The following is a 55,528-nucleotide window of genomic DNA, read 5'->3' on the forward strand; positions in this document are numbered from 1 at the left end:
CTCGTTGTTCTTCTTCATCGCTCGACGCCACTGCAGTCGCGGAGCCAGCGGAGATCCTAAGCAGGATGGTCGACGCGTCGATCGTCAGGGGTCAAGTCTTGCTTGACTCTTGGGGAAGCCCTTGTAGTTGAAGCTGAGCCGCGGACCGAGGCCTGCCGAAGGACATCGGCTCGAGCAACAGGTTAGCCATCACGAGGTAGGTCCAGCGTCAAAAGGCGTGACGCCGGTTTGTTCAAACCAGTTGTCCTCGGACGACATTGGCTCACCAGCTGTGGCGTTGTAATTGATCGTGATTTCTTCGTCTTGCCGGATGGCTACTGCGGCAACAAACACGAGATTCAGCCCATCCGGTGACGCTTTGTACCGGGAATTCGCGGGGTTAGCGTGGTTGTACATGCCGCCATAACCCAAGGCGACAGCACTCACGCCATTCATTCCGGCCAGGACTCCCCAATGAAAAACAACCTTCTGAAGTTCTTCAGGCAGAAGTGAGTACGATGTCTTGAGCTGCACGACCGGGCATACCTCGATTACGTCGCCCTCCGCGAGGGTGCACGACGCGAACACCCCACGTCCCTTTGCTGTGCCGGTGTCTCTGATATATCCGAGCGATGGCTTCAGATCCATTTGGACTTGATGACTAACGCCGAAATTCAGCGGGCGCCGAAGGCGTACGCTGGAATGCCCTGTTGGGCATCACTGTTCGTACCGCGGGCATGCGATGCGTTGCCGTAAATAGTTCACCCAGCGAAAGACTCTCATGCCACAGATCAGCGAAGCGCACTTGGTAGCGGCGCTCCACCTGTTTGGCCAGAGTCTCCAATTCAAGGGCATCTGGCGTCCAACGACTGGGATAGAGCGCACGGTAGATTGCAAGCAGCGAATCTCCAGGGGCGAAGTTCAGCCGCGAGGAAGAACGAAATGCAAACGCGTTGACGAAGACTTCCAGGAAATTCCGCAAATCTTGTTTGGACGCATCTGGGAAGGCTGTTCGCCACGCTGCGCCTTGGCAAGAGCGCGTGCCATACGGCGCTGGGGGCTGGGCACCAGATCGTAGTTCGCGGAACCAAGCGAGAAAACGCTCGAGTGCGGTTTTCATGATGCTCAACTAAAAATAGCCGTTTTATTCGGCCAGCGATAGTAGCCATCGACGTCGCCCAAATCAATCGACTCGATCCACTCCCCGCGAGGCGCATCCGCAAGTCGTTTTAGGCAAACCTAAAATTTTCCGGATGGATGAAGACGGTGCGCAACCGGCAGACGACGCGCGGAGTGGCGGCCGGCCTCCGCCGCGGTTGCTCGATCGGTTGCGCGAGCATCTGAGAACGAGGGCGCTACTCCGCACGGGGCGCCTACTACCGTTGGCTGAGCACCCGCATGGATAAGGGCAAGGCCTTCACGGCAGCGGCACACAAACTGGCTCGGCTGATCTACAGCTGGATGACACTGCGCCTCGACTAGTAATTCGCGTGTCTTGCGATGCCTAGCCCGACGAGCTGAGCCGCAGCGAGTTCTTCGGATCGCGGAACACCAGCGGGTGCTCAATCGGCGCGCCCATCTCGGCGCGCCGCACCGCCGCGGCCACCACCTCGTGCTGCGGGCTCTTCACGCAGACCGGATCGGCGGCGGCCGGGTCGTTCGCCAGCATGAAGGCCTGGCAGCGGCAGCCGCCGAGGTCCTGCTCGCGCTGGTCGCAGGAGGCGCAGGGCTCCTTCATCCAGCCGGTGCCGCGGTAGCGGTTGAAGCCCTCGGACTCGTACCAGATCTCGCGCAGCGGCATCTCGCGTACGTTCGGGAAGGCCAGGCCCGGCAGCATCTTGGCGGTGTGGCAGGGCAGCGCCGTGCCGTCGGGCGTGACGGTGAGGAACATCTTGCCCCAGCCGTTGACGCACTTCTTCGGCTTGCCCTCGTGATAGTCCGGCGCGACGAAGAAGATGCGCATCTTCTCGCCCAGGCGGGCGCGCCAGACCTCGGCCACCGCCTCGGCATGCTGCAGCTGCTCGCGCGTGGGCAGCAGCGCATCGCGGTTGTGCAGGGCCCAGGAGTAGTACTGCGTGTTCGCAAGCTCCAGGTACTCGGCGCCCAGCTCGGCCGCCATGCCGATGATCCGGTCGATGTGGTCGATGTTCATCCGGTGCAGCACGACGTTCATCACCATCGGCCAACCCTGGTCCTTGATCAACCGGGCCACGCGGTGCTTCAGCTCGAAGGTCTTGGTGTGCGAGAGGAAGTCGTTCATCTCGCGGGTCGAGTCCTGGAATGAGAGCTGCACGTGGTCGAGCCCCGCAGCCTTCAGCGCGCGAGCGCGCGCCTCGGTGAGGCCCACACCGCTGGTCAGCAGGTTCGTGTAGTAGCCGAGGCGGCGTGCCTCGGCCACGATCTCTTCCAGGTCGTCGCGCAGCAGCGGCTCGCCGCCGGACAGGCCGCACTGCACCGCGCCCATCTCGCGGCCCTGGCGCAGCACGCGCAGCCAGTCCTCGGTGCTCAGCTCCTGCGGCTGCTTGGCGAAATCGACCGGGTTGTAGCAAAACACGCAGTGCAAGGGGCAGCGGTAGGTCAGCTCCGCGAGCAGCCACAAGGGAGGACCGATGCTGTTGCTCACTGCGCAACCACCCAGCGCTGCTTCTGCGCGATCTCGATGAAGGAGCGCACCTCGGGCTCCAGGCCCTTGGCGTTGAAGGCCTGCTCCAGCTCGGCCACGATCGCCTCGATGCTGCGCTCGCCGTCGCAGCGCAGCAGGATCTGCGCGGCGCTGGGGTTCAGCTTCACCATGCCCTCCGGGTAGAGCAGTACGTGTGCGTCCTGCGCAGGCTCGAACTGCAGCCGGAAGCCGGGGCCGATACGCGGGTTCATGGATTGCTAACGCCGTACTTCAGCGCCATCGCATCGTTCATCGCCCAGAGGATGTCGAGCTTGAACTGCAGCACCTCCAGCGCCCGCTCCTGCTGCGCGCGGGTGGTGAAGTGATCGAGCGTGACGGCCAGGCCCTGCTCCACGTCGCGCCGCGCCTGGCTGACGCGGCTGCGGAAGTAGTGCAGGCCGCCGGGCTCGATCCAGCCGTAGTGCTCGGGCCAGGTGGCGAGGCGCTGCTTGTGGATCTCCGGCGCGAACAGTTCGGTCAGCGAGGAGCAGACCGCCTCCTGCCAGGGCGCGCGCCGCGCGAAGTTCACATAGGCATCGACGGCGAAGCGCAGCGCCGGGATCACGTGGCGCTGGTCCTGCACCTCCTCGCGCGTCAGGCCCACCGCATCGGCCAGGCGCAGCCAGGCCTCGATGCCGCCAGGATCGGTGATGCCGTTCAGCTCGAAGCCGTCATGGTCGAGGATGCGCTGCACCCAGCCGCGGCGCACGGCCGCATCGGGGCAGTTGGACATCACCGCCGCATCCTTGATCGGGATGGCGATCTGGTAGTAGAAACGGTTCGCCACCCAGCCGCGCACCTGCTCGGGCGTGGCGCGGCCGGTGTTGAGCATCACGTTGAACGGGTGGTGGATGTGATAGCTGCGCCCGCGCTCGCGCAGTTGCTGCTCGAACTCGATGCGGTTCCAGGGGGTGGCTGTCATGTGTTGATCCGCAGGCCGTCCTCGCAGACCTCGATGCCGGCGCGCGCCAAGGTGGCGCGCTCGGCCGAGTCTTCGTCGAGGATCGGGTTGGTGTTGTTGATGTGGATCAGCAGGCGCCGCGTGCGCGCAGGCAGCCGGCCCATCCACTCGATCATGCCGCCCGGGCCGGACTGCGGCAGGTGGCCGATGTCGCGGGCAGTCTTGGCGGAGAGGCCCAGGCGGGGCATCTCGTCGTCGGTCCAGAAGGTGCCGTCAACCAGCACCAGGTCGGCGCCGGCCATCGCATCGAAGACCGGCGGCGTGATCTCGCCCAGGCCGGGCGCGTAGAACACGGTGCTGCGGCCGTCGCGGATCAGCAGGCCGATGTTGTCACCCGGGATCGGCGCCTCGCGGCGCGGCGAATAGGGCGCCGGCTTGCTGGACAGCGGCAGCGCCTGCAGGCTCAGGCCAGCGATTTCGAAGCGCGTGCCGTCCAGCGGAATCGCCTGGCGCTGCACGCCGCAATAGTGCGCCAGCACGCGCAGGATCGGGTTGCCGGTGGACAGGTCCTCGGCCACCGGATCGGTGCACCACAGCGGCAACGGCGTGCCGCGCTCGCGCAGCATGAAGAGGCCGGTCGCGTGGTCCACCTGGCCGTCCATCAGCACGACGCCGGCGATCGCCGTGTCGCGGATCGAGCGGGCCGGCTGCAGCTCGGGCCGCGCGCGGATCTGCTCCAGGATGTCGGGCGAGGCATTGAAAAGCACGCCGTCCTCGCCTTCGTCCGGGCGGATGAAGATCGAGGACTGCGTGCGGGGCTTCGCGCGCACCGTGCCGGAACGGACACCGGCGCAGTTGCGGCAGTTGCAGTTCCACTGCGGAAAGCCGCCGCCGGCGGCCGAGCCGAGCACGGTGATGCGCATGCCGCCTTCAGCGAGCAGCCGAGTAGGCCGTGATCTCGAAGCCGAAGCGGAAGTCTTGGGCGGTCGGGGTGGTCCAGGTCATCGTGGTCTCCTTGTGAATGGATGAAGCGGGACGCTTCTGCATCCCGTAGACCATGCTCCCGCCGATCGGTGCGGCGGGCCAGCCGCGTCCCTTGATTCGCCCCTCATGAAAATCATGAATCACCCCGAGGGTCACCCCGATCCGATAGGCCAAGGCCCTGGCTACCATCGCTGACCATGACCCTGCGCAGCCGCATCAACCTGATCGTCGCCTCGCTGACCCTGCTCTTCGTGGCGGCGATCGTCGTGCTGCAGCTGCGCAGCATGCGCGAATCGGTGCACGAAGAGGTGGTGGCCGCGAACCTGGTGGCCACGCAGCTGCTGCAGCGCAACGCGATGCTCTACGGTGCCCAGGGCATCCCGGCGATCCTGGCCTACCTGCAGGGCGTCGGCCGCGTGCGCTCGAACGACATCGTGCTGTACGACGACCAGGGCAAGGTGCTCTACCGCTCGCCGCCCTCGCGCTACAAGGCCGGCCGCGATGCGCCCGACTGGTTCGATGCGCTGATCACGCCGCCGCCCTCGGTGCAGGCGATCGCCTTCCCCGGCGGGCGACTGGTGACGGAGACCAATGCCTCGCGCGCCGCCATCGATGCCTGGGACTACATGACGGTGCTGTGCGGCGGAGCGGCTGTGATGCTCGTCGTCGTCAATGCGCTGGTGTTCTGGCTGGTCGGCCGCACGGCGCGGCCCTTCGCACAGATCGCCGCCGCGCTGGACGAGGTGGAAGCCGGTCGGCTGGACGGCGCGCTGCCGCCGCTGCCCGGTACCGAGGCGCGAATGATCGGCGCAGCCTTCAACCGGATGGTGGCGCGCCTGCGGGCTAACCTCGAGACCGAGCGGCGTCTGGCCGACAACCGTGAACTGAACCGCTGGCTGGAGGCCGAGCTGGAACAGGAGCGCCGCCGCATCGCCCGCGAGCTGCACGACGAGCTGGGCCAGTCGGTCACGGCGATGCACAGCATGGCCGTCTCGATCACCCAGCGCACCCAGGGCGTCGACCCGCAGGCCGAGCAGGCGGCGCGGCTGATCGCCGACGAATCGGCGCGGCTCTACGAGGCGATGCACGGCATCGTGCCGCGGCTGGCGCCGCTGGTGCTGGACCGCCTGGGCCTGGCCGACGCGCTGGCCGACCTGGTCGAGCGCACACGCCGCAGCCAGCCGGCGCTGGCGATCGAGCTGGACATGCGCCTGGGCGAGGCCCCGCTGGACGGCGACACGGCGCTGGCGCTCTACCGTGGCGCGCAGGAGGCGGTGACGAACGCCCTGCGCCACGGCCAGGCGACGCACATCCGCATCGCACTGGATCGCGTCGGAGACACGGTGACGCTGACGGTCACCGACGACGGCCGCGGCCTGCCGGCTGAAGCCGCGCCGGCCGCCGGCCATCACGGGCTGCGCTGGCTGGCCGAGCGGGCGGAGGGCCTGGGCGGGCAAGTGAAGGTGAGCAACCGCGCAGGCGGCGGGGTGGAACTGCGGATGGAGCTCTCGGCGCGATGAGCAGCAACAAGGAGAGTCGCTTGCGTGTGATGCTCGTGGACGACCATGCGCTGGTGCGCATGGGTTTTCGGATGCTGCTGGCCAACCATCCGGAGATCGAGGTGGTGGCCGAAGCCGACACCGGCGAGCAGGCCTGCGCAGATTACCCGCGTGCGCAGCCGGACGTTGTCGTGATGGACCTCACCATGCCCGGCATGGGCGGGCTGGAGGCGGTGCGGCGGCTGCTCGCCCAGGATCCGAAGGCGCGCGTGCTGGCGCTGTCGGCTCACGAAGACACGGCCCATCCGCGCCGCGTGCTGCGGGCCGGCGCTTTAGGCTACCTCGCCAAGCGCAGCGCGCCGGAGGCTCTGCTGGAGGCCATCCGAGCGGTGGCCGCTCACAAGCCTTATGTGGATGCGCACACGGCGCAGGCGCTGGCTGTGGCGGACATCCAGGGCGGCAGCAGCAATCCGGCGGACGCGCTGAGCGAGCGCGAGTTCTCGGTCTTCCTGCAGCTGGCCCAAGGCCTCGGCGTGGCGCAGATCGCCGAGAACCTGAAGATCTCGCCGAGCACCGTCGGCACGCATCTGTTCCACGTCAAGCAGAAGCTGGGTGCCAGCAATCAGTCGGAGCTGACCTTGGTGGCGCTGCGCTGGGGCCTGATCGATGCGGCCTGATCAGCAGGTAGCGGTCTTGGTGTCGCAGACGGCCCGGGCCAGCTGCGTGCCGTCCTGGCTGCGGCGGCCTTCGACGATCACCGTCGGCAGCGTCTGCACACGGCGGCCTTCGACTACCACGCGCTCCAGCTTGACCACCTGCGGCCGGGCGGCCGGCGCTTCGGGTGCGGCCTCCAGCACGAGGCTGGCGGCAGCGCCGGCGACGGCGATCAGGGTGGTGGCGAAGAGGGCGGTGGTGTTCATGGTGGCTTCCTCGTGTTCGGCGGGCGTCTGGGCTCGGTGCCTCGTTGTTCAGTGAGTGCAGTTTCGGCGTTAGGCCCTGCACTCACCACGCCCGAGCGACGGATCGCCGCGGCGGCGGGATGAGCCGCCGCGGGCCGCGATGAACAGCGTTCAGTTGCCGTCGCGGAAGAAGCGGATGCGCTCCTCGTCGGCCGGGTGGCTGGCGATCGCGATCGGCAGGCGCAGGCCCTGCCTGGCATCGCGCGCCTTGGCGACGCGTTCGAAGAACAGCGCCATCACCTCGGGCCGGATGCCGGCCCCCTGCATCAGCCGGCGCGAGTAGGCATCCGCCTCGCGTTCGAAGTCGCGCGAGTACGCGGCCTGCGACAGTACGGCCGGCACGCCGGCTAGCAGGGTCGAGAAATCGCCGACGACGAGGCCGGCCACCGCCGCCACCAGGCCCGCCTGCACCACCAGCCGCATGCCGTGGCGGCGCTGCACATGGCCCAGCTCGTGGCCGAGCACGCCGACCAGCGCATCCGGGCTGTCGGCCAGCAGCTCGGCCAGCGAATCGGTCAGCACGATGTCGCCACCGGGCAGGGCGAAGGCATTCGGGCCCAGCAGCTTGTCGCCGTCGCGCAGGTGCAGGCGCCATGCGGGCTGCGGCCCGGTGAGCGGCAGCGCCCGCTGCGCCGCGGCGGCGAAGTTCTGCTCGATCTGCACACGGCGCGCCGCATCGAGCCGGCTGGGCTTCAGCAGCTCCTGCTCGTCCAGGTACTGCAGGGTCTGCTCGCCGACGACCCGCTCCGCGCCCGGCGGCAGCATCGCGACGACGCCCTGCGCCGCCAGCGGCGCGCCCCAGCGCCAACCGGCCGCGAGCAGCGCCACCAGCAAGAGCAGCGAAACGCCGACGTACCGCCAGCTCTGCATCCAGCGCACGGTCGGCGATTCGGTGAGGCCCGCGGCGGCAGCCCAGGCATCCCAGGCCGCGGCATCGCTGGTGCTCAGCACGCCGCCGTCCGGCAGCAATACCTGGCGCTGGCCATGGCGCTGACGCTCCGGCCAGTGGACGCTGCGCATCGCATAACGCCGCAGTTCATCTGACTGCGGCTGCACCAGCAGTTCGCGCCGCGCGAGGTCCAGCCGGATCGAGGCGCCGCGCTCGCGCGCGCTGCGCCCGTCGAAGTAGCTGAGCTGCAGCTCGGGACTGTTCATAGACCGAGGTCGATGCCGAAGAAGTCGCCGGCCGCATCGCCGCTGGCGTCCTGCTCGTTCGCGCCGCGCTGGGCGACCCAGGTCTCGACTTCGCCGTCCAGCGCCAGACTCATCGATTCGAGCCGCAGCCGCGCCGTCTTCACCGCCGCGAACGGCCGGTACAGGCCCAGCGTGACGGCAGTGAGCAGCCAGTTCACGACCGTCAGGCCGGCCAGCGCGCGCACGCTCAGGTGGCTCTCGAAGCGCAGCGCCTGGCTGGCCGTGCCGGACCAGATCAGGTTCTGCGTGCGCGCCGTGAACCAGGGGCCGATGGCTGCCAGCCCCAGCAGGTAGACGATCGCGAAGATGATCGCCAGCCAGATGGTGGTTGCCTGGGTCAGGCCCCCCGACGGTCGTCCGAGCCCCACGACGGCCGCCATGATGGCGGCCAGCACGCCCATCAGCACCATCAGCAGCACGTACAAGCCGATGCCCTTGAAGCACAGCGCGTAGAAGCGGCCGTTGGGCACGTCCAGCCGGGTGCACTGGTCCGCGCAGGCATAGCCGCCGTGCTGGTAGCGCTTGATCAGCGCGAAGCCCAGCGGGTAGAACACCAGCATCGACAGCAGCCCGAGGCCCGCGATCGCGGCGAACTGGCCAGCGCCGACCAGCGCTTCCTCCGGATGCTGGGGATCGAGCAGCCACTGCGGCAGCATCAGCAGCAGCGCCGGCAGATAGATCGGCAGCAGCGCCCTGTAGGCACCGGGCAGATCGCCGCGGAAGGCGAAGCGCAGGCCGCGCCAGCTGGTATTGCCCAGGCGAAAGCGCAGGCTGGAGCGCCACAGCGCCGGCCACATCGCCGCCAGCAGACAGAAGGCCACCAGGCCCGCCATGCGCGAGACATGCCCCGCCAGCGCATAGGCACCGGCCAGCACGGCCAGCAACAGGAAGCCGCGGAACATGCGCCACGGGTCGCCGTGGAAGGCCAGCGCGTGGCCGTCGACGACCGTGTTGCCGCAGAAGTAGCGCAGGCGCCGTGCCTTGGCGAAGGGCAGGTAGAGGCCGATCGTGACAAGGATCAGCAGCAGGTTGACGATCCAGATGCGGAAATACTCGCTGCCGGAGCCGGTGAACTCGACGCGCAGCGCGCGACTCGGTGCGAGGCTGACGGGGACGCCGTCCATCGTGGGTTCGGTCATTGGCAAACACTCCCTGGTTGTGGTGGCCGGGAGTCTCCCTAGAGCGTCGCGGACCGGCAATGGTGGTTTTGGGGATATCCGCTGAGTTTCGGGGTTAGCGAATCGGTGCAAGTCCGCTTGCCGGAGCAGCGGCATGGCGCTCCACTCCCGGGCGGGGATACGACATACAAAAAGGGAGAGGAACCACCATGTCATCGAACCGACTGGATACCCAGCTACAAGGCATCACCGACCTGACGCTGCTGACGCCGATCCGGCCCGGCTTCGTCGAGGCCTTCGAGACCATCACCTACGTGGCCCGGCTGCGCACCGTGCTGAAGACCTTGAACGGCCTGCGCCTGGCCGCGCGCGAATCGACGCTGCCGGCCTCGCCGTACACCGATGTCGTCAGCCGCTACCGCATCGTCCATTCGTTCCGCTGGGCCATCGTGGACCCGGCGCCGGGCAGCGGCGAGCCGCACAAGCTGCTGCTGAACGTCTGCTTCGACGGCGGCTGGGAGCCCTATATGCGCGTGATCTGGCGCGACCTGGGCAGCCTGCTGGACATCATCCTGTGCCACTGCAGCAGCTACACGCTGTCGGTGACGACCTCGTTCGAGCGCTACGCCCAGTGGGTGCGCGACAACGAGATTCCGCCGGGCTTCCTGTTCATCGAGTCGGGCCGCTCGGTCAGCGACCACGAATACCTGGCGCGGCAGGAACTGCTGGAACGCAGCGGCCAGGATGGCGTGGCGGCAACGCGCTTGCACACCGATCCGCCCGGCTTCAGTGCCGCGCTGCCGCAGCCCGCCGACCAGCGTCTGGCGATGGCGATCCGCGGCCTGCCGGGCCTCTCGGCGCTGTACCTGCTGGCGCGCTACTTCGGTGACGATGCGCCCGACGGCGCCTGCCTGCTGCGCGCCACCCGCGACATCTTCTTCGAGCTGCTCGCGCTGGACACCCGCGCGCTGTTCCCCGAGGGCTCGCCGTTCCGCGATCAGTACTACGCGCAGCTCGGCTGGCTGGAGACGGTGCCACCGCTGCCGGACATCCGCCCGCGCGAGCTGGCCTACCGCCCGGCCGAGATCCAGGGCGGCATGCTGACCGGCTACACGAACCTCAGCAGCGGCGCGCTGGTGCTGCTGCATGTGGAGGACGCCGCCAAGGCGCGCGACTGGCTCGCCGCCTTCCGGCCCAGCACCGAGCACGACGGGCAGCATCACCGTCATGAACCGGATGGTTACTACCGCAACATCGCGCTGAGCCTGTCGGGCCTCGTCGCGCTGGGCGCCGGCGATGCCGTGCTGGCGCGCTTCCCGCAGCCCTTCCGCGAGGGCATGGAGCAGCGCGCCGGCACCTTGGGCGACCTGCGCCACAACCACCCCAAGTACTGGAAGACGCCACGGCGCAACTGGCCCGCGGGCGACGCGGGGCCGATCGACATGGCCAGCGTCCACCTGCTGCTGCAGCTGCGCCAGGCCGACCCGGACGCGCAGCCGCTGCCGGAGGTGATCGCGGCGATCCTCGGCGCGGACAGTGGGCTCACCGTGCTGTCCGTGGAGGCGATGCGGCGCAATGCGCTGCCCAGCCACGAGGGCCGCGGCGGGCCGGTGGTGCGCGAACACTTCGGCTTCGTCGACGGCATCAGCCAACCCGGCGTCGATGCGAGACCCGGCGACACCTGGTCCGACCGCGTACCGCGCGGCGAACTGCTGCTCGGCTACCCGACCAGCCGCGACCGGCATGCGGTGCCCGAGCAGGCCGACGCGCTGCTGGACAACGGCACCTTCATGGTCGTGCGCAAGCTGCGCCAGCATGTGGACCGGCTCAACGTGCAGCTCGACTCCCAGGCCGCAGTGCTGGGGCTGCCGAAGCCGCTGCTGCTGGAGAAGCTGATGGGCCGCAGCTTGGGCGGCGTGCCGTCCGCGCACCCGGGCGAGTCACGTGGCAACGACTTCGACTACCGCGGCGATGCTGATGGCAGCCGCTGCCCCTTCCACGCCCACATCCGCCGCGCCAACCCGCGCGACCGCCTGCCCGACGGCAGCGCCCAGGCGCCGACGACGCCGCGCCTGCTGCGCCGCGGCATGTCCTACGGCGCGGCCTTCGACCCGCATGCAACCGAGCCGGCCGAGAAGGGGCTGTATTTCATCGCCTACAACGCCAACATCGCCGAGCAGTTCGAGACGATCCAGCGCTGGCTCGCCGGCGGCAACGGCAGTGGTGGCTACAGCGGCCAGCCGGACGCGCTGATGGGCGTGGCCGAGCCGGGCAAGCCGCGGCTCTATCGCGTGGAGATCGACGGCCGGGCCGTCACGATCGACCTGGGCGACCAGCCCTTCGTCGAGCTGCAATGGGGCGCCTACTACTTCGTGCCCTCGCCCGCGGCGCTGAAGAACATCGCCACGCTGCTGGCACCGCAGCCCACCCCCGCCCCGCGCTTCAAGGCGCCGCCCGTCGACGATTTCGCCGGCTGGCAGCTCGCGCTGGAGGACACGGCCACCCGTGACCTCGCCTGGGCCCATGTGCGCGCCCAGCCGGGCGGCGCGCTGCGAACCGCCTACGGCGTGCTGGTGGGCGACGCGAAGCTGGTAATGCAGGTGCTGCGCAACGCGCCGGACCGCTACTCGGTGCGCGGCTACGGTGAGCGGATGCTGGATTCGGTCGGCCTGGGCTACCTGGGCCTCGACGCCGACACCGGCCACACCGAACAGGCGCCGCTGGTGAACGCGGCGATCGAGGCGATCGGCGAGCAGGAGGCCTTCGAGCGCGCCTACATCCATGCCAAGGCTTTCCTGGCGCCGCTGCGCGCGACTGCGGCGAAGCTGCAGCTGGCCGAGGCCACGCTGGACCTGGAGCAGCTCTCGCTGCGGGTGCTGGCCGCGCTGTGCACCGACTGGTTCGGCCTGCCCGACGGCCTGCACATGTGGGGCACCGAGTTCCATCCGGCCAGCGAAGCGCAGGCGCCGCGCTGCCCGCGCGATTTCGTCGCCGTATCGCGCCACGTGTTCGGCCCGCATCCGTCGCCGACGGTGGACCGCAGCGGCCGGGCGGCCGGCGTCGCGCTGCAGAAGTCCGTCAAGGACTGGCTGGCCACGGTCCCGGACCTGGGCCAGTTGGACATCGTGCGCCGCACGCTGGAGGCCGTGGCGCCGCTGAAGGCGCAGGGCGACGCGACGATCGAGGAACGCACGCTGGCCGGCATCATGCTCGGCTTCCCGCCGACCGTGCATGGCAATCTGCTGACCGCGCTGGGCGGCTGGGCCGCGAGCAAGGCGCTGTGGGACCTGCAGCTACAGTGGCCGAGCTGGACGCCCAGCCCGGATCCGAAGACCAGTGCCGATGCGGCACAGGATGCCGCACCCGCGGCCTACGCGCGCGCCACGCAGACCCTGCGCGCGCCACTCTTGAAGATGATGATGCGCTCGCCGGTGCCCGCTCAGATCTGGCGTTATGCCAAGGGCGTGCCGCACAAGCTCGGCGAGGTGAGCGTGATGGAGAACGACCTGCTGGTCGTCGGCATCGCCTCGGCGGCGGCGCAGGCCGGCTGCAGCCATTTCGTGCCCTTCGGCGGCGACCGCAACGACGCCGTCAAGCCCGCGCCGCTGCACGCCTGCCCGGGCTACGCGATGGCGATGGGCGTGATGATGGGCGTGGTCGCCGCGGTGCTGGAGGCGGGCACCTTGCGCGCCTCGCCGATACCGACGGTGCTGACCCTGCCCGTACTGCCCGGCGAAGGAGCCTAGGCTTTCGCGCGCAGCTCGCGCGCCTTCGCCAGGTGCCAGGCCATGTCGAGCTGCTCGAAGCGGCCCTCGGCGGCATCGAGCCAGCGCGTGGCGGCCTGGCCACGGGCGATGGCGATCTCGGCCTCGCAGAGATCGGTAAGGGCCAGGTCGTGCCCGGCGCCGCGGCGCTGCGCGGCCGCGCGGGCCAGGGCCAGGTAGCGGGCGGAGATCGAGGCTTCGTGCGGCAGCGCCAATCGGGCGGCGGCACGGCAAGCCATGGCGACGCCGAACCAGTCGTCGTGCCGGCGGCCGCGGCGCAGCGCCTGCGCGACGTGGCGGCGCGCCGCCATCGGGCGCTCGTGGGCCTCCAGCACCTCGGCCAGCCAGCCGTGGTTCAGCGAGCTGAACAGGCCACCGCCGCGCGGCGCGAGCCAGGTGGTGGCGTCCTGCAGTTTCAGCAGTGCTTCCGGGTCCAGCTGCGCCATCCAGGCGCCGTAGGCACCGGCGGCGTGGCCCATCGAGAAGGTGAACAGGCTGCGCACCAGGCCGCCGATGCGGTGGGCCTCGGCTGCGGCGGCCTGTGCCTCGGTCCAGCGGCCTTGCCACAGGTAGACGGCGGCGCGCCAGCCCTGCACCGAGGCTTCCACCGCGTGGTTGCTGCCGCGGATCAGCGACATGGCCTCGTCGAATTCCACCTGCGCATCGGCGAAGCGGCCCTGGTCGCCGAGCACCTGCGCGCGACAGGCCAGCGAGTAGGCCAGGCCCACGGCCAGCCGGCCCGGCCGGCGCGCCTGCTCGCGCTGCACGAGGATGGCCTCGTCCAGCAGGGTCAGCGCCGGCGCGTAGTCGGCCGCGGCGGCGCGCAGCTGGCCCAAGGTGCCGCGCAGTTGCGCGACCAGGCCGGCGTCGGCGATGCGCTCGGCCGCGGCCAGGCCGCGCTCGCAATGGGGCAGCCCGTCGCGCGCCTCGCCAAGTGCGTAGCTGACGTAGCCGAGCCAGTATTCGGCGCGGGCGATCAGCGCCGCGTCCTCGCTGCCGCGCGCCAGCTCGGCGGCGTGCTGCAGCACGCGCAGGTCGGCACGCGAAGCGTCGAACACGCAGGCCATGCCGAAGCGGTAGGCCACGCTGATCCAGCGCAGCCGGTAGTGGTCGTCGCCGGCCAGGTGCTCCAACGCGGCCAGGGCCGCGCGGTACTGCTTCTTGGCCCGGTCCAGCGAGGGCACGGCCAGCGCTTGGTCGCCGGCCTGCTGGGCGTGCTCGAAGGCGTTGGCCCAGTCGCCGGCGGCACCGTCGTGGTAGGCCAGCAGCTCGTGCGCGGCGACCTGGGCCTCGTTGGCCCGTAGCTCGGCGGCGATGCGGCGGTGCATCTGCTGGCGCTCGTGCAGGCCGATCGCCTCGTAGACGATGTCGCGCGTGATGCCGTGCTTGAAGCGCAGGTGGCCGGCGCGCTGGTCGGGGAAGACGAAGTCCTGCTCGGCCAGCGCCAGAACGGCCGGGTCGTCCGCGCCGCGGCCGGTGAGGCGCTGCAAGAGCCAGGCGGGGATCACGTTGCCGATGACGGCGGCGGCGCGCAGCACGGCCTTGTGCTCCGCATCGAGCCGCGACATGCGCGATTCGACCAGCGCGCTGAGCCAGGCATTGCCCGGCTGCTGGGTCTCGTTCGAGCGGCGCGGCGTGGCGGCGCTGCCGCTGGCCTCGTTGGCCAGCGCGTGGCACAGCTCCTCGATGAACAGCGCGTTGCCGCCCGCGTGCCGCTGGACCTCGACGGCAACGAAGGGATCGGTGCGCGGCAGCAGCTGCTGCACGGCCTGGGTCGCCTCCTCGTCGCTGAACGGATGCAGCTCCAGCACGGCGGCTTCGCTGTCGCTCGCCACCGGGATCACGTCGCCGGGCGCGCGCGGACGCGTGGCGGTCAGCAGCATCAGCGGCAAGGCCCGCTGCTGGGCCAGGGCCATCAGGCGGTGCAGCAGCTGCAGGGTGGCGTCGTCGGCCCATTGCAGGTCGTCGATGAACAGCAGCTGAGGCACCTTCAGCGCCTGCGCGGCCAGCACCTCCAGCAGCGCCTGCAGCCGTGCCTTCGGCGGCAGCTCGCTGGCTTGGCGCACCTCGGGCATGTCGGTCAGCGCGGCCAGCATCTGCAGGAAGGGCTGCAGCGGCTCGGCGCTGAGGTAGGCCTCGCAATAGCCGCGGTGCACCTGGCACTGGCGGCCGGCGGCGCGGCGCAGGAATTCCTCGGTCAGCCGCGTCTTGCCGACGCCGGCGCCGGCGCGCAGGCTGAGCCAGTGCGGGCGGGCTGCCAGCGCCTCGTCGAGTGCGGCGTCAAGCCGGGCGAGTTCGCGTTCGCGGCCGATAAAGGGGGTCAGGCCGCGCTGCACGCTGGCCTCGAAGCGCCGGCCGATCGCCGCGCGCCCGGTCACGGCGAAGGCCGCGAGCGGCGCTGCCCGGCCGCGCAGCTGCAGGCTCTGGCGCTCGCTCATGCTGAAGAAATGGCCGTGCAGGCCCAGCGTCTCCTCGCTGACGAGGATCTCGCCGGCCCGCGCCGCATCGGACAGGCGCGCAGCGATGTTCGGCGCGTTGCCCAGCAGCTCGAAGCGGCCGCGCACCTCGTCGCCCTCATGCATCAGCACCAGCCCGGCATGGATGCCGGAATGGAGGTTCAGCGATTGCATCCAGCCTGCGGGCGGGCGCATCCGGCGCACGGCCTCGTGCAGCTCCAGCGCCGATTCGACGGCCCGGCGGCCGTCATCCTCGCGTGCCTCGGGGTGGCCGAAGATGGCCAGCATGCCGTCGCCCTGGATGCGGATCACCTGGCCGCCGTGCTTGGGGACCACCTGGTGATACAGCGCGCGCAACTCGGCCAGCATCAACGCGTAATGCTCGGCCTCGACCGACTCGGCGAGCCGCGTCGACTCCGAGAGATCGGCAAACAGGATTGCCAGATTGCGTCGCTGCCCCAACCCTGCGTACGCCGGTGCCTGTTCGGACACGTCGGTCATGTACTGCTCTACTGCCTCGAAATGTGGTGTGAATATTAACGCTTGATTTCTGCAGATTGTGCGTTTGGTGGCGCAGAGATGCATCCGTCCGAGGACGGATCGCAGATGGATCGCGGAGACGGGGTCAGGCCGTGATCAGGCGGGCGCTGAAGGCGGGCAGGTCTTCCTCGCGCAGGCCCAGGAAGATCGGTTCGCCCTCACGGCGATGGATATTGATCTTGGCGTTGTAGACGCGGTGCGGGCGGCCATGCTTGTCGGCGATCTCGAATTCGCTGATGCCGAACTCGCGGCTCCCGCCTTCGGCCTTCCCTGTGAGGTAGCAGGCGATCTCGTCGATGGCGGCACCGGCCAGCACCAGCCCGTTCAGCGCCTTCAGCGGCTGGCGGGTGCGCTCGACGAAGTCCACGCTGTCGATGCGCACGATGTCGCTGCTGGTCTCGCCGCGCATCAGCGTGTTGAACTTGCCGACCAGGATCTGCCCCGGCAGCGCGCGCTCGATCATCCGCGCCAGCTCGATCGTCACCTGACCGACCAAGTAGCTGAACGAGGTCGGGTTCAGGCCTTCGCTCTGATAGAACTCGTAGTGCGAGCCGACGTGGAAGCAGGCGCGCAGCTGCGGCACCGACTCCGGCCGCAGCGCGCGCTCGCGCGCCAGCGCGTTGTCGGCCAGGATGAACTGCATCAGCTGGTACAGCTCGACATTGGCCTCGATGCCGCGCATCCGGTTCCAGATGTAGAAACCGTCGCCGGTGGTGGTGCGAGCGAAGTTGATGTTGATCTCGCTGTCCAGCAGCTTGGCGTAGGCGGCGTTGACCGAGCAGGACAGGCTGTTGAGCTGCACCACCTGCTCCAGCGGCGAGAGCAGCGAGAAGCCGACCGCGTCGAACAGGATCACCGCGCGGTCCTCGACCAGGCGGATGCCGTAGCGCGCGACGATGGCGGCGATCAGGTCCAGGCCCAGGCCCTGCTCCGGCTCGAAGGGCAGGTCGATCTGCAGCGGCGTGATGCCCAGCGCCACGGCCATGCGCTCGAGCTCGGGCATCGGCAGGTGATCCGGCGTGCCCAGCAGTTCTTCCAGCAGGCGGTTGCGGCGGCGCCCTTCCTCGGCGTCGCCACCGCCGCCGACGAACTCGGTCAACAGCGGATGCGGCGCCACCAGCAGGGACAGGCCCTTGGCGACCGGCGTCCAGCCGAAAACCAGGTTCTCGCCCAGGTTCCAGAGGTTGTAGAGGAACTGGTCCAGCACGACTATGTTGTCGCGCAGCTGGGCTTCGCTGACACCCGGGGGAAGGGGATAGGCCATGAAGCCGTCAAGCCATGATCTTCGCTTGCGGATTTCTTCTGACACTCGGCGGTCTCCGACGATGGTTGGCTTTTGTTTCAACCATTATTGTCGGCGACTCGGGGGCGGAGCCGAACCCGGGAAACACGGGTGATCCAGGATGCTTATGCGTCCGGGGTTCGGCTCGTCAGGCGACCGGCCGCATCAGCCGCGGCGCACCGGCTTGGTGGCGGCCTGGGCCAGCATCTGGCGGCGCATCTGGCCTTCGATGCTGTAGCCGGTGACGACCACCGTCGGCAGCTGCTTGACGGCCTTGCCGTTGACCACGACGCGCGGCAGGGTGACGACGCCGGTCTCCTTGGCCGACGGGGCAGCCTGGGCGGCACCAGCGGCCAGCAGCAGGACGGTGGACAGCAGGGTGGCGAGGGTGATTTGCTTGTTCATGATCGGCTCCGTTTGGGTTGCGATTCAGCGGTTTGCTGCTTCGATGAACTCAGTATCGGAGCCGGTCCCGGGCATTCCCAGGCGCTTGCGACGAAGCGCAGGCGACGCGGCGTGAACTGCAGGCAGCGCAGATCGGCGGTAATGCGCACCAGCAGCGCAAGGACCGTGACTAGCGTGGGCAAGGCGCTCCGGCCTATGATGACCGGTTGCCTGAAAGTCCCGTGTCCATGTCAGAAGCCGATTCCCCGTCCGCCGCCGCAGCGTTCGAAGCCCCGATGATCCGTGTGCGCGGAGCGCGCACGCACAACCTGAAGAACATCGACGTCGACCTGCCGCGCAACCAGCTGGTCGTGATCACCGGGCTGTCCGGATCGGGCAAGTCCAGCCTCGCCTTCGACACCCTGTATGCCGAGGGACAACGGCGTTATGTCGAGAGCCTGTCGGCCTACGCGCGGCAATTCCTGCAGCTGATGGACAAGCCGGACGTGGACGTGATCGAGGGCCTGTCGCCGGCGATCTCGATCGAGCAGAAGGCGACCAGCCACAACCCGCGCTCGACCGTCGGCACCGTCACCGAGATCCACGACTACCTGCGCCTGCTCTACGCCCGTGCCGGCACGCCCTTCTGCCCGGACCACCACCTGCCGCTGGAAGCCTCTAGCGTCAGCCAGATGGTGGACGCCGTGCTGGCCATGCCGGACGAAAGCCGCCTGATGCTGCTGGCGCCGGTCGTGCGCGACCGCAAGGGCGAGTTCACCGAGTTGTTCGAGGACCTGCAGGCGCAGGGCTATGTGCGCTTCCGGGTCGATGGCGCGACGGTCGAGGCGCCGGATTTCCCGGCGCTGAAGAAGTCCGAGAAGCACGATATCGACGTGGTGATCGACCGCATCAAGCTGCGAGCCGACACGGCCGAGACCTTGCGCCAGCGGCTGGCCGAAAGCTTCGAGGCGGCGCTGCGCCAGGCCGACGGCCGCGCGCTGGTGCTGAACATGGATTCCGGCACCGAGACCATCTTCTCCAGCAAGTTCGCCTGCCCGATCTGCAGCTACTCGCTGCCGGAGCTGGAGCCGCGCCTGTTCTCGTTCAACTCACCGGTGGGCGCCTGCCCGACCTGCGAAGGCCTCGGCCAGACCACCGTGTTCGATCCCGATCGGGTCGTGGCCTTCCCGACGCTGAGCCTGGCCAGCGGTGCCGTCAAGGGCTGGGACCGGCGCAACGCCTACACCTTCTCGATGCTGGAAGCGGTGGCCGCGCACTACCAGTTCGACATCGACCAGCCCTTCGAGGAACTGCCGGAGGCCGCCCGCCAGGTGCTGCTGCGCGGTTCGGGCAGCGACGAGATCACCTTCACTTATCAAGGCGAGACCTCGACCGGCAAGAAGCGTTCGATCAAGCGCGCCCATCCGTTCGAGGGCATCCTGCCGAACCTGGAGCGACGCTACAAGGAAACCGACTCGACGGCGGTGCGCGAGGACCTGGCCCGCTACATGGCGGCCAAGCCCTGCCCCAGTTGCGAGGGCGCGCGGCTACGGCGCGAAGCGCGCAACGTCGTGCTGCAACCGGCCGATGCGCCCGAAGGCTTCAAAGGCCGGCCGATCTATGAAGTGGAGCACTCGACGCTGCGCGAGTGCCTGGCCTATTTCGAGCAACTGCACCTGAAGGGTGCCAAGGCCGAGATCGGCGACAAGGTCGTGCGCGAGATAACCTCGCGGCTGCGCTTCCTGAACGATGTGGGCCTGAACTACCTGAGCCTGGACCGCAGCGCGGACACGCTGTCCGGCGGCGAGGCGCAGCGCATCCGCCTGGCCTCGCAGATCGGCTCGGGCCTGACCGGCGTGATGTATGTGCTGGACGAGCCTTCGATCGGCCTGCACCAGCGCGACAACGACCGCCTGATCGCCACCTTGAGGCGGCTGCGCGACCTGGGCAATTCGGTCCTGGTCGTCGAGCACGACGAGGACGCGATCCGCGCCGCCGACCATGTGCTGGACCTCGGGCCCGGCGCCGGCGTCCACGGCGGACGCGTGATCGCCCAGGGCACGCCGGCCGAGGTGGCCGCGAACCCCGAGTCGCTGACCGGCCGCTACCTGAGCGGCGCCGCGCGCATCGAAGTGCCGCAGCAGCGGCACCAGGCGCCCGACGGCGCGCACCTGAAGATCGTCAATGCCCGCGGCAACAACCTGAAGGGTGTGACCGTCGAGATCCCGGTCGGCGTGCTGACCTGCGTGACCGGCGTGTCGGGCTCCGGCAAGAGCACCTTGGTCAACGACACGCTGTACGCGGCGGTGGCGAAGAAGCTGTACCAGAGCCACGCCGACCCGGCGCCGCACGACGAGATCGAGGGCCTGGACGCCTTCGACAAGGTCATCAACGTCGACCAGTCGCCGATCGGCCGCACGCCGCGCTCCAACCCGGCCACCTACACGGGCCTGTTCACGCCGATCCGCGAGCTGTTCGCCGAGATGCCGACTGCGCGCGAACGCGGCTACGGCCCCGGCCGCTTCTCGTTCAACGTGGCCGGCGGCCGCTGCGAGGCCTGCCAGGGCGATGGCGTGCTGAAGGTGGAGATGCACTTCCTGCCCGACGTCTACGTGCCCTGCGACGTCTGCCACGGCAAGCGCTACAACCGCGAGACGCTGGAGGTCCTCTACAAGGGCCGCAACATCACCCAGGTGCTGGGCATGACGATCGAGGAGGCCGCGGCGTTCTTCAGCGCGGTGCCGACGTTGTCGCGCAAGCTGCAGACGCTGCTGGACGTGGGCCTGGGCTATGTGAAGCTGGGCCAGAGCGCGACGACACTGTCCGGCGGCGAGGCGCAACGGGTCAAGCTGGCGCTGGAGCTGTCCAAGCGCGACACGGGCCGCACGCTCTACATCCTCGACGAGCCGACGACCGGCCTGCACTTCGCCGACATCGCGCTGCTGCTGAAGGTGCTGCACCAGTTGCGCGACGCGGGCAACACGATCGTCGTGATCGAGCACAACCTCGACGTCATCAAGACAGCCGACTGGCTGATCGACATGGGCCCGGAGGGCGGTTCAGGCGGGGGCCAGCTCTTGCTGGCAGGCACGCCGGAGCAACTCGCGGCCTTCGAGGGCAGCCACACGGGCCGCTACCTGAAGGACCTGCTGCCGGCTGTTTAGTTCGTGACGCGGCGGCGGCGCGACGTCACGAAGGCCAGTGCGGCCACGCCGCCCAGCATCATCAACCAGGTGCCAGGCTCGGGCACGGTCGGGGTGACCGGCGTCGTCGGGTTGCCGGGCAGGCTCGGACCGGTGGGCTGGGTGATCGTCGTCGGCGAGCCCGGCGGCAGGATGGGCACGGCGGGCGTGCTCACCACCGGACCCGCACCCGTGGGCGAGGCACCGGGCAGCAGCGAGCCGGGCGTCGAGGGCAGGCCGCTGTCCAGGCTCGGCGGCGCCTGCATCGCTGCGAAGCTGGTCGGCGATTCGCCGCCCGGGCCGGCCCCGGTCGGATCCATCTCGAGTTCGGTTTCGGGCGGAGCCGTCTCGTTCGTCGACGAGGCGGGCGGGGTTGCGGCGGCCATCATGGCCGGCGGCGCGGCGATGCGGCGGATGCGGCTGACGTTGCGGCACACGGTGGGCACCAGGATGCACTGGCCGTCCTCGCAGTAGACGAGGCCGCGCTCTTCCATCGAATCGGTCCACTTCGTACGGGTGACGGTCTTGCAGATGCTGCCGTTGCCGAAGTACATGTCGCGGATGTCACCGCCGTACTGGCCCTTGCCGTTGATGCCGTCGCGCTTGATGCTGACGATCTCGTCGTAGTCGCGCTTGGCCATGCGAGCCTTCAGCTTGGCACGCGTCTCGGCCGGGATGTCCTGGTAGCGATCGACGGCGGCGACCACGTCGCCCATGAAAGGATTGACCCCTGGATGATCCCAACTGCACGCGGGCAGCGTCGCCCCGGAGGCGGCGAGTGCGAGTGCTGCGAGAAGTGCCATGAGCGTTTCCTGTGCTTCGGCAGATGCCGATCACGTGGATCTCGGCCCTGCGGGGGTTGATATCGTTACCGATCGCAAGCAGCGGTACGGTAACGAAGCGTTGGAAAAAGTGTAGGTGCCCGATTCTCGTGCCCGGCAGAGCCGGCCCCCCTGTCTGCGGGAGACGCGCTGCGACAGATGTCACGGATACACAACCTGGGACTTGCCCGGCCCCGCACGCCCGGGGGTTTGGGCGGCCCGAATGCTAAGGCAAAGAAAAAGCCCGGACCATGTCCGGGCTCTTGGCTATCGGCGAATCACCGACAACAAACCGATCACTTCAGGTGGCTGTTGATCAGCTTGGTCATCTCGAACATGTCAGCCTTGGCCTTGCCGAAGATTTCCTTCAGCTTGGCGTCGGCATTGATGACGCGCTTCTGCAGCTCGTCCTGCAGCTTGTTCTTCTTGATGTACTCCCAGACCTTCTTGGTCACGTCGGTGCGCGGCAGCGGTGCTGCGCCGACGATCGCGGCCAGAGCGGCGCTGGGGGTCATGGCCTTCATGAAGGCGGCGTTCGGCGTGCGCTTCTTGGCGGGGGCCGCAGCCTTCTTCGCCGGAGCAGCCTTCTTGGCCGGGGCCGCCTTCTTGGCCGGAGCAGCAGCCTTCTTCGCGGGAGCGGCTGCCTTCTTCGCAGGGGCTGCGGCCTTCTTTGCAGGAGCCGCAGCCTTCTTGGCCGGCGCCGCTTTCTTCGCGGGCGCGGCGGCCTTCTTCGCAGTTGCCATTTCGATTCTCTCCATCAAAGTGTTGTTGATGTGCCGGGCCCGGGTGAAGGCCGCATAAGCCTTCTTTTCTCTCTAGCACCCTGCGGCGGCAATGGTACTGCGCGCCCTGAGCGCTGAGAAGCGTTTCATAGAGGAGAAGCCGCGCGAATGGGCCTTCAATCGTCGTGTTTACCCTGGGTTGTCGCGCCTCTGCATCAGCGCGGGCCTCAATAGACGTCGCGACGCAGCCGTCCATCGGCAATCAGCGCATCGACGCGCGCGTCGCCGAGCCGCTCACGCAGCACCGAATCGACGCCCGCGGCCATGCCCTGGAGGCTGCCGCAGACGTAGATCGCGGCGCCTCGGTCGAGCCACTCGATCAAGACCTCGATCGACGCAGCGAGCGCGTGCTGCACATAACGCCGAGTCACGACGTCACGCGAGTAGACGCGGTCCACGCGCTCGAGCAGGCCGCTGTGCTGCCAGGCGGTGATCTCGCCGTCGTAGTGCGCGTCGTGCGCAGCGCGGCGCTCGCCGTACAGCAGCCAGGCGCGTGCGCCGGTCCGCAGCGCGTGCGCCTTCAGATGCGCGCGCAGGCCGGCCAGGCCGCTGCCATTGCCGATCAGGACCAGCGGCCGCCCAGCATTGGCACCGATGCGGAAGCCGCGGTGCTCGCGCAAGCGCAGCGGCACGCTGTCGCCGACGGCCAGCCCTTCCGTCAGCAGGCCCGAGGCCAGGCCGAGGCTGCCGTCGTCGCGGTGCGACTGACGCACCATCAAGTGCACGCGGCCGTCACTCGGCAGCGAAGCGATCGTGTATTCGCGCGGCGCCTCGCCGGCATGGACCTCGCCCAGCCCCAGCTGCACGAGATCTCCGGCTTCCCAGTCGGGCAACGCGGTCCCGTCGGCCGGTACGAGTTCGAGATGGAAGACCGCGCCGCCCTCGCTGCCGGGATTGAGCAGGCGGCGCTCCAGCAGGCGCCACGGAGAGAAGGCCGCCGCCTCGAACGCAGAGGCGTCCACGGTGCCGGCCAGATGGCTCAGCGACTGCCGCCAGCGTTCGAGGGCGCGCGCATCGTCGCGGTCCACCTCGATCCGATCGAACATCGGCTGCGCGCCGCGTGCGTGCAGCCAGGCGTCGAGCTGCCGACCGAAGCCGCAGAACTGCGCGTAGGTGGCGTCGCCGAGCGCCAGCAGGCCGAACTGCAGTCCGGACAGATCGAGGTCCTCCCGCGTCATCAGGTCGCGCGCGAAGACGGCGCCGCTGTCCGGCGCATCGCCCTCGCCATAGGTGCTGGCGAGGAACAGCGCGTGGCCGGCCGCCTGCAGGTCGACCTCGCGTACCTCGCTGAGCGCCATCAGGCGCACGGGCAGGCCGGCCAGGTGGAGGGCGCGCGCCGTCGAACGGGCGATCTCCTCGGCGCTGCCGGTCTGGCTCGCATGCAGCACGAGCACGGCCGGCGCGTCATCGGCGGCCGGCAGCAATGCGGCGAGCTCCGCTTGCAGGCGCCGACGGCGTCCGCGTTCGCGCAGGCCGACGGCGACGCACAGCGCCGCGTACGCCAGCACGATCAGCAGCGCCCACGCCTCGCGGCTCACGACAGCAGCGCCTCCATCGCCGGGCTGAATCGCTCGGCGAATCCGCCGCCCTCCGTGCGCTGCACGAAGTGGGCGGCCAGGCCGCGTGCGCGGGCCAGTGCAAGACCCTCGTCGAGCCCCAGCACCATCAGTGCGGTGGACCAGCCATCGGCCCACATCGCGCTCTCGTGCACGACGCTGACCGAGGCCAGGCCGTGGGCGATGGGCGCGCCGCTGCGCGGATCGATGCTGTGCGACAGGCGCCGGCCGCCATCGTCGATGCGGTAGCGCCGGTAGTCGCCCGAGGTGGCGATGGACAGGCCATGCAGCGCGATGCGTAGCGGCGCCAGGCCGGCGTCGGTGGCGGGTGCCTCGATGTCGACCCACCAGGGCTGGCCATCGGGCTTCAGGCCGGTGCCGCGCAGTTCGCCACCGACCTCGGCCAGGTGATCGGTAATGCCCAGGTCTTCCAGCACCTGGGTGACGCGATCGACCGCATGGCCCTTGGCGATGGCGGAGAGATCGAGCCGCAGGCCACCGGGCTGCAGCAGGCCGCGGCCGTCAAGTTCGAGCGCACGCCAGTCGCGGCGCACCGTGCCTTCATCGATCGCGCCGGGCGGCCCGAAGCCCCAGCGGCGCACGACCTCGCCCATGCAGGGATCGAAGGCGCCGCCGCAGGCCTCGGCGATCTGCAGCGCGGCCTGCATCACGGTCGCGAAGCCGGCCGGCAACGCATGGCGCGTGCCGGCCGCGGCGCGATTGAAGATCGAGAGCCGCGAATCCGGCTCCCAGTGGCTCATCTCGTCGATGACGGCGTCCAGCGCGCGCGTGATGGCCGCCTCGATCGCGCCCAGGCGCAGGCCGGCCGGCGCGGCGAAGCGCACCGACCAGGTCGTGCCCATCGTGTCGCCCTGCAGCGCATGGACGGACTGGTCCCAGGGCGGCGGGGTGCCGCGAATCTCCAGCGGCACCAGCACCCGCGCGACGGCCGAGGACATCAGCGCGGCAGCACCTCGAAGGTGGCGCTGACGGACGCGCGCTGCATCGGCTTCTCACGCGTGCCGCCCATGCCGCGCTCGCCCGCGTTGGCGCCGATCCAGTAGGCGCCCGGCTCGGTCCAGTCGGCGGTGAACTCGCCGCGGGCATCGGTCTTCAGCGTGATCTCGCCCATCTTGTAGCGGTAGCGGTTGCCGCCGCGGCGCACGGTGACGGCCGTGTCGGCCAGCGGCTTGCCATCGAGCAGCAGGCGGAAGCGGCTGTGGTCGCCGTTGGACAGGTCGGTGACGGCATCCAGCGGCAGCAGTTCCAGGCCCTCGCCTTCCGGCGCGAAATCGATCTTGCCGGGTGCCTCACGGCTGACGAAGGTCTGCTGGCGGCTGCTCGTCACGACGAAGCTGGTGAGCTCGGCGCCGGCCGGGATCTCCTTGTCCAGCGTCTCGGGCGTGGCGCGGAAGCGCTTGGTCTCGCCGCCAAGCTTGTAGCTGCCCATCACGGCGCTGCTGACGTTGCTGATGCGGTAGCTGCCTTCCTGCGGCAGGTTGAGGTCGAAGCTTTCGCGGTTGCGCGCCGAGGAGCGGTTCTGCGGCTCCAGCTTCAGGCCGCCGGGGCCGGTGACGCGCAGCGTCTCGAGCTTGAGCGCGCGCTCGAAGATGAACAGGTCTTCGGAAACGGCGGCATCCACCGTCACGACGACTTCCTTGTTGCCGGTGGCGACGGTGGCGTTGGGCAGCAGCCAGGGCATGTGGGCCTGGGCCGTGAGGGGCACGACGGCCGACAGGACGCCGGATGCGACGGAAAGGGCGGTCAGGATCTTGCGCATGTTCTTTGTCTCCTTCGTCATCAGGGCTTGACGCTGAGCACCAGCGCACCGATCTCGTCGTCGCCCTGAACCTTGGTCTCGCCGGCCGCCTTGACGGGCCAGTTCAGCGGAATGCGGCGCACCTCGCGGCCACCGGCCTCGCGGCCGACCTCGACGACGACCTCGTACTGGCCGGCCGGCAGATTGGCCAGCGCCGGATGCCCGCCCAGGCTGATCGCGTGCTCGCCCGGCGCACGCGTGGCGCCACTGACGCCATCGGCCGGCAGCGACAGCGCACGGCCGCCGGCACGCCACCAGCTGCGCATGTCGCGCAGCCATTTGGCACCGCCGTTGTTGGGCTTCTTGGTGTCGTACCAGAGCGCCAGCTGGGCCGCGGCCTGGCTGGTATCGCCGGCCTTCTCGAGCCAGATGGCGACGTAGGGCTTGTGGTACTCAGCCACGTTGATGCGCGGCAGTTCGATCTTCAGCTGCACGTCGGCGGCCTGGGCCGCGGTGGCGCCCAGGGCGGCGAGACCGGTCAGGGTGAGGTGTTGGAGTTTGGTGTTCATGTCAGTGGATCAGGATCAGAGCCAGCAGGGCTGGCAGGACGAAACCGAGGCCCACCAGGGGCCAGGTCATGGCGCGCTGGGCCGCGTGGAACTTGAGGATCAGCAGGCCGGTGATCGAAAACAGCAGGCAGGCGACGGCGAACACGTCCAGGAACAGACTCCAGGCCAGGCCCGCGTTGCGTCCCTTGTGCAGATCGTTGAAATAGGCCACCCAGCCGCGGTCGGTGTCCTCGAACTCGGCGGCGCCGCTCTCGCGATCGACGCGCACCCAGGAATCGCCGCCCGGGCGCGGCATCGGCAGGTAGATCTCATCGGCAGACCATTCGGCCGAGTCGGCCCGGATGCTGGTGCCGAAGGCCTGGGCGAGCGCCGCCCGCGTTTCCGGCGGCACCGGCGCGTGGTGATCTTTCTCGTCGGCCGCCGGTTTGAGAACGGCGAGCTGCGCAGGGGAAAGTTGAGCCTTCTTCGACACGATCTTCGGGTTCACCTCGATCCAGCTCGCGTGGTTCAGGGTGATGCCGGTCAGCGCGAACAGCAGCATGCCGATCAGGCAGATCGCCGACGAGATCCAGTGCCAGGTGTGAAGCGTCTTGAGCCAGCCGGCCTTGGAGGCTTGGCTCATGTGTCGGCCCACATGCGCAAGAGGTTGTGATAGTGGCCGGTCAGCGCCGTGACCTCGGCCGTGTCGCCATGCGCGGCGCGCAGGCGCTGGATGGTCTGGTCGAGTTCGAACAGCATTCCGCGCTGCGCGTCGGAGCGCACCATGCTCTGCGTCCAGAAGAAGCTCGCCAGCCGCGCGCCGCGAGTGACCGGGGTCACGCGATGCAGGCTGCTGGCGGCGTAGACGACCATGTCGCCGGCCGGCAGCTTCACCTCATGCTCGCCGTAGGTGTCGGCGACGATCAGCTCGCCGCCGTCGTACTCGTCGGGCTCGCTGATGAATAGCGTGGAGGACACATCGCTGCGCAGCGGCAGCTCGGAGCCGAGCTGCCGCATCACCGCGCCGTCAATGTGCATGCCGTATTCACCGCCGCCTTCGTAGCGGTTGAACAGCGGCGGCAGCACGCGCAGGGGCAATGCGGCGGCGAAGAACTGCGGGTGGCGCAGCACGGCATCGCGCACGCGCGCGCCGAGCTCGATCGCCACCGGATCGTCGGCGCGCAGCTGGCGGTTGCGCTTGACCTGGGCGCCCTGCGGGCCCACGGTGGCGCGACCGTCGCTCCAGTCGGCCGCCTCCAGCCGGCTGCGCAGTTCACGCAGCGTCCCGGGGGCGAGCACGGCTGGAATGTGCAGCAGCATCGATCAGTAGTCCATCGAGGCGGTCAGCTGGGCAGCGCGCGGCGAGCCCGGCGTGTAGCGGTAGCCGCTCTTGTTGATCGCCGCGATGTAGTCCTTGTCGAACAGGTTCGTGACGTTCAGCTGCATCGTGATGTTGCGGTTGATCTTGTAGCTGGCCATGGCGTTGTAGATCGTGTAGCCGTCGACCAGTGCCGGGGTGCCGATCGCGCTGTCGGTGCCGCGATGCAGCGCGCCATTGTGCAGTGCGCCCAGGCCCAAGGTCACGCCGCTGCCGACGTCATAGGTCGTCCAGGCGGTGAACGCGTTCTTCGGCGTGTAGGCCAGCACGGCGCTGCCGTCCTTGGTCACGGCCGGGCCGGAGACGATCTTCGTGTCCATCGTCGTCAGGCCGAGGCTGACGCCCCAGGCCTTCGTGATCTGGCCGACAAGGCCGATCTCGACGCCCTGCACGCGCTGCTTGCCGGTCTGGTAGTACAGCAGGCTGGTCGGATCCTGCACGACCTGGTTGAGGACGTCCGTGCGGTACAGCGCGCCGGTGACGGTCAGCGTCTTGTCCAGCAGGTCCCACTTGGTGCCGATTTCGTAGGTCTTCGTCTTCTGCGGTGCGAAGTCGGTCCGGTTGGCACTGTTGCCGCTGCCGCCCGCGGCGAGCGCGAAGCTGGAGCCGCCCGGGGGCTGCGCGCCGGTGGCGTAGTCGACGTAGATGCTGCCGTTTTCCACGGGCTTGTAGACCAGGCCGATCTTGCCGGTGTAGAGCCAGTCGCTCAGCGTCAGCGACGTGGGCGTGTACGTGCCGGCGATGGCGGTAGCGGTGGTCGCGGTGACCAGCGTGGTGGCGTAGTAGTCGGTGCTGTAGTGGTCAGCGCGCAGGCCGGCCGACAGCAGCCACTGCGGCGTGATCTCGATGGTGTCGAACAGGTAGGCGCCGACGGTCGTCGTCGAGCCCTGGGTCACCGAGCCGTTGCGCAGGCGCGTGTAGCCGGTGGCATTGGGGTCCGGGTTGTACAGATTGGCTGCGGTCCAGCTGCCCGTGTTGGTGATGCCCGGGACGTTGTAGACGGTGGCGGCCGAGCCGTAGTAGCCCCAGGTCTGCTGCTTCTCGTCGCTGATTTCGGCGCCGATGCTGAGGCTGTGCTTGATGCCGCCGGTCTTCACTTCGCCGCTGAAGTTCAGCTGGTCGGCGATGATCGTGTTGATCTGATCCTTGTTCGTCGGGCTGGAGCGCGCGATGGTCCAGGTGGAGAAGTCGGTCTGGCTCGGCGTCTTCAGGTTGGCCGTGGCCGCGGTCCAGGATGTCAGCATGTACTGCTCGGCCGTGCGACCGTAGCGGGCCGTGTTCGTGAGCTTGAAGCCGTTCTTCAGGTCGTGCTCGATGCGGGCCGTCAGCATGTCGGACTTGACGTTGTCGAAGTCGCTGCTGGTGCCGTAGAAGTTGCTTGGATCGACGCGCGGTGCCGAGCTGATGTACGGGCGCGTGGTGTCCGGCGTGGTGAAGCCGGGCAGGCCGATCGTCGGCACGCCGCCGTCGGGGATGTTGTCCTGCTTGATGTGCACCGCATCGAGGTAGATGCGTGTGTCGGTGCCCAGGCCGATGGCCAGCGAAGGTGCGATGCCCCAGCGCTTGTTCTTGATCTCGTCGCGGCCAGCAACGCCGTTGTCCTGCACCACGGCGTTCAGGCGCAATGCAATGCCCGACTCCACGTCCAGCACGCGATTGACGTCCACGGTGCCGCGCTTGAAGGAAGCGCTGCCGAAGCCGAGGTTGCCGCTCAGTGCGTTCTCCAGCGTCGGCTTCTTGGTGATCAGGTTGATGTAGCCGGTCGGCGATGAGCGGCCGACGTCCGTGCCGGCCGGGCCCTTGATGACTTCGACGGATCCGAGGTTGAAGGTATCGCGGCTGACCGAGGCGATGTCGCGAATGCCATCCACGAAGATGCTGCTGGATGCGTCGTAGCCGCGCATGTAGATCGCGTCGCCGGTGTTAGTGCTGCCGTTCTCGCCGAGGAAGAAGGTGCTGACGCCCGGCGTGTTGCGCAGTGCTTCGGTCAGGTTGGTGGCGTTCTGCTCGCGCAGCACCTGCTCGGGAATGACCTGAATCGTCTGCGGCGTGTTGAGCAGCGGAGCCGTGTACTTGGTGTTGGACGACACGTCGCTCTTGTAGGGCACGTCGGCGTCGGCCGTGGCCTTGATGGTCGGCAGCGCGTCGGTGGGCTTGGCCGTGTCGGCCGCATGGGCCAGCAGTGGCGCGCCCAGGGATGCGGCCAGAGCGGCCAAAGCGGGGGCAGCAGCCGCATGCTTGCGGCTCTTGATGAAGGACATGGAAGTCTCCGAGGAGGGATTGATTCGGGAGAGGTCCGTCAGATCGGACCAAGCACGGCGGGGAGTCGTTGCACTTCTAGATGATAAGTATTCGCATTTACGAATGTCAACAAATTCGGTATCGCGTGTTGCTGTTTGGCGATGGTCGCTGCGCGCTGGACGCGTAGCGACGGGCCGGAGTCGCTAGTGGTGGCGCCCGCGGCCGCCACCACCGCCGCCGACTTCGTATTCCAGGCCGGCGTCGGCTTCCCATTCGACGGGCTGGCCGTTTTCGAGATACGGCTCGAAACGGGCGCCACGGATGTCGATCAGCGCCTGCTGGTCCAGCCGATCGAAGCCGGACGAGGTCTTGACTCGCGCCGTCTTCAGCGCGCCCTCGACACCCACGAGGATGCGCAGCACGACCAGGCCCGACTCGCCCAGGCGCCGCGACATCTGCGGCACATGCGGCCGCGGTTCGACCAGATAGCGCACAGCACTGGCCGGGATCTGCTTCGGTCCGGCCGAGGGTGCTGCGGCGACGACGGGAGGCGTCGGGGCCGGCGTCGCCGTCGGCTTGACGGGCGCAGGTGGCGGCGGCGGTTCGTTCAGCGCCACAGCCACGATCGGGGCCACCGCGATCGGCGGAGGCTGCACCAACGGCACCGGCACCACCAGGGGCAGCTTCACTTCGCGCACCGGTTCGGGCGGCAGCACCTTGGGTGTCGGCGGTTCGATCAGCCGCACCTGGACGGGCTCGGGCTTCAGATGCAGGCCGTTGCGGACCAGGCCGTGCGCCAGCATCCAGCCGATGCCGAGGTGCAGGCCGCCCACCACCAGCCACATGCCACGCCGGCGCGGCGCGCCAGACCAGCGCCGTTCCAGCGTCGACGCGGTCGGCAGCATGGGCAGGACTTGCTGTTTGACGCCAGCGACGTCGGAGCCGCGCTCAGTCCGGCCTTCCGGCGTGGACAGGTCGGGCATCTGCGTGTCGGTAAGTGCAATCGTGTTCACGGGCGTACAGCATGGCGACAAGAAGTTGCAGAAATGCTAACACCAAATACGAATTATTCTCATTTTCATGTTGTGACACAGCCGCATCTCGCACTTGTCCGCATCCGTCGCGCACGCTCGCGCCTATATGCTCGACCCATGATGAAGACCCTGATCCGTTGGTTGCTGCTGGCCGCCGCCTTGCTGCTGGTGGCCCACCTCTATCCCGGCGTCCAGGTCAGGAGCTTCGTCTCCGCGCTGATCGCGGCGCTGGTGCTGGGCCTGCTGAACACGCTGCTGCGGCCGCTGCTGGTCTTGCTGACGCTGCCGGTCACGGTGCTGACGCTGGGCCTCTTCCTGTTCATCATCAACGCGCTGATGTTCTGGGCCGCCGCCTTCGTGCTGGACGGCTTCGGCGTCAACGGCTTCACCGCGGCGCTGATCGGCTCGCTGATCTACAGCCTGTGCGGCATGGTGATCGACGTCGTGATGGAGCGCGTCTTCCCGTCGGAAGACTAGGAGCGAACTCGCTTCAGGGCAGCTCTTCGCCAGGCGGCGCGCCGCGCGGGTAGAGCTCGGCCAAGAGCTGGCGGCGTTGATAGAGCAAGGTGCGCAGGCGCGCATCGATCACCGCGGCCTCGATCTGGTCCGCGTCGCGGCCCTTCGACTGGCGCAGGCCGGAACGCAGACGGTCGATCGCGCCGTTCAGGTCGCCGACGGCGGCTCGCGCCTCGCCTTGCGCGCGCACGGCGCGCAGGGGCTGGCCCAACTTGGTCCACAGCTGCGCCAGTTCCTGCCAGGCCAGTGCGTCGCGCGGCACGAGGCTGACGCGGGTCTGCAGGGTCTCGGCCGCATCGCGGGCGGACGCGGGGTTCTGGTCCACCATCGCGAGCCGGGCCCGCATCATCATCATCGGACGCGAGCGCTCGCCTGACAGCTTCTGCAGCGCGGCGAAGCCGTCGGCCGCGTGCTCGCGCGCCTGGTCCAGTTCGGCACGCAGGTAGACCAGCATGCGGTCCGCGCGTGGATCGTCACCAATGTTCTTGAGCATCGACTCGGCGTCACGCAGGCTGTTTTCGGCGCGGTTGAAGCTGCGCATCTTGATCGAGGCCAGCGTGCTCGCGTAACGGGCAGCCAATTGGTCAAAGACCTTGTTGGGGCCGCTCTGCGTGTCGCGGGCGCCGGCGTCCAGGTTCTGCAGCACCGCCCAGGCTTCAGCGCGGGGATCCATCAGCACGCGCGCACGCGCAGCCATCAGTGCATGTTCAGCGGTACCGCGCGGACGGGTCGGATCGCCCGGCCCGATGCGGGAGCGCGCGTCGCCGATGCGTTCGCTGGTCAAGGGGTGCGAACGCAGGTAGGGGTAGCTGCCGGAATCCTGCAGCTGATAGGCCTGCTCCATCCGTTCGAACATGCTGTACATGCCGCCCGGCGCATAGCCGCCCGCCACCATCACGTTGTAGCCGACCCGGTCTGCCTCGCGCTCCATGTCGCGCGAGAAGGCGAGCGAGGCCGCCTGCGCCGCCGCCTGGCTGCCGACGATGGCGGCGTTGGCCATGTCCGGGCTGCCATGGCCGCGCGAAGCGGCGATCAGGCCCAGCAGCAGGCCCGCCGTCGCCAGCAGGCTGTTGCGCGAGTCGCCAGCGATCCGGCGCGCGATGTGGCGCTGCGTGACGTGCGACATCTCGTGGCCCAGCACCGAGGCAAGCTCGTCGCGCGAACCGGTCATCGCGATGAGCCCCAGGTGCACGCCGACAAAGCCGCCCGGCAGCGCGAACGCATTGATCGTCTTGTCGCGCACGAGGAAGGGCTGCCAGGCAAAGCGCTCGGCGGTCTCGTCACTGATATTGCCCAGCTTGCGGGCGGCCTCGACCAGCGGCTGCCAGGTCCCCTCCAGGTACTCCTGCAGCAGCGGGTCATCGACGTAGTCGGGGTCGAGCCAGATCTCGCGCATCACCTCGTCGCCGATGCTGCGCTCACGGCCGATGTCCAGATCCTGCGATACCGAATCGCCAAGCGCCGGCAGGTTGACCTGAGCCCGGCTGAACGGCGCGCCGGTCATCAGTAGCGCGGCCGACAGCATCGCGGCAAGGACCCGTTTCGGGCGCTGGGGAAATAACTTCGACAACAATCCACGTCTCCGGCAGGCGGGTGCTCGCTAACTATGATGCGAGCTCCCAGGTTTCCCGAATGTTGCCACCCAGTATGAACTCTGCACTGACACATTTCGACACCCAGGGCCAAGCCCATATGGTCGACGTCTCGGGCAAGGAAGTGACGCATCGCATCGCCCGCGCCAGCGGCTGCATCGCGATGCTACCCGCGACGCTCGCGCTGATCATGAGCGGTAACGCGAAGAAGGGCGACGTGCTGGGCATCGCGCGCATCGCGGCGATCCAGGCTGCCAAGCGGACCGCCGACCTGATCCCGCTGTGCCACCCACTGCCGATCACGCGGGTGGCCGTCGAATTCGAACTTGACGATGGTGACGCGCCGTCCGTCCTCTGCACCGCGCAGGTCGAAACGCTCGGCCGCACCGGCGTGGAGATGGAGGCGCTGACCGCCGTGCAGGTCGGCCTGCTGACGATCTACGACATGTGCAAGGCCGTGGATCGCGGCATGGTGATGGGCGGGATCCGCGTGCTGGAGAAGCACGGCGGAAAGAGCGGCGATTGGGTGGCGCCGCCGTCGGCCTAACGCCTGATCTCAGCGCATCTCGCGCCAGTCGTACTCCCGCTTCGGCGGTGCGCACTGGAAGGGCTGCTCCTCCGGTTTCGTCACCACCTTGCAGATGGCCAGCCACTCGTCGCCGGTGGGACTGCGGAACTCCTTCAGCCGCTGGACGATGTAACGCGCACGATCGTCATCGCCGGTGGCGTGCAGCGACTGAGCCCAGGACATCATCAGGCGCGCATCGATCAGGTTGTGGCCGGTCTTGCGCGCGGCCTGGAGTGCGTACTCGCCCGGCTCCAGCGACGTGGCGGCGGCGTAGTCGGCATGGTGTGCGAAGAAGGTCGAACGTTGGCCCTCCTCGATCCGATCGGCCAGAGGCTCGGCATGCTGCGGCGGAACGTAGATGACCACAACGCGACGGTAGTCCCAGACCGCATACAGGCTGCCGACGATGACGGCCACACCCGCCAGCAATAGCGGTATCTGCAAGCTCGGCCCCCGCTTCGCGCTCGGTTCCAGCGGCCCGAGCGCCAGCCCGAAAGCGAACGCCGCCGGCAGCAGGAAGTAGGCGTACCAGAGCGGGTACTCCAGCAGGCTGTGCAGGCCGATCATCAGCACGATCATGAACGCGCAACGCCGCACGACCGCATCGCTGTTGTCGCGCGCCAGCATGCTGTCGCGCAACGCCCGCCACAGCGACCAGCAGAGCAGCCCGACGATCAGCAGACAGGCTGGGATGCCCAGTTCCACCGCAAGCTGCATCACGATGTTGTGCGAGTGATCGAAGAACGCAATCGGCCGGTTCGGGAACGGCGTCATCGTCCAGGCCAGGTTGAACTCGCCCCAGCCGACACCGGTCCACGGATTGCGCTTCACCAGCTCCCAGGCATTGGCGAGGATCTTCATCCGCTCCGGCGAGCCGGCACCTTCGGACGTGATGCGCGATTCAGCACCGAAGGCATGGCCACCACCGGAGTTCGCCCACAAGTACATCGCGTACCAGCTGACGGCCATCATCAGCGGCGTGGCGATCAGCGCCCAGCGCGATTCACGCTTGAGTTTGCGATCGAGCAGGCCCCAGATGGCGAGCAGGAACACACCGACCATGCCGGTGCGGGAGGCACTGAGAACAACGGCGAAGACGAGGCCGAAGAGCAGCAGCGGCAGCGCGATGCGCGCTCCTTTCGCTTCGAAGCGTTCGTCCTGATCGGTGAGATACACGGCGGCAACGCTGGACCACATCAGCAGGCTAGCCAGGTGGTTTGGCTGCCGCATATTGCCGAGTGCGCGGCCGGGGATGCCGGAGCGGGCGATGATCTTGCCGTCGGCAAGATCGGGGAAGAAGACTTGGATGATGCTAACCAGAAGACTCAGCAGACCGGCGGCGAGGAGGGCCCAGCAGAATGCACCGAACCATTGGCGGCGGGAGGGCTGATCGAGTGCCTGAGCGCCGAGCATCAGCAGCAGAGCGATGAGAAGCACGCCTGTGGCTGACAGCGCAAGCGATGCTGGCAGTCCATTGAGCGCCGACGACAGCAATGGGCTCGCGGCCACAATCAACAACGCCCAGGTTGCCGGAGGGCTTCCGAATCGCGACTGCGAGGAGAACAACGAAAGCAGCACCCCTCCGGCACCGAGCACAGCAGCGAGTTGATTGAAGAGCGTTGAGGAGGGGGTGAGGTTGAACGCGACTAGAGGAGCGAGCGTGGTGAAGCACGCAATCGATAGCCATGCAAGAGAGAACGGCGGGCGATTCAAGGCAGCGGGAGACATGATGGGGCCGGATCATCACATGAAAGTGATACCGAACCCCTTATCTTCAAAACCAGCCATCGAGCCAGAAGCGAGGACGAAGCGGCGCATGATCCGCCATCCCAACCTGCTCGCCCGCAAATGCCGCGACTACCCGCCTTTCGCTCCACACCCAAGTCGTATTCATGGCGAACGCGACGTAGATTGCGAAAAGAACGCCCGTGAAGAAGGCGCGAGGCCACACGGCCTGCGAGACGAATTGCTTACTAGGCGACCCAGCGGACGCGATGCCTGCTGCAATCGCAATCCACATCTGCGAGATCGGCATCACGAAGTTTCCCGACGAAATACCGTCACATACGATCGCAACGCAAGCCATTACAGCCGCCAATTCGATGTGTTCCGCGCCAGCAATTTCCTTGTGCATGCGCCGGAGGCGGCGAACCAGTGCTGTCGCCAACGCCCCTAGCACAATCAACGCAAATGGCAGCCCGAACTCCGCCATAACTTGCAGACAGAAGTTGTGCGGGTGCGCACCGCTGCGGTTGAGATAGTGGGCGAAGTGCATTGGCCCAATTCCAAGAACCGGCGCCGATCGGACGTCCTCCACAGCAATCCGCCACAAGTAGAGCCGGGAATGGTCGCTGGTAAGGTCGGCCGATGCATGCAGAGTGTCAACCACATGATCGCCAGCAGATAGACTTGTCCCGAACAAAGCGAGATACACCATTGCTCCAACGGCCGCGCAACCAGTGATCTCAATTGCCAAGCGGCGACCCATCCGCCCGAAGGCAAGAGCCGCCACTGCAGATATCGACAGCGCAAGACCGGCGGACCGTCCGACCGAGAAGTAAAGCAGTGCAAACTGAATCGCCAGCGTGGCACGAACAAGCAACCGCCATCGCTGGCTCACCAGTGTTGATAAGGAAATGCCGGCAAGCAAGGGAATGAACACGACCTGCGCGTGATTCAGGAAGCGAGGGTTGTCGTAGCCGAAGAAGATACTGCCATTGTCCAGAGGCACATCGGACATCTTGGCTGCCAGCACAATCGTGAGTGCGACAGCGGCATAGGCTCCGGCCGCCCCTGACAAGCCCCTGGCAAGGATCCACCTATAGTCCACCAGCCGCCAAGCTGCACCGACGGCAAGTACGAGCATCAACAAGCCGAACAGAGTGAGTACTTCGCGGAGCGCCATTGCGGCAACCGGTGCACGCGCGCACAGCAGTAGTGCCCAGCAAAGGCTCGCGCAAACCAGCCTCCGAACCGCTTGCCCGCCGTCCACAAGAAATTTCGAGAACACTGGGACGGATAAAACGAACGTCCAGCATTCCATCACTCGCGCAAAGTCGTGCCAATTGCCTAGCCAATGCGCCGGCATCAGCGGGGTCAATCCAGTGACGACCACCAACGTGACCCAGAGCGCGACGTGTCTGTACTTGAATGCGGGCATCGAGTTGGCACATGCAAGCAGAAAGCAAAAGGGGCCCGCAGGGCCCCGTATTTGAACCTTACTGCTATCAGGTACCAGCAGCGGCGGTCGAGTTCTTGATGATCATTGACTTGAACGTGTCGTTCGTGACACTGGTCGTGATTGTCCACCCCAGCGCGTTAGCGCCAGGAGCAGCCGCCCACGTGATCGTCTTACCATCAATGTCCGTCTTGTCGATGTTTTGCAGCGTAGCGGTGATGCCACCGTCCTTCGTTACGATGGCTGACACTTCGTTCGTCGCAGCCGCAGTCGTGTCGGCCGGAATGCCATTCGTACCGCCGGTGCAACCCGTCGTATTGCCAGTTTCTTGAACGCACAGCGCAACGGCTGTTTTCACCGAATCAACAGCAGTCAAGGCATTACCCAGCTTGGCCTTGATGGTGTAGTTCTTGTACTGCGGAATCGCCACCGCCGCCAGAATGCCGATGATCGCCACGACGATCATCAGTTCGATCAGGGTGAAACCTTGTTGGACGCGCTTCATGCTCATGTTGGTTAACTCCAGGGTGTGAGGTGAGAAGAAAGAGGACAAGCAAACTGGTTGGGAACGCTCTCTCTGAATGCAGGGGGCGTGCCAGCCGAATGTGGCTGGCTATCCGTGACCCGGTTCACGGTCGTTACCGCTCGTTGCGGGAGAAGCGACCAATCGCGTCAGATGCTCGCCGCGCGAAGTGACATTTCTTGTCAGTGCCTACAAAGTTTGCGCGGCTGAAAGCAAAACCGCCTGCGTCAGCAGGCGGTCGGCAGATTCAAGCTGCAGAGGCGGCATCAGAGCCGGATCACCTGCCCCGCCTGCAAGGCGCTGATCCGGTGCCCGCTGGCCAGCGCAGCGATCTCGCTCATGACCGCATCAACCTCACCTGGCTTGATGTGCGTGATGTGGACATTGACACTGCCGCCCAGTTGGGCCAGCTCGCGGCCCAGTTCGGCGGGGCACAGGTGGCGGCTGATCTTGGCGAGTTGGTGTTCGTCGTCGCTGAAAGCCGTTTCGATCACCAGGTGCGAAACCTTGATCTGCGCCAGGCGACGCCAGAGCGCCGGGTTCGGGCCGGTGTCGCCGGTGAAGACCCAGCAGCCGGCGTTCTCGCCACCGTCGACGGCGAAGCCGACGGCCGGCACCGTGTGCTCGGCGCTGATCACTTCCGCTTCGCGGCCGCGGCCGAGCGACAGGCGTTGGCCCACCTCGAAGGGATGCAGTGTGATGACGGGATTCTCGGCGTTGGGCAGCCGGGTGAAGTCGGGCCAGATGATGCCGTTGAAGATGTGGCGACGCAGCGCGTCGAGCGTTTCAGGCAGTGCGTGGATCTGGATCGGCGGGCGTCCGGCCTGGGCGCGGATGCGCAGCACGGAATCGGCCAACAGCGGGATCGAGAGGATGTGATCCAGGTGCGAGTGGCTGACCAGGATGTGGTCGATGCGCGCCAGTGCGTCCAGCGGCAGGTCACCCACGCCGGTGCCGGCGTCGATGAGCACGTCATCATCGAGCAGGAAGGCTGTCGTCTTGTAGCCGGCGGCGATGGCGCCGGAACAACCCAGGACGCGAATGTTCATCAATGGAAACGTTGGAGAAAATCGGGCGCCAGGTGGCGCGGGCGAAGAAGCTCCAATGTACGCAGCTGAACGCAGGAAACAAGGCAGCATTGCCCTGTTTGTCGGTGGAACTTGGCAGTCTGCGCGTTTTCGACAGAACCGCGTGACGTGCTTCACACGGACTGTTGTCGCCCGGGGGCGACGGGGCCTGCTCAGCCCTGGATGAACTGCATCTGCGTGCCGGCCAATTCGATCAGGTCGCCGCTCTTCAGCGCGATCGATTCGCCGGTCAGCGGGATGCCGTTGACGCTGGGGCGCGCCGCACCTTCGACGTGTGCGAACACATAGCCGCTCGGGCGCTTGGTAATGGAAGCCACCTGCACGCCGGGCTTGCCGACGGTGGTAACAACCTTGGTCAGGCTGACCTCGCGGCCGGCGGCAGCACCGGTGAGCACCTTGATGGAAGCCGGTGTGGCGGCCGCAGCAGCGGGCGGCAGGTTGCCGAACGAGGACGGCAGGCCGAAGCCGCTAGGCGTACCGCCCGCAGAGGCGGCAGCCAAGCCGATGCCGGCGCCCGGCTTCAGGATCATCGTCTTCTCGTAGTCGCCGCTGTCCTCGACCAGATACTTGATCTTGTACTTGCCCACCTCGACGACATCGTTGTTGGCGAGCAGCTGTTTCTTGATCGCCTTGCCGTTGATGTAGGTGCCGTTGGTGGAGTTCAGGTCTTCGATGAAGACGTCCGCGCCAACCATCTGCAGCACCGCGTGCTCGCCGCTGACCGCCAGGTTGTCGATCACGATGTCGTTGTATGGACGGCGCCCGAGCGTGGTCTTGTCCTTGGTGATCTGTACCTCCTTGATCACCACTCCGTCGAGTGAAACCACCAGCTTGCCCATGCTCGAGACCTCAAGTCAGTTTGTCTGTCTTATAGCGCTTGCAGCTGGCGCCCTGCCCAACACCGCCATTGCTGCCTTGGCCAACATGCTACCGAATGATTTCATCCGCCGCGCTTGCCGAAAGGCCACCAGCTGCGGCTTTCGGCCTTCACGCGGCCTTCCGCGCGGGCCAGAACCAGGGCGATATTATCCCGGCCGCCCATCTCATTCGCGTTGTCTATCAGCGCCTGCGCTGCTTCCGGCAGCGAAGGGTTGTTCAGGAGCAACTGCCGCATCGCGTCGTCTTCCAGCATGTCGGACAACCCGTCCGAGCAGAACAGGAACACATCGCCTGGCTGGATCTCGTGCAGATGCAGCTCCAGCATCACCGCGTCTTCGACGCCGACGGCCCGCGTGACGAGGTTCTTGTTGCTGGAGTACACAGCCTCTTCCGGCGTCAGCAGGCCGGCATCCAGCTGTTCCTGCAGCAGCGAGTGGTCGCGGGTGATCTGGCTGAACTGGCTGCCGCGCAGCCGGTAGGCGCGCGAATCGCCCACGTGGCCCAGCAGCAGCCCTTCGTCGCGGAACACGCCCAGCACCAGCGTCGTGCCCATGCCGGCATAACGCGGATTGGTGTTCGCGGCGTTGAAGATCGCGCGGTTGGCGTTGTCCACGCAGATGTCCATCGCGCGGCGCACGTCGGCGGTGGCGACGCCGGTGCCGGATTCCTTCAGCCAGCGGCCCAGCTCGGCCTTGATGAAGCTGGTGAGCATCTGACTGGCGACTTCGCCGGCGTTGTAGCCGCCCATGCCGTCGGCCAGCACGGCCAGTCCGACCGATTCGTCCAGGGCGACGGAGTCTTCGTTGTTGTCGCGCGCGCGGCCGACGTCGGTCGCGGTGAAGAACTCCAGGGTCATGGCTGCGGGCTTGGTTTGTCGGTCTTGTCTGTGGCGGCAGGCGCCTCCGGCTCGTCCGGAGTGGCGGAATTCTGCCCTGCTTCGGGAGCATCCAGCCTGATCGTTTGCGCGAACGGATCGACGGTATCGGCAAGCACCGTGCCGGATTCGGCACCATCGCCAAGACTGAGATCCGGTGCGGACGCCTCGCCCAGGCCCTGGGCCAGCACGGCTTCCAGGTCCTGCGCCAGCTGCTCGCCGCTGGCATAGCGCAGCTCGGGCCGCTTCTCCAGTGCCAACGCCAGCACCAGCGCCAGCGATTCGGGCAGGCCGCGGCGATAGTGCCGCACATCCGGCGGCGGCTGGTTGGCGATCTGGTGCATCAGCTTAGCCATCGAGTCGGACTGGTGCGGCAGATGGCCCGTCAGCAATTGATAGAGCAGCACGCCCAGCGAATAGAGATCGCTGCGACCATCGACCTTCAATCCGGCCAGTTGCTCGGGCGACATGAAGGACGGCGTGCCCAGCACCAAGCCGGTACGGGTACGGCTGCCGTCCGCGATCCGCGCAATGCCGAAATCCATCACCTTCAGCGTGCCGCCTGCGCGGTCCAACATGACGTTGGCGGGCTTGATGTCGCGATGGACGACGCCCTGGCGGTGCGCGTAATCCAGTGCGCGGGCAAGCCGAATCGCGATGCCAAGCACCTCGACAGCCGGCAGCAAGGCGCCGGGACGCGTGAAGTGGCTCAGATCCTGGCCCTGCACGTATTCCATGACGATCCAGGCGTCCTCGCCGGATTCGCCGGCATCCAGCACCTGCAGGATGTCGGGATGCTGCAGGTGGCCGGCCGCCCGGGCCTCGCGCATGAAGCGCTGGCGGACGTCGGCCAGGTCGTCCACGGAGAACTCGCGCTGCAGCGCCAGCAGCTTCAGCGCAACCTGATGGCCCGTCTGCTCGTCGATGGCCAGGTAGACGGCGCCCATCGAACCGCGGCCCAGCTCGCGCTCCCTGCGGTAACGGGCCAGTGCAGAGATCGGCTGCGGCGGCTGTGGTTCCTCGTCCGGCCGGGCATTCTTGCCACCGATCAGCCGGCGCCAGAAGCCACCGCCGCCTTCGGCGCCACTCATGGCTCGACGTCCTGCGCCACCGGTTGGCCGGCCTGGCGCGATTTCATGAACTGCCCCACCGCCAGCACGATCAACGCGCCGATGGCACCGGCCACATAGCCTGTCGTCTGGGCAGCATCCTCCAGCGAAGGAGCCCAGCCCAGCAATGCCGGATCCTCGACAGCCATGCTGCCCGCGATCCAGCCCAGCAGCATCGCGCCGAGCGTGATGATGATCGGGAACCGCTCCATCAGCTTGATGACCAGCTGGCTGCCCCACATGATGATCGGGATCGACACCAGCAGGCCCAGCACGACCAGCACCATCTCGTGCGCCTTGTCGCCGGACTGCGCCACGCCGGCGATCGCGATCACGTTGTCCAGGCTCATCACGAAGTCAGCCACGATGACCGTGCGCACCGCCGCCCACAGGCGCTCGTTGCCCGGGATGTTGGCATGCTCGCCCTCGTCCTCCGGCAGCATCAGCTTGATGCCGATCCACAGCAGCAGCGCCGCGCCGACCAGCTTCAGGTAGGGCACCTGCAGCAGTGTCAATGCGAACAGGATCAGCACGATGCGCAGCACGATCGCACCCGCCGTGCCCCAGAGGATGCCCAGCTTGCGCTGCGCCTGCGGCAGACGGCGGCAGGCCAGAGCGATCACGACGGCGTTGTCGCCACCCAGCAGGATGTCGATCAGGATGATCTGCGAGACGGCCAGCCAGAAGTCGGCGGTGAGGAATTGGTCCATAGGCGTGGAGCGGGATCTTAAGGCAGGGCGTTATGCGGCAATCGACGGCCAGAATGGAACAAGCCGCCGGCTGCAGGATGCAGCGGGCGGCTTGCTTGTCGGAGAGCTAACGCGTCAGCTCAGCGGTGTGCAGTTACAGCAGGCCCTTGAGCAGCTTGCCCATTTCCGACGGGTTGCGCGTCACGGTGAAGCCGCACTCTTCCATGATGGCGAGCTTGGCATCGGCCGTGTCGGCGCCGCCGGAGATCAGCGCGCCGGCGTGACCCATGCGCTTGCCCGGAGGGGCGGTGACACCAGCGATGAAGCCGACGACCGGCTTCTTCATGTTGGCCTTGCACCAACGGGCGGCTTCCGCCTCGTCCGGGCCGCCGATCTCGCCGATCATGATGACGGCGTCGGTGTCCGGATCGTCGTTGAAGGCCTTCATCACGTCGATGTGCTTCAGGCCGTTGATCGGGTCGCCGCCGATGCCGACTGCCGACGACTGGCCCAGGCCGATCTCGGTCAGCTGCGCCACGGCTTCATAGGTCAGCGTGCCCGAACGTGACACGACGCCGATGCGGCCCTTGCGGTGGATGTGGCCGGGCATGATGCCGATCTTGATCTCTTCCGGGGTGATCAGGCCGGGGCAGTTGGGGCCCAGCAGCAGGGTGCGCTTGCCACCGGCGGCTTCCTTGGCGCGCATCTTGTTGCGCACTTCCAGCATGTCGCGGACGGGGATGCCTTCGGTGATGCAGATCGCCAGGTCCAGGTCGGCCTCGACGGCTTCCCAGATCGCGGCAGCCGCGCCAGCGGGCGGCACGTAGATCACGCTGACCGTGGCGCCGGTCTGCGAGGCGGCTTCCTTGACGGTGGCGTAGATGGGGATCTCGGAGAACTTCTCGCCCGCCTTCTTCGGGTTCACGCCGGCGACGAAGGCGTTCTTGCCGTTCGCGTAGGCCTGGCAACCCAGGGTGTGGAACTGACCGGTCTTCCCCGTGATGCCCTGGGTAATGACCTTGGTGTCCTTGTTGATGTAGATCGACATGATTCGTTCTTTCCTTGTCTGGGCTGGCTTTAGGCGACGGCGGCGACGATCTTGGTCGCGGCTTCGGCCATGGTGTCGGCGGCGATGATCGGCAGGCCGGATTCGGCCAGCATCTTCTTGCCCAGTTCTTCGTTGGTGCCCTTCATGCGCACGACCAGCGGCACGGACAGGTTCACGGCCTTGCAGGCGGTGATCACGCCTTCGGCGATGGTGTCGCACTTCATGATGCCGCCGAAGATGTTGACCAGGATGCCCTTGACGGCCTTGTTCTTCAGCATGATCTTGAAGGCTTCGGTGACCTTCTCGGCCGTGGCGCCGCCGCCGACGTCCAGGAAGTTCGCCGGCTCGCCGCCGAACAGCTTGATCGTGTCCATCGTGGCCATGGCGAGGCCCGCGCCGTTCACCAGGCAGCCGATGTTGCCGTCCAGGCTGATGTAGGCCAGGTCGAACTTCGAGGCTTCGATTTCGGCCGGATCTTCTTCGTCCAGGTCGCGGTAGGCGACGATTTCCGGGTGGCGGAACAGGGCGTTGGCGTCGAAGTTGAACTTGGCGTCCAGGGCGATCAGGTTGCCCTTGGAGTCGCAGTTCAGCGGGTTGATCTCGACCAGCGAGGCATCCGTGTCCATGTAGCACTTGTAGAGCTTGGCGAACAGGTCGACGGCCTGGTCCACCGAAGCGCCGGTGAGGCCGATGGCCGCGGCGATCTTCTTGCTCTGGTCGGCGGTGATGCCGGTCAGCGGATCGATGTACTCGGTGATGATCTTCTCGGGCGTGGAGTGGGCCACTTCCTCGATGTCCATGCCGCCTTCGCTCGACGCGATGAAGGCCACCTTCTGCGTGCCGCGGTCGGTGACCAGCGAGATGTACAGCTCTTTCTTGATGTCGGCGCCGTCTTCGATGTACAGGCGACGGACCTTCTGGCCTTCGGGGCCGGTCTGGTGCGTGACCAGTTGCATGCCCAGGATCTGCTCGGACAGCGCCTTCACGTCATCCAGGCTGCGGCCCAGCTTGACGCCGCCGCCCTTGCCGCGGCCGCCGGCGTGGATCTGCGCCTTGACGACCCAGACCGGGCCGCCCAGCTTCTGCGCCGCTTCGACGGCTTCCTGAACCGTGAAGGCCGGGATGCCACGCGGCACCGGCACGCCGAACTGGCGCAGGATTTCCTTGGCCTGGTACTCGTGAATCTTCATAAGGATCTCGCTGTTTGGAAGAAAGAAAGTGAGAGGAAGCTGGAAAGAAGCGGGTCAGGAAGACGCCGTAGGCGTTCGATACCAGCGCGGGTAATGGGTGCGAACGTTCTCGCCATCGGTGCGCAGCGCATGGCATTTGTCGAGCTGGAAGGGCTGCTGGGCGGCTTCGTGGTCGCCCTCGCGCGTGTCGAGCACGAGGCCGGCGAAGGCCTGAATCACCGCCGTGGGCAGTACCTGGCACAGCTCGGTCAGGTGCGTACAACCCTTGATGCCGGCCAGGCGTTCCTTGACGCCGAGCCGGAAGCCCTTCAGCAGGTTCAGCCCGACGAGTTGCTCGTAGGCGTTGCCGTGCTGGTCGCAGACGCCGGGATACGGCATCCAGCGGGTCTTGGAGCCGGCGGCGGCGATGTTCAGGTCACGATCGACGACCAGATGCAGCAGCATGTCGTGAACCGGCTCGCCCGCCTTGCGGGTCGTGCCGGCGAGCGGAATGTCGCGCGACTTCGTGTCCGTCAGCTGGGCCTCGACTTCGAACAGGCCGTCATCCCGCCCAAACACCTGCACGTCGATGGCGCGGCGATGGATCGGACGACGGCTCGAAGCGAGGGGAGGCGACTCGGACATGGAGTTTCAGGAACGAACGGCTTGCGCGCTCCGATGTGCAGAACGACGGCGAGGGCCGTCCTGCGTGCGGAAGCGCAGGGCGGGAATGTAGCATGCTGCGCCGCATCAAGCCTCCCCGCCCGCAGCAACGGCCGTTGCTCCGCCGGCAATTGCAATCCCAACAAGTGCCTATCCGCCAGCGTCGCGGCACGGGCGACGCCCGACCGGTTCAATCCTCTACCCGGCCCCTGAGCACCTGGCGGATGACCTCCGGCGAGAAACCTCGGCCGCTGAGAAAGCGCATCTGCCGGGCGCGCAGCGCGGGGTTGCCGGCCACCGCATCGGGGTCGCCAGTGCCGTTAGCGCCGAACTTGCGCTGCCAGAGGCTGCGAGCCCGTGCCAGTTCGGTCGACTTGAGTTCCGCCTGCGCATCGGCGCTGAGCGTCAGGCCGTGCTGCGCCAGTTCCAGCTTGATGCGCAGGCTGCCGTAGCGCTGCGCCCGCGCATGCACGCGCGATTCGACGAAGCGCGTCTCGCTCAGATAGCCCTGCGCGCGCAGCCACTCGATCAGCTGATCGACCTCGATGGCCGACCGGTCCTCGTCGTCCTCCGCCTCCTGGGCGTCACGACGGATCCGCAGCAGCTTGCGCCGCAGTTCCAGCGGGCTGTGCTCGCGCTGCGAGAGCAGCGCGATTGCACGCATCTTCAGCGAGAGCGGCGTGCGTCCCACGGACGGTCAACGAAACTCAGGCCTCGGCCGCCTCGTCGCCGCCGATCAGCGCCACGCCGACGGCTTCGCGGATCTTGTTCTCGATCTCGACCGCGACGTCGGGGTTCTCGCGCAGGAACTCGCGTGCGTTGTCCTTGCCCTGGCCGATCTTCTCGCCGTTGTAGGCGTACCAGGAGCCGGACTTCTCGACGATCTTGTGGACGACGCCCATGTCGATGATCTCGCCCTCGCGGCTGATGCCTTCGCCGTAAAGGATGTCGAACTCTGCCGTCTTGAACGGGGGCGAGACCTTGTTCTTGACGACCTTGACCTTGGTCTCGGAGCCGATCACCTCCTCGCCCTTCTTGATCGAGCCGATGCGGCGGATGTCGAGGCGGACGGAGGCGTAGAACTTCAGCGCGTTGCCGCCGGTGGTGGTTTCCGGGCTGCCGAACATCACGCCGATCTTCATGCGGATCTGGTTGATGAAGATGACCATGCAGTTGGTCTTCTTGATCGTGGCGGTGAGCTTGCGCAGGGCCTGGCTCATCAGGCGGGCCTGCAGGCCGGGCAGCGAATCGCCCATCTCGCCTTCCAGTTCGGCCTTGGGTGTCAGCGCGGCGACCGAGTCGACGACGATCAAGTCCACCGAGCCGGAGCGCACCAGCGCGTCAACGATCTCGAGCGCCTGCTCGCCGGTATCGGGCTGGCTGATCAGCAGTTCCTGCAGGTTGACGCCCAGCTTCTGGGCGTACTGGATGTCGAGCGCGTGCTCGGCGTCGATGAAGGCGCAGGTGCCGGCGAGCTTCTGCATCTCGGCGATGACCTGCAAGGTCAGCGTCGTCTTGCCCGAGGATTCCGGGCCGTAGATCTCGACCACGCGGCCGCGCGGCAGGCCGCCGACGCCCAGCGCGATGTCCAGGCCCAGCGAGCCGGTGGAGACGACCTGGATGTCCTCGATCACCTCGCCTTCGCCCAGGCGCATGATGGAACCCTTGCCGAATTGCTTTTCGATCTGGGCGAGGGCGGCTTGCAGGGCCTTGGCTTTTTCGGTGTTCAGGGCTTTGACGGGCGCGTCCATGAGTCGTTCTCCGGGTGAAGGTTGGGGCGGATTATGGCGCAATCTGTATGCATGTACAGTGTTTTGAACAGTAGTCGCGCGGCGCCCTGCTGACAAGTGTTGTCAGCAGAAATCCTTAGGGGGGCCCCTTCATAGAATTGGCGGCAAACGACCGCGGAGACACCCGACCATGCGCATCCTCATTGCCGAAGACGACCAGGTGCTCGCCGATGGCCTGCTGCGTTCGCTGCGCGCCTCGGGCTACGCGGTCGACCAGGTCGGCACGGGCACCGAGGCGGACGCCGCGCTGGCCGCTCACGAGTTCGATCTGGTGATCCTGGACCTGGGTCTGCCCAAGCTGCACGGCCACGAGGTGCTGCGCAAGCTGCGCGGGCGCGGCTCGGCCGTGCCGGTGCTGATCCTGACGGCGGCCGACAGCGTCGAGCAGCGCGTCAAGGGCCTGGACCTCGGCGCGGACGACTACATGGCCAAGCCCTTCTCGCTGCAGGAGCTCGAAGCGCGGGTGCGGGCGCTGACGCGCCGCGGCCTGGGCAGCGCGTCCACCGTGATCCGGCACGGCCCGCTGTCCTTCGACGCCACCGGCCGCGTGGCCTACATCAACGACCAGATGATCGAGCTGTCGGCCCGCGAACTCTCGCTGCTGGAGGTGCTGCTGCAACGCGCCGGGCGACTGGTCAGCAAGGATCAGTTGGTCGAGCGCCTGTGCGAGTGGGGCGAAGAGGTCAGCAACAACGCGATCGAGGTCTACATCCACCGGCTGCGCAAAAAGATCGAGCAGGGCCCGGTGCGCATCGCCACCGTGCGCGGCCTCGGCTACTGCCTCGAGAAGATTGCTTCTTGAGCACGGCGCCGCCGCCCGAGCAGGAACGGCCAGAAAGGCCCGATCGGCCTGATAAGCCTGAAAAGGGCCAGCGCTCGCTGTTCGGCGAGATCCTCGACTGGATGCTCGCGCCGCTGCTGCTGATCTGGCCGATCAGCGTGGCACTGACCTGGCTGGTCGCACAGGGCATCGCCAACAAGCCCTATGACCGGGAACTGGGCGAGATGGCGCGCACCCTGGGTCAGCAGGCGGTCTCGGCCGAGGTGCCGGCCGGGCGCAGCGGCCGCAACCGCTATGCGCTGGCGCCCGAGGCGGCGGCGCTGCTGCGGGCCGACGAAACGGACACCGTCTACTACCAGGTGCTGGGCCAGCGCGGCGAGCTGCTCAGCGGCGATGCCGATCTGCCGGTGCCGCAACAGTCCGACGACGATCCGGTCCCGCCCTGGGAGCTGCGCTACCGCGACGACGAGGTCGGCAACGAGCGGGTGCGCGTGGCCTATCTGTGGGCCGCGCCGCCGGCCGCGCCCGCCGCCACGGTGCTGATCCAGGTCGCCGAGACGCTCGGCAAGCGCTCGCGCCTGACCAACGAGATCATCAAGGGCGTGATCCTGCCGCAGTTCGTGATCCTGCCGCTGGCAGTGCTGCTGGTCTGGCTGGCGCTGGCGCGCGGCATCGCGCCGCTGAACGAGCTGCAGCGGCGCATCCGCTCGCGCGACAGCTCCGACCTGAGCCCGATCGACGAGCAGCGCATCCCCGACGAGGTCGCGCCGCTGGTGCGCGCCATCAACGACCTGCTGGCCCGGCTGGACCAGTCGATCAGCGCGCAGAAGCACTTCCTCGCCGATGCGGCACACCAGATGAAGACGCCGCTGGCGGGCCTGCGCACCCAGGCCGAATTCGCGCAGCGCGAGATCGACGAAGGCCGCAGCGATCCGGCGCAGCTGAAGCGCTCGCTGCAGCAGATCGCCCTGTCCAGCCAGCGCGCGGCGCACATGGTCAACCAGCTGCTGGCGATGGCGCGGGCCGAAGACCAGGAGCATGCGAAGCGCCGCAGCGAGGTCACCCTGCCCGAGATCGCCACCGAGACCGTGCGCGACTTCGTGCCGCGCGCGCTCGACAAGCGCATCGACCTCGGCTACGAAGGCCCCGACGCCGAGGCCAGCAGCCTGCGCGTGCTGGGCCATCCGCTGCTGATCCGCGAGCTGATCCGCAACCTGGTCGACAACGCGCTGCTCTACACGCCGCCGGGCGGCACGGTGACCGTGCGCATCGTCGAGGACCCGTTCGGCCAGGTCAGCGTGCTGCAGGTCGAGGACTCCGGGCCCGGCATTCCCGAGGCCGAGCGCGAGAAGGTGTTCCAGCCGTTCTACCGCGCGCTGGGCACCAATGTCGACGGCTCGGGCCTGGGCCTGGCGATCGTCCGCGAGATCGCCCAGCAGCACGAGGCGGAGATCACGCTGGATGACACCCGGCCGCGCAACGCTTCACCAGGGGCGCGCTTCACCATCCGGTTCCACGCCCATCCCGCCTAAGACTGGATCAGCCGCCGGCTCTTCGAGATCGACATCAAGAGGCCGAGGCCCACACCCAGCGTCACCATCGCCGTCCCGCCGTAGCTGATGAAGGGCAGGGGCACACCCACCACCGGCAGGATGCCGCTGACCATGCCCATGTTGACGAACACGTAGGTGAAGAAAGAGAGCGTCACCGCGCCCGCCATCAGCCGCGAGAACAAGGTCGGCGCATCGGAGGCGATGAAGAGCCCGCGCAGGATCAGCGCGGTGAAGCCGACCAGCAGGCCCAGCGCGCCGAACAGGCCGAACTCCTCGCCGAAGGCCGCGAAGATGAAGTCGGTGGTGCGCTCGGGGATGAACTCCAGGTGCGTCTGCGTGCCCTTCATGAAGCCCTTGCCGGTCATGCCGCCGGAGCCGATGGCGATCTCGCCCTGGATGATGTGGAAGCCCTTGCCCAGCGGGTCCTTGCTCGGGTCCAGCAGGGTGCAGATGCGGTTCTTCTGGTACTCGCGCAGCACCGGCCATTTGGCTTCGGGCTGGCAGATCTGGTCCTCGGTCATCACGACGGCGGTGATGGCCGCCGCGCCGACCACGAAGGCCGGGATGATCAGCCGCCACGACAGCCCGGCGAAGAAGATCACGTAGAGGCCGGCCGACAGCACCAGGATCGCCGTGCCCAGGTCCGGCTGCTTGGCGACGAGGCCCACCGGCACCGTCAGCAGCGCGAATGCGGCGATGAAGTCCGGCAGCCGCAACTGCCCCTCGCGCTTCTGGAACCACCAGGCCAGCATCAGCGGCATCGCGATCTTCAGCAGCTCCGAGGGCTGGATCACCACGCCGACGTTGAGCCAGCGCGTCGCGCCCTTGCGCGTGATGCCGAACACCGCCGTGGCCACCAGCAAGGTCACGCCCAGCGTGTACAGCGGTATGGCCAGCGCCATCATCCGCTGCGGCGGAATCTGCGCGACGACGAAGATGATGCCGATCGACAGGAAGGTGTTGCGCAGGTGATCGGGGAAGCGGGTGCCGCTGTCATAGCCGGCCGAGTACATGCAGATCAGGCCCAGCACCATCAGCCACAGGATGGCCAGGGACAGCGGCAGGTCGAAGCCGGCGAACCACGGCTTGATCCGCTGCCACAGGCTCGGCTTGTCGAACACATGGCTCATCGTGAAGCTCCTGAGGCCGGGGCCGAGGCGGCGGATGCCGCAGACGCAGCCGCCGCCGGCGCACTCGCCGCCTGGCCCGGCAGCGGCACGTCTTCCGCGCGGCGCGGCGGGCCGATCGGCGCGGAGGTCAGGCCCAGCTGGGTCTTGGCGATGTCTTCCTCGCTCGGGTAGGTGCCGGTCAGCACGTAGTCCATCACACGGCGCGCGATCGGCGCGGCCGCCGCGCCGCCGAAGCCGGCGTTCTCGACGATCAGCGCCACGGCGATCGTCGGGTGGTCCAGCGGGGCGAAGGCGATGTAGAGCGCGTGGTCGCGCTTGCGCTCGTCGGCCTTGATCGAGCTGTAGGTCTGGCCGGCCTTCAGGCCGACCGCCTGCGCGGTGCCGGTCTTGCCGCCGCTCTGGTACGGCGCGCCGGCGAAGACAGCACGCGAGGTGCCTTCCAGCGTCACGCCGTTCATCGCGTTGTGGATGATCGCCACGTCCGACGGCCTCAGTGGCAGCGGATCCAGCGCATCGCTGGCGACGCGGCGGTCTTCGTGATGGACCACGTCCTCGATGTCGCGCACCAGCCGCGGCTTGAAGCGCAGGCCGCCGGTGGACAGCGTGGAGACGGCCGTCGCCAGCTGCAGGATCGTGAAGTTGTTGTAGCCCTGGCCGATGCCCAGCGAGACGGTTTCGCCGGGGAACCACTTCTGCTGCTCAGGGCGCTTGAATTTCTTCTTCTTCCACTCGGTCGACGGCAGGTCGCCGGTGACCTCGCCCTGCAGGTCGATGTCGGTCTTGCGGCCGAAGCCGAAAGGCATCAGCTGGTCGTGGATCAGGTCCACGCCCATCTCGACGGCCAGGCTGTAGAAGTAGACGTTGGACGAGGTGACGATCGCCAGGCGCATGTCCTTCGGGCCGGCGCGGTCGCCCTCGGCCGAGCCGAAGTTGCGGCCGCCGAAGCTGTAGGTCAGGTTGTCCTGGATCACCAGGTGCGGGTCGCGCTTGCCGGTATTCAGCGCCGCCATCGCCATGTAGGGCTTGAAGGTGGAGCCCGGCGGATAGGTGCCGCGCAGCGCACGGTTCAGCAGCGGCTTGTCGATGTTCTCGTTCAGGTCGCGCCAGTTGTCGATGTCGATGCCGTCGACGAACAGGTTCGGATCGAAGGTGGGCTTGGACACGAAGGCCAGCACCTCGCCGTTGCGCGGATCGATCGCCACCAGTGCGCCGCGGCGCTCGCCGTAGAGCTGCTCCACCAGCGCCTGCAGCTTGATGTCGATCGACAGGTTCAGCGTGTTACCCGGCGTCGGCGGTCGGTGCGCCAGGCGGCGCACCGCGCGGCCGGCGGCGCTGGTCTCCATCTGCTCGAAGCCGGTCACGCCGTGCAGCTCGCGCTCGTACTGCTGCTCCAGGCCCAGCTTGCCGATGTATTCGGTGCCACGGTAGTTGGCGACGTCCTCTTCCTCCCAGTCGTCCATCGCCTTTTTCTCGGCGGTGTTGATGCGGCCGATGTAGCCCAGCAGATGGCTGCCGATCTCGCCGAAGGGATAGCTGCGGAACAGCCGCGCCTTGATCTCGACGCCGGGAAAGCGGAAGCGCTGCGCGGTGAAGCGTGCTACCTCGGCATCGCTCAGCTTGGTGCGGATCGGCAGCGACTCGAAGTTCTTGCTCTCCTCCAGCAGGCGCTTGAAGCGGCGCTTGTCGCGCGCCTGGATCTCGATGACCTTGCCGAGGTCCTCGATCGTCGCGTCGAGGTCGGTGACCTTGGTCGGCGTGATCTCCAGCGTGTAGGCCGAGTAGTTGCTGGCCAGCACGACGCCGTTGCGGTCCTTGATCAGGCCGCGGTTGGGCACGATCGGCACGACGGTGATGCGGTTGGCCTCGGCCCGGTCCTGCAGCGCCTCGTGCTGCATCACCTGCAGGTAGATCAGCCGCGCCACCAGCAGGCCGAAGCAGAACAGCACGAAGCCGGCCGCCGCCACAAGGCGCAGCCGGAAGCGCGAGAGTTCACGCTGGATGTTCTTGAGGACGGCCATCCGCGAGCGCTTACAGGGGGCGGTTCACGTCGCGGTCCGGAGCGCGGCGCTGCGGCGCCAGCAGCAGGACGCTGGCGACCGGCCACAGCAGCGCCTCGAGCAGCGGCGCCAGCACCAGGCCCCAGCCGGGCCACATGCCGCCGACCATCATCCGCACGACCAGCGCCAGCAGGTGCGCCAGCACGAACAGCGGCAGCACGTGCATCGCCTGCGTCGGCAGCCCGAACCAGGGCAGGCGCCGGTGCAGCGCGATCGCGCCGAAGCTCAGCAGGCTGTAGGACAGCGCGTGCTGGCCCAGCAGCGCGCCGTGGTGCACGTCGATCAGCAGGCCGAAGAAGAAGGCCCAGCCCACGCCGACGCGCCGCGGCTGGTGCACGCCCCAGAACACCAGCACCACGGCCAGCAGCTCGGGCATCCAGGGCACGCGGCCGAAGGGGATCATGTCCACCGTGAGCGCCACCAGCAGGGTGAACACGATGAACAGAGGGTTGGCCGGCAGCAGCAGCTGGTCCGAACCGCGTGGCATGATCATCGGGCGCCCTCGCCTTCCTTCGCGGCCTTGGACGCAGCGGCCTTCGCGGCGCGCGCTTCCTTGGCCTCGGCGCGCTTGGCGGACTTGATGTTCGCCTCCACCGCCGCCGCACTCGCCGCAGCGGTCTCGGCCTCGGCGCGGGTCGCCTCGAAGGCCTCCAGCGGCGCCAGCACCAGCACGTGGCGCGCGCTGTCGGCCTGCGCTACCGGCGCCAGGGTCACGCTGGCGAAGCTGGTGTCGCCGCGCCGCTCGACCTTGCTGACCTTGGCCACCGGCAGGCCCGCCGGGTAGACGCCGTCCAGGCCCGAGGTGGCCATCAGGTCGCCGACCTTGACGTCCGCATTGGCCGCCAGGAAGCGCAGTTCCATGCCGCTGCCGTCGGCCGCGCCGAAGGCGGCGTTGCGCTGCTGGGTGCGGGTGTTCAGCACGGGAATGGCGGCGTCCTTGTCGTTCAGCAAGGTGACCTCGCTGGACAGGGTATAGACCCGCGTCACCTGGCCCAGCACGCCGGCGTCATTGATCACCGGCGAGGCGAGCTTGACGCCGTCACGGCTGCCCCGGTCGATGACGACGCGGCGCGAGAACGGATCCGGCGCCTCGTACAGCACCTCGGCCGCCAGCGAGCTGACCGTCAGGGCAGGCCGCAGCTCCAGCAGCTTGCGCAGGCGTTCGTTCTCGGCCTGCAGCTGGGCGGCGCGCGACAGGCGCTCGGCCTGCTGCACGAGCTGCTGGCGCGCCAGGTTCTCGGCATCCATCGCGCGCTGGGTACCGCGCAGGTAATCGCCGGCGACGTCCCAGGCGTCGACCGGCGCCAGCAGCGCGCGCTCGACCGGGTGCATCGCCAGCGCCATCACGGCGCGCGCCGGCTGGGTCAGCTTCAGCTTTGCGTCGGCCACCATCAGGAAGATGGCCACGGCCGTGCAGAACGCCAGCTGCGTCAGCGCGGACGGGCCCTGACGGAAGAAGGGGGGCGGGGTGCGATCGAGGGTGCCGAGGGGCATGGCGGGAAAGACAGGTCGGATCGCAGGCTGGACGAAGGGGGCATCACCTGCCCCCACGGCATGGGCTTACTCCGAGGTGAAGATCGAGCCCAGGCGCTCCATGCGCTCCAGGGCCATCCCGCAACCGCGCACGACGCAGGTCAGAGGATCTTCGGCCACCAGCACCGGCAGACCGGTTTCCTCGGCCAGCAGGCGGTCCAGGTCGCGCAGCAGTGCGCCGCCGCCGGTCAGCATCATGCCGCGCTCGGCGATGTCGGCGCCCAGCTCTGGCGGGGTCTGTTCCAGCGCGTTCTTCACGGCGCTGACGATCTGGTTCAGCGGGTCGGTCAGCGCTTCCAGGATCTCGTTGGACGAGATCGTGAAGCTGCGCGGCACGCCTTCGGAGAGGTTGCGGCCCTTGACCTCCATCTCCTTGACCTCGGAGCCCGGGAAGGCGGAGCCGATGCTCTTCTTGATCGCCTCGGCCGTGGGCTCGCCGATCAGCATGCCGTAGTTGCGGCGGATGTAGTTGATGATGGCTTCGTCGAACTTGTCGCCGCCGACGCGGACCGAGCCCTTGTAGACCATGCCGCCCAGCGAGATGACGCCCACCTCGGTGGTGCCGCCACCGATGTCGACGACCATCGAGCCCGAAGCCTCGGCCACCGGCAGGCCGGCGCCGATCGCGGCGGCCATCGGCTCCTCGATCAGGTAGACCTCGCTGGCGCCGGCGCCCAGCGCCGATTCGCGGATGGCGCGGCGCTCGACCTGGGTGGAGCCGCAGGGCACGCAGATGATGATCCTCGGGCTCGGCTTGAGCATCTTCGAGTCGTGGACCATCTTGATGAACTGCTTGAGCATCTGCTCGGTGACGGTGAAATCGGCGATCACGCCGTCCTTCATCGGGCGGATGGCCTCGATGTTGCCGGGCACCTTGCCGAGCATGGCCTTGGCCTCGCGGCCCACCGCCTGGATGGTCTTCTTGCCGTTCGGACCGCCTTCATGGCGGATCGAGACGACGGAGGGCTCGTCGAGGACGATGCCCTTGCCGCGGACGTAGATCAGGGTGTTGGCGGTGCCGAGGTCGATGGCGAGGTCGGTCGAGAAGTAGCGACGCAGGGAAGAGAACATGGGCGTTTTTAGCGGCGCGCGGCCGGGCATCTGGGCCTGAGGCTGGAGATCGCCAGGGGGTGCGCGGTATGTTGTGCGGGTGAGCGGAGGAGGCGTGTCGGGACCCATAAGCGACGAGGCCGCCAAGCGTTGAACTCCGGCAGCCCCGATGCGCATGAGATAAGCGTAGATAATACCCGATCACCCCCCATTTGCCCGCTTGGGCGCTGCCCTTTTCACAGGGTTGCACCGCCGGAATCGGACGACTTTCCACATGGCCCTGACCCCACACGACGTGAGCCGCATCGCCCATCTGGCGCGGCTCGAACTGAAGGACGCCGAGAGCGCCAAGCTGCTGACCGAGCTGAACGGTTTCTTCTCGATCGTCGAGCAGATGAACGCCGTCGACACCAGCGGCGTCGAGCCGCTGTACACGCCGCTCTCCACGGTGCAGGAAGTGACTCTGCGCCTGCGCGAGGACGCGGTCAGCGAGACGAATCAGCGCGAGCTGAACCAGCGCAGCGCGCCGGCCGTCGAGGACGGCCTGTTCCTGGTCCCGAAGGTCATCGAGTGAGCGATATGAGTTCCGATCTGCACGCCGAAATTCACGAAAAGGGCGTCGCCGCCCTGAGCCGCGCGCTGGCCAGCCGCGAGGTCTCCAGCACCGAAATCACGAAACATCTTCTTGCGCGTGTTACCGCGCACGAGGCCCTCG

The 55,528-nt window shown here is 67.6% G+C and carries 52 protein-coding genes (1 of these 52 cut by a window edge); 10 read left to right on the top strand and 42 right to left on the bottom strand.

What is annotated here, in order from left to right; genetic code table 11:
• Positions 1-189 precede the first annotated feature (189 nt).
• The 7 genes from SNE35_RS08115 to pqqA all read right to left on the bottom strand — a co-directional run bounded on the left by SNE35_RS08115 (position 190) and on the right by pqqA (position 4,700).
• Complete coding sequence (locus SNE35_RS08115; RefSeq protein WP_320422389.1) at positions 190-627, bottom strand: SET domain-containing protein-lysine N-methyltransferase; 438 nt, start codon at positions 625-627, stop codon at positions 190-192.
• A 13-nt stretch (positions 628-640) separates the two neighbouring features.
• Positions 641-1,099, bottom strand: coding sequence for a hypothetical protein (locus SNE35_RS08120; RefSeq protein WP_320422390.1), 459 nt, complete (start codon positions 1,097-1,099; stop codon positions 641-643).
• Positions 1,100-1,483: 384 nt separating this feature from the next.
• Positions 1,484-2,602: a pyrroloquinoline quinone biosynthesis protein PqqE gene (pqqE, locus tag SNE35_RS08125; RefSeq protein ID WP_320422391.1), complete on the bottom strand. Its 1,119-nt coding sequence runs from the start codon at positions 2,600-2,602 to the stop codon at positions 1,484-1,486.
• The gene (gene pqqD, locus SNE35_RS08130) at positions 2,599-2,853 is read right to left on the bottom strand and encodes a pyrroloquinoline quinone biosynthesis peptide chaperone PqqD (RefSeq protein ID WP_320422392.1); all 255 of its coding nucleotides are present in this window, start codon (positions 2,851-2,853) and stop codon (positions 2,599-2,601) included. The genes pqqE and pqqD overlap by 4 nt, the downstream gene beginning before the upstream one ends.
• Entirely contained in the window at positions 2,850-3,563 is a 714-nt protein-coding gene (gene pqqC / locus SNE35_RS08135; protein ID WP_320422393.1) for a pyrroloquinoline-quinone synthase PqqC, read from the bottom strand. The genes pqqD and pqqC overlap by 4 nt, the downstream gene beginning before the upstream one ends.
• Complete coding sequence (gene pqqB, locus SNE35_RS08140; protein WP_320422394.1) at positions 3,560-4,465, bottom strand: pyrroloquinoline quinone biosynthesis protein PqqB; 906 nt, start codon at positions 4,463-4,465, stop codon at positions 3,560-3,562. The genes pqqC and pqqB overlap by 4 nt, the downstream gene beginning before the upstream one ends.
• Before the next feature lie 7 nt (positions 4,466-4,472).
• Complete coding sequence (gene pqqA / locus SNE35_RS08145; protein ID WP_320422395.1) at positions 4,473-4,700, bottom strand: pyrroloquinoline quinone precursor peptide PqqA; 228 nt, start codon at positions 4,698-4,700, stop codon at positions 4,473-4,475.
• 23 nt (positions 4,701-4,723) lie between these two features.
• Here pqqA and SNE35_RS08150 point away from each other — a divergent pair, with 23 nt between their 5' ends.
• Together SNE35_RS08150 and SNE35_RS08155 are read left to right on the top strand one after the other, a co-directional pair.
• Positions 4,724-6,046, top strand: coding sequence for an ATP-binding protein (locus SNE35_RS08150; RefSeq protein ID WP_320422396.1), 1,323 nt, complete (start codon positions 4,724-4,726; stop codon positions 6,044-6,046).
• Positions 6,043-6,702: a response regulator transcription factor gene (locus SNE35_RS08155; protein WP_320422397.1), complete on the top strand. Its 660-nt coding sequence runs from the start codon at positions 6,043-6,045 to the stop codon at positions 6,700-6,702. The genes SNE35_RS08150 and SNE35_RS08155 overlap by 4 nt, the downstream gene beginning before the upstream one ends.
• On the opposite strand, the gene SNE35_RS08160 is transcribed toward SNE35_RS08155, so the two are convergent.
• The 3 genes from SNE35_RS08160 to SNE35_RS08170 all read right to left on the bottom strand — a co-directional run bounded on the left by SNE35_RS08160 (position 6,703) and on the right by SNE35_RS08170 (position 9,317).
• Positions 6,703-6,945 carry a hypothetical protein gene (locus tag SNE35_RS08160; RefSeq protein ID WP_320422398.1) on the bottom strand — a complete coding sequence of 81 codons (243 nt, stop codon included), beginning with the start codon at positions 6,943-6,945 and terminating at the stop codon, positions 6,703-6,705. It lies immediately after the preceding gene.
• Positions 6,946-7,095: 150 nt separating this feature from the next.
• The gene (locus SNE35_RS08165; protein ID WP_320422399.1) at positions 7,096-8,139 is read right to left on the bottom strand and encodes a M48 family metallopeptidase; all 1,044 of its coding nucleotides are present in this window, start codon (positions 8,137-8,139) and stop codon (positions 7,096-7,098) included.
• Complete coding sequence (locus SNE35_RS08170; RefSeq protein ID WP_320422400.1) at positions 8,136-9,317, bottom strand: YjgN family protein; 1,182 nt, start codon at positions 9,315-9,317, stop codon at positions 8,136-8,138. The genes SNE35_RS08165 and SNE35_RS08170 overlap by 4 nt, the downstream gene beginning before the upstream one ends.
• 188 nt (positions 9,318-9,505) lie before the next feature.
• Here SNE35_RS08170 and SNE35_RS08175 point away from each other — a divergent pair, with 188 nt between their 5' ends.
• On the top strand, positions 9,506-13,042 hold the full coding sequence (locus SNE35_RS08175) for a Dyp-type peroxidase (protein WP_320422401.1): 3,537 nt from the start codon (positions 9,506-9,508) through the stop codon (positions 13,040-13,042).
• Here SNE35_RS08175 and SNE35_RS08180 read toward each other — a convergent pair.
• The 3 genes from SNE35_RS08180 to SNE35_RS08190 form a co-directional block, all read right to left on the bottom strand.
• Complete coding sequence (locus SNE35_RS08180; protein WP_320422402.1) at positions 13,039-16,017, bottom strand: AAA family ATPase; 2,979 nt, start codon at positions 16,015-16,017, stop codon at positions 13,039-13,041. The genes SNE35_RS08175 and SNE35_RS08180 overlap by 4 nt on opposite strands.
• 124 nt (positions 16,018-16,141) lie before the next feature.
• Entirely contained in the window at positions 16,142-17,320 is a 1,179-nt protein-coding gene (locus tag SNE35_RS08185; RefSeq protein ID WP_320422403.1) for a hypothetical protein, read from the bottom strand.
• A gap of 183 nt (positions 17,321-17,503) precedes the next feature.
• The gene (locus SNE35_RS08190) at positions 17,504-17,743 is read right to left on the bottom strand and encodes a hypothetical protein (protein WP_320422404.1); all 240 of its coding nucleotides are present in this window, start codon (positions 17,741-17,743) and stop codon (positions 17,504-17,506) included.
• Between the two features lie 227 nt (positions 17,744-17,970).
• Between SNE35_RS08190 and uvrA the strand changes: the two genes are divergently transcribed.
• Entirely contained in the window at positions 17,971-20,886 is a 2,916-nt protein-coding gene (uvrA, locus tag SNE35_RS08195; protein WP_320422405.1) for an excinuclease ABC subunit UvrA, read from the top strand.
• Here the strand turns inward: uvrA and SNE35_RS08200 are convergent.
• The 10 genes from SNE35_RS08200 to SNE35_RS08245 all read right to left on the bottom strand — a co-directional run bounded on the left by SNE35_RS08200 (position 20,883) and on the right by SNE35_RS08245 (position 31,002).
• A complete protein-coding gene (locus SNE35_RS08200; RefSeq protein WP_320422406.1) occupies positions 20,883-21,707 on the bottom strand; it encodes an MHFG family PEP-CTERM protein in 825 nt (274 codons plus the stop codon). The genes uvrA and SNE35_RS08200 overlap by 4 nt on opposite strands.
• 314 nt (positions 21,708-22,021) lie before the next feature.
• Positions 22,022-22,468 (bottom strand): SWIB/MDM2 domain-containing protein, encoded by a 447-nt coding sequence (locus SNE35_RS08205; protein WP_320422407.1) that lies wholly within the window; start codon positions 22,466-22,468, stop codon positions 22,022-22,024.
• A gap of 206 nt (positions 22,469-22,674) precedes the next feature.
• Complete coding sequence (locus SNE35_RS08210) at positions 22,675-24,045, bottom strand: sulfite reductase subunit alpha (protein WP_320422408.1); 1,371 nt, start codon at positions 24,043-24,045, stop codon at positions 22,675-22,677.
• Positions 24,042-25,022 carry an FAD:protein FMN transferase gene (locus SNE35_RS08215; protein ID WP_320422409.1) on the bottom strand — a complete coding sequence of 327 codons (981 nt, stop codon included), beginning with the start codon at positions 25,020-25,022 and terminating at the stop codon, positions 24,042-24,044. The genes SNE35_RS08210 and SNE35_RS08215 overlap by 4 nt, the downstream gene beginning before the upstream one ends.
• A complete protein-coding gene (locus SNE35_RS08220; protein WP_320422410.1) occupies positions 25,022-25,843 on the bottom strand; it encodes a DUF4198 domain-containing protein in 822 nt (273 codons plus the stop codon). The genes SNE35_RS08215 and SNE35_RS08220 overlap by 1 nt, the downstream gene beginning before the upstream one ends.
• 20 nt (positions 25,844-25,863) lie before the next feature.
• Positions 25,864-26,391, bottom strand: a complete 528-nt coding sequence (locus SNE35_RS08225) for a DUF2271 domain-containing protein (RefSeq protein WP_320422411.1) — start codon at positions 26,389-26,391, stop codon at positions 25,864-25,866.
• Between the two features lies 1 nt (position 26,392).
• The gene (locus SNE35_RS08230) at positions 26,393-27,025 is read right to left on the bottom strand and encodes a PepSY-associated TM helix domain-containing protein (protein ID WP_320422412.1); all 633 of its coding nucleotides are present in this window, start codon (positions 27,023-27,025) and stop codon (positions 26,393-26,395) included.
• Positions 27,010-27,690, bottom strand: coding sequence for a Fe2+-dependent dioxygenase (locus SNE35_RS08235; RefSeq protein WP_320422413.1), 681 nt, complete (start codon positions 27,688-27,690; stop codon positions 27,010-27,012). Before SNE35_RS08235 ends, SNE35_RS08230 begins: the two co-directional genes overlap by 16 nt.
• 3 nt (positions 27,691-27,693) lie before the next feature.
• Positions 27,694-30,009, bottom strand: coding sequence for a catecholate siderophore receptor Fiu (locus SNE35_RS08240; RefSeq protein ID WP_320422414.1), 2,316 nt, complete (start codon positions 30,007-30,009; stop codon positions 27,694-27,696).
• Positions 30,010-30,192: 183 nt separating this feature from the next.
• Positions 30,193-31,002, bottom strand: coding sequence for an energy transducer TonB (locus SNE35_RS08245; RefSeq protein ID WP_320422415.1), 810 nt, complete (start codon positions 31,000-31,002; stop codon positions 30,193-30,195).
• A 141-nt stretch (positions 31,003-31,143) separates the two neighbouring features.
• Here SNE35_RS08245 and SNE35_RS08250 point away from each other — a divergent pair, with 141 nt between their 5' ends.
• Positions 31,144-31,500 carry a phage holin family protein gene (locus SNE35_RS08250; RefSeq protein ID WP_320423140.1) on the top strand — a complete coding sequence of 119 codons (357 nt, stop codon included), beginning with the start codon at positions 31,144-31,146 and terminating at the stop codon, positions 31,498-31,500.
• Positions 31,501-31,513: 13 nt separating this feature from the next.
• Here the strand turns inward: SNE35_RS08250 and SNE35_RS08255 are convergent, their stop codons facing one another.
• On the bottom strand, positions 31,514-33,064 hold the full coding sequence (locus SNE35_RS08255) for a M48 family metalloprotease (protein ID WP_320422416.1): 1,551 nt from the start codon (positions 33,062-33,064) through the stop codon (positions 31,514-31,516).
• 122 nt (positions 33,065-33,186) lie between these two features.
• Here SNE35_RS08255 and moaC point away from each other — a divergent pair, with 122 nt between their 5' ends.
• Positions 33,187-33,678 (top strand): cyclic pyranopterin monophosphate synthase MoaC, encoded by a 492-nt coding sequence (moaC, locus tag SNE35_RS08260; protein WP_320422417.1) that lies wholly within the window; start codon positions 33,187-33,189, stop codon positions 33,676-33,678.
• Between the two features lie 9 nt (positions 33,679-33,687).
• On the opposite strand, the gene SNE35_RS08265 is transcribed toward moaC, so the two are convergent.
• From SNE35_RS08265 to recA, 13 genes are all read right to left on the bottom strand, one after another.
• Complete coding sequence (locus tag SNE35_RS08265; RefSeq protein ID WP_320422418.1) at positions 33,688-35,427, bottom strand: PglL family O-oligosaccharyltransferase; 1,740 nt, start codon at positions 35,425-35,427, stop codon at positions 33,688-33,690.
• Between the two features lie 46 nt (positions 35,428-35,473).
• The gene (locus SNE35_RS08270) at positions 35,474-36,859 is read right to left on the bottom strand and encodes an O-antigen ligase family protein (protein WP_320422419.1); all 1,386 of its coding nucleotides are present in this window, start codon (positions 36,857-36,859) and stop codon (positions 35,474-35,476) included.
• A gap of 67 nt (positions 36,860-36,926) precedes the next feature.
• Positions 36,927-37,388 carry a pilin gene (locus tag SNE35_RS08275; protein ID WP_320422420.1) on the bottom strand — a complete coding sequence of 154 codons (462 nt, stop codon included), beginning with the start codon at positions 37,386-37,388 and terminating at the stop codon, positions 36,927-36,929.
• Between the two features lie 278 nt (positions 37,389-37,666).
• Complete coding sequence (locus SNE35_RS08280) at positions 37,667-38,449, bottom strand: 3',5'-cyclic-nucleotide phosphodiesterase (RefSeq protein ID WP_320422421.1); 783 nt, start codon at positions 38,447-38,449, stop codon at positions 37,667-37,669.
• 191 nt (positions 38,450-38,640) lie between these two features.
• Positions 38,641-39,327 carry an FHA domain-containing protein gene (locus SNE35_RS08285; protein ID WP_320422422.1) on the bottom strand — a complete coding sequence of 229 codons (687 nt, stop codon included), beginning with the start codon at positions 39,325-39,327 and terminating at the stop codon, positions 38,641-38,643.
• A gap of 101 nt (positions 39,328-39,428) precedes the next feature.
• Positions 39,429-40,223 (bottom strand): Stp1/IreP family PP2C-type Ser/Thr phosphatase, encoded by a 795-nt coding sequence (locus tag SNE35_RS08290; RefSeq protein WP_320422423.1) that lies wholly within the window; start codon positions 40,221-40,223, stop codon positions 39,429-39,431.
• On the bottom strand, positions 40,220-41,332 hold the full coding sequence (locus tag SNE35_RS08295; protein WP_320422424.1) for a serine/threonine-protein kinase: 1,113 nt from the start codon (positions 41,330-41,332) through the stop codon (positions 40,220-40,222). Before SNE35_RS08295 ends, SNE35_RS08290 begins: the two co-directional genes overlap by 4 nt.
• A complete protein-coding gene (locus SNE35_RS08300) occupies positions 41,329-42,060 on the bottom strand; it encodes a TerC family protein (RefSeq protein ID WP_320422425.1) in 732 nt (243 codons plus the stop codon). Before SNE35_RS08300 ends, SNE35_RS08295 begins: the two co-directional genes overlap by 4 nt.
• 133 nt (positions 42,061-42,193) lie before the next feature.
• Positions 42,194-43,087: a succinate--CoA ligase subunit alpha gene (sucD, locus tag SNE35_RS08305; RefSeq protein WP_320422426.1), complete on the bottom strand. Its 894-nt coding sequence runs from the start codon at positions 43,085-43,087 to the stop codon at positions 42,194-42,196.
• Between the two features lie 29 nt (positions 43,088-43,116).
• Positions 43,117-44,277, bottom strand: a complete 1,161-nt coding sequence (sucC, locus tag SNE35_RS08310; RefSeq protein ID WP_320422427.1) for an ADP-forming succinate--CoA ligase subunit beta — start codon at positions 44,275-44,277, stop codon at positions 43,117-43,119.
• Positions 44,278-44,331: 54 nt separating this feature from the next.
• Positions 44,332-44,901: a DUF2889 domain-containing protein gene (locus tag SNE35_RS08315; RefSeq protein ID WP_320422428.1), complete on the bottom strand. Its 570-nt coding sequence runs from the start codon at positions 44,899-44,901 to the stop codon at positions 44,332-44,334.
• A 208-nt stretch (positions 44,902-45,109) separates the two neighbouring features.
• A complete protein-coding gene (locus tag SNE35_RS08320; protein ID WP_431312726.1) occupies positions 45,110-45,610 on the bottom strand; it encodes a regulatory protein RecX in 501 nt (166 codons plus the stop codon).
• A 16-nt stretch (positions 45,611-45,626) separates the two neighbouring features.
• Entirely contained in the window at positions 45,627-46,670 is a 1,044-nt protein-coding gene (gene recA, locus SNE35_RS08325) for a recombinase RecA (RefSeq protein ID WP_320422429.1), read from the bottom strand.
• A gap of 169 nt (positions 46,671-46,839) precedes the next feature.
• On the opposite strand from recA, the gene SNE35_RS08330 reads away from it, so the two are divergent.
• On the top strand, positions 46,840-47,511 hold the full coding sequence (locus SNE35_RS08330) for a response regulator transcription factor (protein WP_320422430.1): 672 nt from the start codon (positions 46,840-46,842) through the stop codon (positions 47,509-47,511).
• Positions 47,512-47,612: 101 nt separating this feature from the next.
• On the top strand, positions 47,613-49,022 hold the full coding sequence (locus tag SNE35_RS08335) for a sensor histidine kinase (protein WP_320423142.1): 1,410 nt from the start codon (positions 47,613-47,615) through the stop codon (positions 49,020-49,022).
• Here the strand turns inward: SNE35_RS08335 and rodA are convergent.
• The 5 genes from rodA to SNE35_RS08360 all read right to left on the bottom strand — a co-directional run bounded on the left by rodA (position 49,019) and on the right by SNE35_RS08360 (position 54,834).
• Positions 49,019-50,173 carry a rod shape-determining protein RodA gene (rodA, locus tag SNE35_RS08340; protein WP_320422431.1) on the bottom strand — a complete coding sequence of 385 codons (1,155 nt, stop codon included), beginning with the start codon at positions 50,171-50,173 and terminating at the stop codon, positions 49,019-49,021. The genes SNE35_RS08335 and rodA overlap by 4 nt on opposite strands.
• Complete coding sequence (gene mrdA / locus SNE35_RS08345; RefSeq protein WP_320422432.1) at positions 50,170-52,191, bottom strand: penicillin-binding protein 2; 2,022 nt, start codon at positions 52,189-52,191, stop codon at positions 50,170-50,172. The genes rodA and mrdA overlap by 4 nt, the downstream gene beginning before the upstream one ends.
• Positions 52,192-52,201: 10 nt before the next feature.
• The gene (gene mreD, locus SNE35_RS08350) at positions 52,202-52,723 is read right to left on the bottom strand and encodes a rod shape-determining protein MreD (RefSeq protein ID WP_320422433.1); all 522 of its coding nucleotides are present in this window, start codon (positions 52,721-52,723) and stop codon (positions 52,202-52,204) included.
• The gene (gene mreC, locus SNE35_RS08355) at positions 52,720-53,724 is read right to left on the bottom strand and encodes a rod shape-determining protein MreC (protein ID WP_320422434.1); all 1,005 of its coding nucleotides are present in this window, start codon (positions 53,722-53,724) and stop codon (positions 52,720-52,722) included. The genes mreD and mreC overlap by 4 nt, the downstream gene beginning before the upstream one ends.
• A gap of 66 nt (positions 53,725-53,790) precedes the next feature.
• Positions 53,791-54,834 carry a rod shape-determining protein gene (locus SNE35_RS08360; protein ID WP_320422435.1) on the bottom strand — a complete coding sequence of 348 codons (1,044 nt, stop codon included), beginning with the start codon at positions 54,832-54,834 and terminating at the stop codon, positions 53,791-53,793.
• A gap of 253 nt (positions 54,835-55,087) precedes the next feature.
• Between SNE35_RS08360 and gatC the strand changes: the two genes are divergently transcribed.
• Both gatC and gatA read left to right on the top strand, forming a co-directional pair.
• Entirely contained in the window at positions 55,088-55,387 is a 300-nt protein-coding gene (gene gatC, locus SNE35_RS08365) for an Asp-tRNA(Asn)/Glu-tRNA(Gln) amidotransferase subunit GatC (RefSeq protein ID WP_320422436.1), read from the top strand.
• Between the two features lie 5 nt (positions 55,388-55,392).
• A protein-coding gene (gene gatA / locus SNE35_RS08370) for an Asp-tRNA(Asn)/Glu-tRNA(Gln) amidotransferase subunit GatA (protein ID WP_320422437.1) crosses the window boundary here: on the top strand, positions 55,393-55,528 show its start. 1,367 nt of this gene lie beyond the right edge of the window; the window shows 136 of its 1,503 coding nt (coding positions 1-136); its start codon is at positions 55,393-55,395; its stop codon lies beyond the right edge, outside the window.

Source organism: Roseateles agri (genome assembly GCF_034043675.1).
Taxonomy (GTDB): Bacteria; Pseudomonadota; Gammaproteobacteria; order Burkholderiales; family Burkholderiaceae_C; genus KK5.

What these genes read in the sequence shown, in the direction of transcription:
- SNE35_RS08115 (WP_320422389.1), bottom strand. Translation starts at nt 627, where the DNA reads ATGGATCTGAAGCCATCGCTCGGATATATCAGAGACACCGGCACAGCA.
- SNE35_RS08120 (WP_320422390.1), bottom strand. Translation starts at nt 1,099, where the DNA reads ATGAAAACCGCACTCGAGCGTTTTCTCGCTTGGTTCCGCGAACTACGA.
- pqqD (WP_320422392.1), bottom strand. Translation starts at nt 2,853, where the DNA reads ATGAACCCGCGTATCGGCCCCGGCTTCCGGCTGCAGTTCGAGCCTGCG.
- pqqC (WP_320422393.1), bottom strand. Translation starts at nt 3,563, where the DNA reads ATGACAGCCACCCCCTGGAACCGCATCGAGTTCGAGCAGCAACTGCGC.
- pqqB (WP_320422394.1), bottom strand. Translation starts at nt 4,465, where the DNA reads ATGCGCATCACCGTGCTCGGCTCGGCCGCCGGCGGCGGCTTTCCGCAG.
- SNE35_RS08150 (WP_320422396.1), top strand. Translation starts at nt 4,724, where the DNA reads ATGACCCTGCGCAGCCGCATCAACCTGATCGTCGCCTCGCTGACCCTG.
- SNE35_RS08155 (WP_320422397.1), top strand. Translation starts at nt 6,043, where the DNA reads ATGAGCAGCAACAAGGAGAGTCGCTTGCGTGTGATGCTCGTGGACGAC.
- SNE35_RS08160 (WP_320422398.1), bottom strand. Translation starts at nt 6,945, where the DNA reads ATGAACACCACCGCCCTCTTCGCCACCACCCTGATCGCCGTCGCCGGC.
- SNE35_RS08165 (WP_320422399.1), bottom strand. Translation starts at nt 8,139, where the DNA reads ATGAACAGTCCCGAGCTGCAGCTCAGCTACTTCGACGGGCGCAGCGCG.
- SNE35_RS08170 (WP_320422400.1), bottom strand. Translation starts at nt 9,317, where the DNA reads ATGACCGAACCCACGATGGACGGCGTCCCCGTCAGCCTCGCACCGAGT.
- SNE35_RS08175 (WP_320422401.1), top strand. Translation starts at nt 9,506, where the DNA reads ATGTCATCGAACCGACTGGATACCCAGCTACAAGGCATCACCGACCTG.
- SNE35_RS08180 (WP_320422402.1), bottom strand. Translation starts at nt 16,017, where the DNA reads ATGACCGACGTGTCCGAACAGGCACCGGCGTACGCAGGGTTGGGGCAG.
- SNE35_RS08185 (WP_320422403.1), bottom strand. Translation starts at nt 17,320, where the DNA reads ATGGCCTATCCCCTTCCCCCGGGTGTCAGCGAAGCCCAGCTGCGCGAC.
- SNE35_RS08190 (WP_320422404.1), bottom strand. Translation starts at nt 17,743, where the DNA reads ATGAACAAGCAAATCACCCTCGCCACCCTGCTGTCCACCGTCCTGCTG.
- uvrA (WP_320422405.1), top strand. Translation starts at nt 17,971, where the DNA reads ATGTCAGAAGCCGATTCCCCGTCCGCCGCCGCAGCGTTCGAAGCCCCG.
- SNE35_RS08200 (WP_320422406.1), bottom strand. Translation starts at nt 21,707, where the DNA reads ATGGCACTTCTCGCAGCACTCGCACTCGCCGCCTCCGGGGCGACGCTG.
- SNE35_RS08205 (WP_320422407.1), bottom strand. Translation starts at nt 22,468, where the DNA reads ATGGCAACTGCGAAGAAGGCCGCCGCGCCCGCGAAGAAAGCGGCGCCG.
- SNE35_RS08215 (WP_320422409.1), bottom strand. Translation starts at nt 25,022, where the DNA reads ATGTCCTCGGCCGTCGCGCGGGTGCTGGTGCCGCTGGAGATTCGCGGC.
- SNE35_RS08220 (WP_320422410.1), bottom strand. Translation starts at nt 25,843, where the DNA reads ATGCGCAAGATCCTGACCGCCCTTTCCGTCGCATCCGGCGTCCTGTCG.
- SNE35_RS08225 (WP_320422411.1), bottom strand. Translation starts at nt 26,391, where the DNA reads ATGAACACCAAACTCCAACACCTCACCCTGACCGGTCTCGCCGCCCTG.
- SNE35_RS08235 (WP_320422413.1), bottom strand. Translation starts at nt 27,690, where the DNA reads ATGCTGCTGCACATTCCAGCCGTGCTCGCCCCCGGGACGCTGCGTGAA.
- SNE35_RS08240 (WP_320422414.1), bottom strand. Translation starts at nt 30,009, where the DNA reads ATGTCCTTCATCAAGAGCCGCAAGCATGCGGCTGCTGCCCCCGCTTTG.
- SNE35_RS08250 (WP_320423140.1), top strand. Translation starts at nt 31,144, where the DNA reads ATGAAGACCCTGATCCGTTGGTTGCTGCTGGCCGCCGCCTTGCTGCTG.
- SNE35_RS08255 (WP_320422416.1), bottom strand. Translation starts at nt 33,064, where the DNA reads ATGCTGTCGGCCGCGCTACTGATGACCGGCGCGCCGTTCAGCCGGGCT.
- moaC (WP_320422417.1), top strand. Translation starts at nt 33,187, where the DNA reads ATGAACTCTGCACTGACACATTTCGACACCCAGGGCCAAGCCCATATG.
- SNE35_RS08265 (WP_320422418.1), bottom strand. Translation starts at nt 35,427, where the DNA reads ATGTCTCCCGCTGCCTTGAATCGCCCGCCGTTCTCTCTTGCATGGCTA.
- SNE35_RS08270 (WP_320422419.1), bottom strand. Translation starts at nt 36,859, where the DNA reads ATGCCCGCATTCAAGTACAGACACGTCGCGCTCTGGGTCACGTTGGTG.
- SNE35_RS08275 (WP_320422420.1), bottom strand. Translation starts at nt 37,388, where the DNA reads ATGAGCATGAAGCGCGTCCAACAAGGTTTCACCCTGATCGAACTGATG.
- SNE35_RS08280 (WP_320422421.1), bottom strand. Translation starts at nt 38,449, where the DNA reads ATGAACATTCGCGTCCTGGGTTGTTCCGGCGCCATCGCCGCCGGCTAC.
- SNE35_RS08285 (WP_320422422.1), bottom strand. Translation starts at nt 39,327, where the DNA reads ATGGGCAAGCTGGTGGTTTCACTCGACGGAGTGGTGATCAAGGAGGTA.
- SNE35_RS08290 (WP_320422423.1), bottom strand. Translation starts at nt 40,223, where the DNA reads ATGACCCTGGAGTTCTTCACCGCGACCGACGTCGGCCGCGCGCGCGAC.
- SNE35_RS08295 (WP_320422424.1), bottom strand. Translation starts at nt 41,332, where the DNA reads ATGAGTGGCGCCGAAGGCGGCGGTGGCTTCTGGCGCCGGCTGATCGGT.
- SNE35_RS08300 (WP_320422425.1), bottom strand. Translation starts at nt 42,060, where the DNA reads ATGGACCAATTCCTCACCGCCGACTTCTGGCTGGCCGTCTCGCAGATC.
- sucD (WP_320422426.1), bottom strand. Translation starts at nt 43,087, where the DNA reads ATGTCGATCTACATCAACAAGGACACCAAGGTCATTACCCAGGGCATC.
- sucC (WP_320422427.1), bottom strand. Translation starts at nt 44,277, where the DNA reads ATGAAGATTCACGAGTACCAGGCCAAGGAAATCCTGCGCCAGTTCGGC.
- SNE35_RS08315 (WP_320422428.1), bottom strand. Translation starts at nt 44,901, where the DNA reads ATGTCCGAGTCGCCTCCCCTCGCTTCGAGCCGTCGTCCGATCCATCGC.
- recA (WP_320422429.1), bottom strand. Translation starts at nt 46,670, where the DNA reads ATGGACGCGCCCGTCAAAGCCCTGAACACCGAAAAAGCCAAGGCCCTG.
- SNE35_RS08330 (WP_320422430.1), top strand. Translation starts at nt 46,840, where the DNA reads ATGCGCATCCTCATTGCCGAAGACGACCAGGTGCTCGCCGATGGCCTG.
- SNE35_RS08335 (WP_320423142.1), top strand. Translation starts at nt 47,613, where the DNA reads ATGCTCGCGCCGCTGCTGCTGATCTGGCCGATCAGCGTGGCACTGACC.
- rodA (WP_320422431.1), bottom strand. Translation starts at nt 50,173, where the DNA reads ATGAGCCATGTGTTCGACAAGCCGAGCCTGTGGCAGCGGATCAAGCCG.
- mrdA (WP_320422432.1), bottom strand. Translation starts at nt 52,191, where the DNA reads ATGGCCGTCCTCAAGAACATCCAGCGTGAACTCTCGCGCTTCCGGCTG.
- mreD (WP_320422433.1), bottom strand. Translation starts at nt 52,723, where the DNA reads ATGATCATGCCACGCGGTTCGGACCAGCTGCTGCTGCCGGCCAACCCT.
- mreC (WP_320422434.1), bottom strand. Translation starts at nt 53,724, where the DNA reads ATGCCCCTCGGCACCCTCGATCGCACCCCGCCCCCCTTCTTCCGTCAG.
- SNE35_RS08360 (WP_320422435.1), bottom strand. Translation starts at nt 54,834, where the DNA reads ATGTTCTCTTCCCTGCGTCGCTACTTCTCGACCGACCTCGCCATCGAC.
- gatC (WP_320422436.1), top strand. Translation starts at nt 55,088, where the DNA reads ATGGCCCTGACCCCACACGACGTGAGCCGCATCGCCCATCTGGCGCGG.